The sequence below is a fragment of the Mammaliicoccus lentus genome, from assembly GCF_002902755.1.
GTDB lineage: Bacteria > Bacillota > Bacilli > Staphylococcales > Staphylococcaceae > Mammaliicoccus > Mammaliicoccus lentus.
In genome coordinates, this window is record NZ_PPRS01000073.1 from 57,672 (window position 1) to 100,588 (window position 42,917).

General features: G+C 32.1%; 39 protein-coding genes, 1 other RNA gene and 2 pseudogenes (1 of these 42 only partly in view). 34 read left to right on the plus strand and 8 right to left on the minus strand.

Features of this window, described 5'->3' with window-relative positions:
• Together rnpB and CD135_RS12685 are read left to right on the plus strand one after the other, a co-directional pair.
• An RNA gene (rnpB, locus tag CD135_RS12680) (RNase P RNA component class B) lies at window positions 1-342 on the plus strand; it begins 29 nt to the left of the window's first position.
• Between the two features lie 84 nt (window positions 343-426).
• Window positions 427-1,548 carry a THUMP domain-containing class I SAM-dependent RNA methyltransferase gene (locus CD135_RS12685; protein WP_017000955.1) on the plus strand — a complete coding sequence of 374 codons (1,122 nt, stop codon included), beginning with the start codon at window positions 427-429 and terminating at the stop codon, window positions 1,546-1,548.
• A gap of 225 nt (window positions 1,549-1,773) precedes the next feature.
• Here CD135_RS12685 and CD135_RS12690 read toward each other — a convergent pair.
• The 5 genes and pseudogenes from CD135_RS12690 to CD135_RS13095 all read right to left on the minus strand — a co-directional run.
• Window positions 1,774-2,547, minus strand: a pseudogene (locus tag CD135_RS12690) (nuclease-related domain-containing protein); the annotation flags it as partial.
• A gap of 14 nt (window positions 2,548-2,561) precedes the next feature.
• Entirely contained in the window at window positions 2,562-2,693 is a 132-nt protein-coding gene (locus CD135_RS13275) for a hypothetical protein (RefSeq protein WP_258027600.1), read from the minus strand.
• A gap of 155 nt (window positions 2,694-2,848) precedes the next feature.
• Entirely contained in the window at window positions 2,849-4,516 is a 1,668-nt protein-coding gene (locus CD135_RS12695) for a b(o/a)3-type cytochrome-c oxidase subunit 1 (RefSeq protein ID WP_103269587.1), read from the minus strand.
• Window positions 4,513-4,992 (minus strand): cytochrome c oxidase subunit II, encoded by a 480-nt coding sequence (locus tag CD135_RS12700; RefSeq protein WP_174700876.1) that lies wholly within the window; start codon window positions 4,990-4,992, stop codon window positions 4,513-4,515. The genes CD135_RS12695 and CD135_RS12700 overlap by 4 nt, the downstream gene beginning before the upstream one ends.
• 11 nt (window positions 4,993-5,003) lie before the next feature.
• Window positions 5,004-5,159 (minus strand): hypothetical protein, encoded by a 156-nt coding sequence (locus tag CD135_RS13095; protein ID WP_167543690.1) that lies wholly within the window; start codon window positions 5,157-5,159, stop codon window positions 5,004-5,006.
• Between the two features lie 117 nt (window positions 5,160-5,276).
• Here CD135_RS13095 and CD135_RS12705 point away from each other — a divergent pair, with 117 nt between their 5' ends.
• Together CD135_RS12705 and CD135_RS12710 are read left to right on the plus strand one after the other, a co-directional pair.
• Window positions 5,277-8,705 carry a dynamin family protein gene (locus CD135_RS12705; protein ID WP_103269588.1) on the plus strand — a complete coding sequence of 1,143 codons (3,429 nt, stop codon included), beginning with the start codon at window positions 5,277-5,279 and terminating at the stop codon, window positions 8,703-8,705.
• An 11-nt stretch (window positions 8,706-8,716) separates the two neighbouring features.
• Complete coding sequence (locus tag CD135_RS12710) at window positions 8,717-9,601, plus strand: 5'-3' exonuclease (RefSeq protein WP_103269589.1); 885 nt, start codon at window positions 8,717-8,719, stop codon at window positions 9,599-9,601.
• Window positions 9,602-9,919: 318 nt separating this feature from the next.
• On the opposite strand, the gene CD135_RS12715 is transcribed toward CD135_RS12710, so the two are convergent.
• Window positions 9,920-10,321 (minus strand): ribonuclease HI family protein, encoded by a 402-nt coding sequence (locus CD135_RS12715; protein ID WP_064205410.1) that lies wholly within the window; start codon window positions 10,319-10,321, stop codon window positions 9,920-9,922.
• A gap of 448 nt (window positions 10,322-10,769) precedes the next feature.
• On the opposite strand from CD135_RS12715, the gene CD135_RS12720 reads away from it, so the two are divergent.
• The 3 genes from CD135_RS12720 (at window position 10,770) to CD135_RS12730 (ending at window position 15,445) form a co-directional block, all read left to right on the plus strand.
• A complete protein-coding gene (locus tag CD135_RS12720) occupies window positions 10,770-10,973 on the plus strand; it encodes a YSIRK-type signal peptide-containing protein (protein WP_103269590.1) in 204 nt (67 codons plus the stop codon).
• On the plus strand, window positions 10,970-13,087 hold the full coding sequence (locus CD135_RS12725) for a Rib/alpha-like domain-containing protein (RefSeq protein ID WP_103269591.1): 2,118 nt from the start codon (window positions 10,970-10,972) through the stop codon (window positions 13,085-13,087). The genes CD135_RS12720 and CD135_RS12725 overlap by 4 nt, the downstream gene beginning before the upstream one ends.
• 243 nt (window positions 13,088-13,330) lie before the next feature.
• Complete coding sequence (locus CD135_RS12730; protein ID WP_103269592.1) at window positions 13,331-15,445, plus strand: Ig-like domain-containing protein; 2,115 nt, start codon at window positions 13,331-13,333, stop codon at window positions 15,443-15,445.
• A gap of 284 nt (window positions 15,446-15,729) precedes the next feature.
• Here CD135_RS12730 and CD135_RS12735 read toward each other — a convergent pair whose 3' ends face one another.
• On the minus strand, window positions 15,730-16,419 hold the full coding sequence (locus CD135_RS12735; protein ID WP_103269593.1) for a queuosine precursor transporter: 690 nt from the start codon (window positions 16,417-16,419) through the stop codon (window positions 15,730-15,732).
• 151 nt (window positions 16,420-16,570) lie between these two features.
• Between CD135_RS12735 and CD135_RS12740 the strand changes: the two genes are divergently transcribed.
• The 27 genes from CD135_RS12740 to CD135_RS12870 all read left to right on the plus strand — a co-directional run bounded on the left by CD135_RS12740 (window position 16,571) and on the right by CD135_RS12870 (window position 42,559).
• Window positions 16,571-16,765 (plus strand): zinc-finger domain-containing protein, encoded by a 195-nt coding sequence (locus CD135_RS12740; protein WP_081501341.1) that lies wholly within the window; start codon window positions 16,571-16,573, stop codon window positions 16,763-16,765.
• Window positions 16,766-16,775: 10 nt separating this feature from the next.
• The gene (locus tag CD135_RS12745; RefSeq protein ID WP_017000166.1) at window positions 16,776-17,903 is read left to right on the plus strand and encodes a conserved virulence factor C family protein; all 1,128 of its coding nucleotides are present in this window, start codon (window positions 16,776-16,778) and stop codon (window positions 17,901-17,903) included.
• Window position 17,904: 1 nt separating this feature from the next.
• Window positions 17,905-18,342, plus strand: coding sequence for a BrxA/BrxB family bacilliredoxin (locus tag CD135_RS12750; protein ID WP_017000167.1), 438 nt, complete (start codon window positions 17,905-17,907; stop codon window positions 18,340-18,342).
• Complete coding sequence (locus CD135_RS12755; protein ID WP_103269594.1) at window positions 18,326-19,126, plus strand: class I SAM-dependent methyltransferase; 801 nt, start codon at window positions 18,326-18,328, stop codon at window positions 19,124-19,126. The genes CD135_RS12750 and CD135_RS12755 overlap by 17 nt, the downstream gene beginning before the upstream one ends.
• A gap of 319 nt (window positions 19,127-19,445) precedes the next feature.
• Window positions 19,446-20,399, plus strand: a complete 954-nt coding sequence (locus CD135_RS12760) for a thymidylate synthase (protein ID WP_064205161.1) — start codon at window positions 19,446-19,448, stop codon at window positions 20,397-20,399.
• A 12-nt stretch (window positions 20,400-20,411) separates the two neighbouring features.
• Entirely contained in the window at window positions 20,412-20,888 is a 477-nt protein-coding gene (locus tag CD135_RS12765) for a dihydrofolate reductase (protein WP_017000170.1), read from the plus strand.
• Between the two features lies 1 nt (window position 20,889).
• On the plus strand, window positions 20,890-21,633 hold the full coding sequence (locus CD135_RS12770; protein ID WP_103269595.1) for a lysophospholipid acyltransferase family protein: 744 nt from the start codon (window positions 20,890-20,892) through the stop codon (window positions 21,631-21,633).
• Window positions 21,626-22,468, plus strand: coding sequence for a DegV family protein (locus CD135_RS12775; protein WP_064205159.1), 843 nt, complete (start codon window positions 21,626-21,628; stop codon window positions 22,466-22,468). Before CD135_RS12770 ends, CD135_RS12775 begins: the two co-directional genes overlap by 8 nt.
• Window positions 22,458-23,024, plus strand: coding sequence for a DUF2140 family protein (locus CD135_RS12780; protein ID WP_064205158.1), 567 nt, complete (start codon window positions 22,458-22,460; stop codon window positions 23,022-23,024). Before CD135_RS12775 ends, CD135_RS12780 begins: the two co-directional genes overlap by 11 nt.
• A gap of 21 nt (window positions 23,025-23,045) precedes the next feature.
• Entirely contained in the window at window positions 23,046-23,564 is a 519-nt protein-coding gene (gene msrA, locus CD135_RS12785; RefSeq protein WP_103269596.1) for a peptide-methionine (S)-S-oxide reductase MsrA, read from the plus strand.
• 1 nt (window position 23,565) lies between these two features.
• A complete protein-coding gene (gene msrB / locus CD135_RS12790; RefSeq protein ID WP_017000175.1) occupies window positions 23,566-23,991 on the plus strand; it encodes a peptide-methionine (R)-S-oxide reductase MsrB in 426 nt (141 codons plus the stop codon).
• Window positions 23,992-24,008: 17 nt separating this feature from the next.
• Window positions 24,009-24,512, plus strand: coding sequence for a PTS sugar transporter subunit IIA (locus tag CD135_RS12795; RefSeq protein WP_017000176.1), 504 nt, complete (start codon window positions 24,009-24,011; stop codon window positions 24,510-24,512).
• Window positions 24,513-24,734 carry a YozE family protein gene (locus CD135_RS12800; RefSeq protein WP_017000177.1) on the plus strand — a complete coding sequence of 74 codons (222 nt, stop codon included), beginning with the start codon at window positions 24,513-24,515 and terminating at the stop codon, window positions 24,732-24,734.
• A gap of 95 nt (window positions 24,735-24,829) precedes the next feature.
• Entirely contained in the window at window positions 24,830-26,257 is a 1,428-nt protein-coding gene (locus CD135_RS12805; protein WP_103269597.1) for a S41 family peptidase, read from the plus strand.
• A gap of 14 nt (window positions 26,258-26,271) precedes the next feature.
• On the plus strand, window positions 26,272-26,775 hold the full coding sequence (locus CD135_RS12810) for a GNAT family N-acetyltransferase (protein WP_103269598.1): 504 nt from the start codon (window positions 26,272-26,274) through the stop codon (window positions 26,773-26,775).
• Between the two features lie 13 nt (window positions 26,776-26,788).
• Complete coding sequence (locus CD135_RS12815) at window positions 26,789-27,856, plus strand: undecaprenyldiphospho-muramoylpentapeptide beta-N-acetylglucosaminyltransferase (protein WP_103269599.1); 1,068 nt, start codon at window positions 26,789-26,791, stop codon at window positions 27,854-27,856.
• Between the two features lie 15 nt (window positions 27,857-27,871).
• Complete coding sequence (locus CD135_RS12820) at window positions 27,872-28,498, plus strand: phosphatase PAP2 family protein (RefSeq protein WP_017000181.1); 627 nt, start codon at window positions 27,872-27,874, stop codon at window positions 28,496-28,498.
• A 350-nt stretch (window positions 28,499-28,848) separates the two neighbouring features.
• Window positions 28,849-29,523, plus strand: a complete 675-nt coding sequence (locus CD135_RS12825) for a response regulator transcription factor (protein ID WP_017000182.1) — start codon at window positions 28,849-28,851, stop codon at window positions 29,521-29,523.
• Window positions 29,520-30,896 (plus strand): HAMP domain-containing sensor histidine kinase, encoded by a 1,377-nt coding sequence (locus tag CD135_RS12830; RefSeq protein ID WP_017000183.1) that lies wholly within the window; start codon window positions 29,520-29,522, stop codon window positions 30,894-30,896. Before CD135_RS12825 ends, CD135_RS12830 begins: the two co-directional genes overlap by 4 nt.
• A 105-nt stretch (window positions 30,897-31,001) precedes the next feature.
• A complete protein-coding gene (locus tag CD135_RS12835) occupies window positions 31,002-33,788 on the plus strand; it encodes a 2-oxoglutarate dehydrogenase E1 component (RefSeq protein WP_103269600.1) in 2,787 nt (928 codons plus the stop codon).
• 13 nt (window positions 33,789-33,801) lie between these two features.
• Entirely contained in the window at window positions 33,802-35,091 is a 1,290-nt protein-coding gene (gene odhB, locus CD135_RS12840; RefSeq protein WP_064205152.1) for a 2-oxoglutarate dehydrogenase complex dihydrolipoyllysine-residue succinyltransferase, read from the plus strand.
• A gap of 308 nt (window positions 35,092-35,399) precedes the next feature.
• Window positions 35,400-36,215 (plus strand): VOC family protein, encoded by an 816-nt coding sequence (locus tag CD135_RS12845; protein WP_016999790.1) that lies wholly within the window; start codon window positions 35,400-35,402, stop codon window positions 36,213-36,215.
• A 14-nt stretch (window positions 36,216-36,229) separates the two neighbouring features.
• Window positions 36,230-36,433, plus strand: coding sequence for a DUF6501 family protein (locus CD135_RS12850; RefSeq protein ID WP_016999789.1), 204 nt, complete (start codon window positions 36,230-36,232; stop codon window positions 36,431-36,433).
• 207 nt (window positions 36,434-36,640) lie between these two features.
• Window positions 36,641-37,438 (plus strand): ATP-binding protein, encoded by a 798-nt coding sequence (locus CD135_RS12855; protein WP_016999788.1) that lies wholly within the window; start codon window positions 36,641-36,643, stop codon window positions 37,436-37,438.
• A 10-nt stretch (window positions 37,439-37,448) separates the two neighbouring features.
• Window positions 37,449-39,335 carry a vWA domain-containing protein gene (locus tag CD135_RS12860; RefSeq protein ID WP_103269601.1) on the plus strand — a complete coding sequence of 629 codons (1,887 nt, stop codon included), beginning with the start codon at window positions 37,449-37,451 and terminating at the stop codon, window positions 39,333-39,335.
• A 114-nt stretch (window positions 39,336-39,449) separates the two neighbouring features.
• On the plus strand, window positions 39,450-40,787 hold the full coding sequence (gene brnQ, locus CD135_RS12865; protein ID WP_016999786.1) for a branched-chain amino acid transport system II carrier protein: 1,338 nt from the start codon (window positions 39,450-39,452) through the stop codon (window positions 40,785-40,787).
• 569 nt (window positions 40,788-41,356) lie between these two features.
• Window positions 41,357-42,559, plus strand: coding sequence for a DUF819 family protein (locus CD135_RS12870; protein WP_103269602.1), 1,203 nt, complete (start codon window positions 41,357-41,359; stop codon window positions 42,557-42,559).
• Between the two features lie 88 nt (window positions 42,560-42,647).
• Here the strand turns inward: CD135_RS12870 and CD135_RS13280 are convergent.
• Window positions 42,648-42,917, minus strand: a pseudogene (locus CD135_RS13280) (transposase); the annotation flags it as partial.

Genomic DNA, 42,917 nt, shown 5'->3' on the forward strand with positions numbered 1-42,917 from the left:
GGAAAGTCCATGCTCACACATTCTGAGATGAATGTAGTGTTCGTGCTTGGTGAAACAATAAGCCAGGGCAATAATTGACGGCAACGAAATAACCTAAGTTTATTTTAAATATGGTTAGTGTAGTTTGAAAGTGCCACAGTGACGTAGCTTCTACAGAAATGTAGAAGGTGGAACGCGGTAAACCCCTCGAGTGAGCAATCCAAAATTGGTAGGAGCACTTCTTTGACGGAAATGAACGGAATAAGAAGGTATGTTAAACATACAGACAGATGATTATCACTGGCGTACGAGTGTAACTAGTACACGTTTGAAGTACTAAAGGACAGAACATGGCTTACAGATTTATCACTTACTAGTGTCGCTCTCCCACGCAGGAGAGCTTTTTATTTGGAAATAATATTAAATTTAATATAAAGGAGTATATACATGTATCAATTACTCGCTACTAGTCCAATGGGATTAGAATCAATTGTTGCTAAAGAAGTTCAAGAACTTGGCTATGAAACAACAGTAGAAAACGGTCGCGTATTATTTGAAGGTGACGAAACTGCAATAGTGAAAGCAAACTTATGGTTACGAACAGCTGACAGAGTCAAAATCGTAGTCGGACGCTTTCATGCTACCACTTTTGATGAACTTTTTGAAAAGACAAAATCATTACCATGGGAAAGTGTTATCGGAGCTAAAGGTATGTTCCCTGTTCAAGGTAAAAGTGTAAAATCTAAACTCTTCAGTGTTTCTGACTGCCAAGCAATTGTTAAAAAAGCAATTGTTGAAAGACTTAAACATGTATATAACATAAAAGGTTGGATTGATGAAACAGGTAGTAAGTATCAAGTAGAAGTTTCAATGTTGAAAGATGAAGCATTCCTTACTATTGATACTTCTGGTTCAGGATTGCATAAAAGAGGCTATAGATTAGCACAAGGTGAAGCACCAATGAAAGAAACATTAGCAGCAGCACTTGTTCGCTTAACGAATTGGAAAGGTGAAACACCATTTATCGATCCGTTCTGTGGTTCTGGAACAATTGCTATAGAAGCTTGTTTAATCGCTCAAAATATAGCACCAGGATTTAATCGAAGCTTTGCAAGTGAAGAATGGGATATTATACCAGAAGGTTTATTTGAACAATTAAGACAAGAAGCTGATGAAGCTGCTGACTATGATAAAGAAATTAATCTTGTGGCAAGTGATATAGATCCTAAAATGGTAGAAATAGCTAAAGCAAACGCTGATGAAGTAGGTTTAGGAGACGTTATCAAATTTAAAGTACAAGACGTTCACGATGTTTCAGTACCAGAAGGTCCAGTATCTATAATTGGTAACCCTCCATATGGAGAGCGTATAGGTGAGCGAAACGAAGTAGAAGCTATGTATAAACATTTAGGCGAAATTATAAATAAAAACAATCAAGTTTCACTTTATATGTTAACAAGCTATAAAGAATTCGAACATTTAATAGGTCGTAAAGCAACAAAACGAAGAAAACTCTTTAACGGTTATATTGAATGTACTTATTATCAATATTGGGGTAAAAGAAAATAAACCTTATTGTCATAGACAAATCAAACGCGAAGATGCGTGCTGATTTGTCTATTTTTTGTAGTAGGTGGGGTAGTTATTGACACTTCTCATCAAACGTGTCAATAACAGTACCCTTATTGTCTTTTCTCATCAAACGTGTCAACAACATATTGTAAAATCACTGGCTAACGTGCAAGTCCCATTAAACAAGCTCGTTAGCCAATATGATACTACCCAAAATTTATACTAGTTGTTATCTTTATGAAATTCATGGTTCATATTATAGCTAAATTTTATATTTCTTTTTTGTTCTGGAAAAAAATACTTAGTACAAATTCTTCTAACTGTTCTCTCTTTGAATGGACTGCACCAATCTATAGCTTCTTTAATTGTAAATGGACCTCTTTTTAGACAATATAATTCTCTTAAATTATTTATCAAAATTTCTTTATTTAATACATCCGTCTCACAATAAGTACAATAATTATATTTTTGTAAATCTTTAACAATGATAGTGTTTAATTTTTTACAGACTGGACACCTTATTCCTTTTTCAATGGTATTAAATTCGATAAAGTTTTCTCGTTGATAATATTTCGAATGTGTTTTTTCGTATTGTTTAATTTTATTTAAAATCAAAAAATCATTATTAGGACTTTTTATGGGAATAATTTTAGATAGGCTATTTAACTGATGGGGTAGTATAAAATTGTGATAAGGTAATTGTAAATGGTTCGTTAAAATAAAGCAGGAGTTTGTAAATACGACATATGATTCAATATTTACATTAATATCAAGCTTATTACATAAATATCTTAATTCGTGCTCAATTTTTTTCATTTGTATAAAAGGGGATTGAATTTGTGCACCTAATTTACTTTTCATAAAATTTTCTTCAAAATACCATTCCCCGCTAAAGTTTTTTATTTCAAATATGATTAATTTATTTTGATAAATTACTAGAAAATCTATTTGTGTATGATTATTATTTCCTATTTCTAAATTTCTAAAATAACATACATTGCCAGTTGCATCTAATAATGCTTTGAAATATTTTCACCATCATTTCCTGATTGCATAAATAATAAATCTTTACGATGGTCGTTATTGAGTATAACTCTTCCTTCTAAAGACTGAATATATAATTTATAATCTCGTTCGTTCATTTTTCTCCCCTTACAAAAATAGTATGGAACATGCACCTTAACTTAAAATAACATCTCATTTCACTGATTTACTCAGTTATAAATGAGATGTTATGTTTTATTTTGTTGCCAGGAAAGAACATCATAACTGTCCCACTCCTGTTCTAATTATAAAATTACCAAAGCTTGCCTTCTCCCATTCCTTTAGCTCCTGGTGGTGGGTCGGTAAACATTTGTCCGATAGGGAAGGTATAAGCGATTAAGATTAATAATACTGTAACAATGATTAAGAATCTCCAATTCTCTGCGAATTTAATAACTGGTGCGTCTTGATCTAAAGCTTCAGCTACTGGGTATTCTTCGTCTCCTTTAGGTGAAAGGAAAACTAAATGTATAAATACCATTACTACTAAGATAATTGATATAAATAGTATCGTTCCGCCAACTGCTTGCAGTATTTGATATGGAACCCATTCAGCTGCTTGTTTAGATCCACCGTATGTTGAAAATGCAGATCTTCTAGGTGCCCCTTTAACTAAACCGATATAATGCATTGCGCCACTCATAACCGTCATCCCAATTGCCCATGTATAACCTTGAATAATCGCTAATTTATTTGTAAACTTAGTTAATTTTCTACCTGTACAATGTGGTATTAACCAATACATCATACCAAAGAACGTTAGTATTACTGCTGAAGCAACTGTTAAATGGAAGTGTCCAGTAACCCAAATTGTATTATGAATTAATCCATTCATTTGTGCCGAAGCGTTTACTAAACCACCAGCACCACCTGGTATAAACGCTAGCATTCCTAAAAACGGTAATACAAATCTTGCATCATTCCATGGTAGAGATTTAAACCAACCGAATAAACCTTTATATCCTAATGAACGCCCATAATTTTCAAAAGTTGCAAAAAGGCTAAACGCTGTCATAAATGATGGTACGACAACCATGAATGTTAAAATAACTTGGAAGTATTTCCATATATCATCAATACCTGGTTCAACTAATTGATGATGAATCCCAACTGGAATACTGAAGAATAAGAATAGCATGAATGACATTCTAGCTAAATTGTCCGAGAAAGCTTTTGCACCAATAATTTTTGCACCAATAATTTTTGGAACAATAGCATACCAACACATATAAGCAGGCAAAAGCCAAAAGTAAACAAGTGCATGTCCAAAATACCAAAAGAGTGTTCTACTTAATGAGACGTCGACTCTTTCAACTAAACCTAAAGACCAAGGTATAAGTTGGAAAAGAACTGTTGATGCTACCCCTAAAGAGCAGACAATCCACATTACATCGTTAATCGTAACCATATAACTTAATAATGGTGATTTCTTACCAGGATTCTTTTTCTTAAATTCTGCATATTTTAAAATTTGTCCACTTACAGAAATCCAACTACCAACTACGACTAAAGCCATTCCAACATAGAATATAACGTGTGCTTTCAAAGGTACATAAAATGTATATAAAACAGTTGCCTTATTTAAAAGGACCATAGTTGCAGCCATTGCTGTACCTACAACCATTACCCAAAATCCAATCCAACCTAACTTTCTTTGTAGTGGTGACAGATTTCCTGCCGTCTTCGCTACTGCTGAATATTGGAATCCAATAATAAAGAAAGTCGTTAATACTAACGCTAATACAATACCGTGTACAGTAAGTATTTGATAGTATGAAATTGATTTAGGTAGTTGTAATAAACCTGATCTAACAAAAGTTTGTAGTAAACCTGCGAGTCCCCCTAGGATTAAACAACAAATTGCTACGTACATATGTGCCATAACAAGTTTACTATCTTTTTTGCTTAAACGTTCTATCATTTCTTATCCACAACCTTTATCATCGACTTCATATCGGCATGTCCAATACCACAATATTCATTACATAAAATGAGGTATTCACGTTTTTCGTCAAACTTTTTTTCATACTGACTTATGTGTCCAGGTTCTAACATCATATTTACGTTCGTACCTGGTAAACTAAAGCCATGTAACGTATCTTTGCTTGTAGCAATGATTTTTACTTTAGATCCTTTCGGTATTTCAACCTTTGCTGGTTGATAGCTAAATGCTGAAGCTACGAATACAAGTTCATAGTCATAGTCTTTCCCGCTAACTTTGTGCAAACCTGGTTTATTAAATGGTTCAATTTCATCAACTCTATCAGGGTTAATGTATTCTCTACCTGATGCTGCTGGCGTGTGTCCGTTATGTAACGCCGTAATGATTAATATCGCTAAAAATAGAACTAAGGAACTGATTCCAGTTGTCAGCCAGATTTTTTCATACTTATGCACGTAAATCCCCCTTAAATTCTTACAAGATATAAAATGAAACAAATTACCCATAATACTGCAAAAATACCTCCTATTGTAAAAACTGAATACAATGTTCCACTTAAGTCTAAATCGTCATGTGAATGGTGTTCAGCTTCTTTAATCGTTTTATTATTTTGCCTTGTCATATGATTCATCCTTTCTTATATTCTCTTCATTACTTATAATAGAGTAGAGATTGAGAAAAATATGTGATTTAAATCACATTATCAAAATTATTTGCGCTTATTTAAAGGGGATTAATAATGAAAAGCAATCAAGAATCATTAGACTTATTATATAAATTGAAAAAAGAAATCGAAAAATCTTCGAACATTTCATTGATTAAGCAAATTAATGAAATGATAAAAAAAGTTTATAACAAACAATATACTGTAAGTTTTGTCGGCCACTTTTCTGCAGGTAAATCAACATTAATAAACAATGTCATTGGACAGAATATTTTACCGAGTTCACCAGTACCGACGACAAGTAACACTGCACAATTAATATCATCTAATCAAAATAGCATTTCGGTAAATTTAAATGATAATCAATATACAGTCGTACAAGAACAAGAAGACGTAAAGAAGTTAAATACTGAGGATAGGGAAGTAGAGTCGATAGAAATTGAATTTACGTCTGATAAATTTAATAGAGGATTTACTTTCCAAGATACACCGGGCGTAGACTCAATGAGTGATAATCATAGAGAAAGTGCTTTTCAATATTTATTAACATCAAATTACGTATTTTATACTGTCGATTATAATCATGTTCAATCAGACATGAATTTTAACTTTATAAAGTCATTAAACAAACTTGATATACCAGTCATTCTAGTCGTAAATCAAATTGACAAACATGATGATGAAGAAATTTCATTTGAAATTTATAAAAATCGTGTGAATAAAGCACTAAAAGATTGGAATTTAAACGTAGAAGAAGTATTTTATGTTTCTAAATTTGAAACTAAATATAACGAGAAAGAAAAGTTTAATCATTTTATTCACGAATTAGATAAAAATAGAACAGAACATCAACATTTTATTGAACGCGTGACAAATTATATTAAAAACGATCAACTAGAATATATTAAGAATAATATGGAAGACATTCTATCTGAAATCGATTCTACTGAAGAAACTTTTGATGAAGATTACAAAGCTTACAAAGAAAAGTACAACGTACAAAATGAGCATTCACTTATACAAAATAAAGATGAATTCAGACAAAACTTAAAAGACACGAGAAAAGAAATATTAGATAATGCTTATTTAATGCCTTATGAAATGAGAGAAACAATTAGAAAATATTTAGAAACAACAGCGAAGGAATATAAGGTTAAATGCTTATTTAATAAAGAAAAGAAAAAAGAAGCCATACAAAATGAAAAATTAGATTTAGTTAAAGAACAATTAGATTTAAAAATTCATGATGAAATAACTAAAGTATGGATTAAGTCATTAGAAAATTTAAATAAATATATTAATGACTCAAATCTGTTTGAAAAAATAATTAATCAAAAATATACAATTTCTAAAGAAGCTTTAGCTGAACATGTACAAGAACAACCGAACATTACTAATGACTATGTCTTAATATATACAAAAGGTATTACGGATATCATCACAAGACAAATTCGAAATGAAACGAATAGTATAATAGAAGAAATCGTTCAAAATAGCGAAGTAAAAGTTAATTCAAATGAAAATACGGATCAACTAAGCTTATATGAAGAATATATAGAATATAACGAATTATTAACTTCGCTCGTAACAAATAATTTCCAGCATTATTATATACACTTAGATGAATCTATAGATAAATTGATTGATCGTACATATGTAAAAATAGAAGACTTAAACATTAACAACAACGAAGCAAAAGTTAAAAAGACATCTGAGAACATAATTGAACACAAAGAAAGTAACATGGCATTATTGAAAGAAAAAGTTCAAACTTTATCTGATTTACCGATATATCAAAGTGAAGTAACAAATATTAAAAATCAAATAGAGCGAATGGATGAAAACATAACAAAAATTGCTGTTTTCGGTACATTTAGTGCTGGTAAAAGTAGTTTAATCAATGCTATCTTAAAACGACCAATACTATTAAGTTCACCAAATCCAACTACAGCTAGTATTACAGAAATTAGCTATGGTAATACACAAGAAGTGTTGTTTAAGACATATGATCAGTTATTAGAAGAAATAAATCATATTACGGAATTCGCTAATCAATCATATGAATCGATAGAATCATTTATTAAAGACAAGAATATTAAAAGTCATCCATCCTTATCAAGTAATCACTTAGCATTTTTTGAGGCGATAGAAACAAACTTTTATGAATACGTAGAAGCCTTAAATAATAATAAACCTGTACAATTTGAACTAGAAGAACTTGAAAAATTAACAGCTAATGATACACACGCTGCATTTGTTCATAAAATTCATTTAAGATTAGAAGAGGATTGGTTAAAAGATAAAGTTATAATAGACTCTCCAGGTTTGAACTCAAACAACCAACGTCATACAAGAGAAACTGAACAAATCATTGCATCTAGTGACCTTATCATTTATGTCAGCTACTATAATCATGCATTTACAGATAAAGATGGAGAATTTCTATCATATATGCGCGACATGAATAATTTGCAGCAATCTCAAGGTTTAAAATTCGTAATAAACGCGATTGACTTAGCTGAATCCGAAGAAGATAAAGAAGCTGTTATTTCATATGTAGAATCATCTTTAGATGCATTAAATATTAAACCTGAGTGTTACCCAGTCTCAAGTAAAAATGCTATTAAAGGATATGACGAATACTTCACAAAATTTATGAACGCGCTTGATCATTTTGTAAAAGTTGAAAGTAAACAAGTTCTACAGTCACAAGTAGAATCTAGAATTAATCAATTAGAAAATGAACTAGAACAAATGGTTACTACGTATAGACAAGATAAAGATCAATTCGAAAAAAGAAAAGATACTTTACTTAAATATAAAAATCAAACAAACTTTAACAATCAAATTGTCGTGAAGTCACATCATCAATTAGATAAAGAAATAGATGACCAACTATATTATCTAAAAGACAGACTCATGATTCAGTTAAATGATATCGTGAAAAAACATTTTAATACTTCAACCGTTACAAATGATTTCAAAACTTCATTACAAACGAGCACGAAACAATATATAGATGATATTAACAAAAAGTTAAGTTTGGAAAGTTCATTAATTACTGAAAGACTGAAGAATTTTTATAATAAAACTTTTGATGAATTATTAACACCTACAATAGTAGAATTAAATGAAGCATCAATTTTAATTTCTAAATTCAAGCACGAATTTGAAAATAAAGTTTCAGTTCATGCAATCAGTATCCATTTAAATGATTTAGCTGATAAAACTGTTCGAACAATATCTAAAAAAGATCTATTAAAAACATCTAAAGCTAAAGAGATTCAAAAAGGGATTCTAAATGATACAATGGAATTAATTGATTCTCCAATAGTAACTTTTGATGATGAAATTAAACAAAATTTAAACGGTTATGATGAACAAGCAGAACAATACATTGAAGAATACAATATAGAAACAAATAAACTTATCGATTCTTACTTATCTATTAATATTAATAATGATTTAATAGAAAGAATTGAAAAAATCTTAAAAGAAATATAGAGGCGAAATAAATGGCAAATAGAATTTTATTAATAGATGGAATGGCTTTATTATTTAGACACTTTTATGCGACGAGTGTACACAAACAATTTATGAGAGATTCAGCTGGTACACCAACAAATGCAATTCAAGGATTTGTAAGACACGCATTTACAGCTGTTAACGACATAAAACCTACCCATGTGGCAATATGTTGGGATATGGGTTCAAAAACATTTAGAAATGATATGTTTGAAGCATACAAATCAAATCGTGTTGCACCACCAGAAGAAATGGTACCTCAATTTGATAAAGCTAAAGATATAGCTTCAAAATTAGGTTTCTGTAACTTAGGCATTACTAATTACGAAGCAGATGATGTAATTGGTACTATTAGTAAAAAAGCACAAGCAAAGGGACATGAAACATATATCGTGAGCGGTGACAGAGATTTATTACAATGTATAGATACTGATGTACATGTATGGTTAACTAAAAAAGGATTTAACCTATATAATAAATATGATTTAACCAGATTTAGAGAAGAATACGGTTTAGAGCCATGGCAATTAGTAGATGTAAAAGCATTTATGGGTGATACAGCAGATGGTTATCCAGGTGTTAAAGGAATAGGCGAGAAAACTGCTATTAAATTAATACAAGAACATCAATCCGTAGAAAATGTTATGGCTAATCTAGAAACATTAACACCAGGCCAACAAAATAAAATTACAACTTATCAAGCTGACTTAGAAATGTCTAAACGTTTAGCAGCAATTCATACAAATGTACCACTTGAAACAGAAGAATTATTGGCAAAAATGGAATACAATCATCATATAGAAAATTCAATTACTATTTGTAATGAACATGAATTATTCGTTTCAAGTAAATACTTGATGAGTAATTTTTCATAATGACAGACGAGACTGGGACATAAATACATGTCTCAGCCTCTTTAATTATAATGGCAGTAGCTGACTGGATTGAAAAAGCGCTTATATCAAGCTTTTTCCAATCCTAGTCATCCTTGCCGGGGTGGGATTAATAAAGAATCAAGTGTTGATATTGGATTAATGAGGTAGAAAATCCAACTAAACCACGCTTTGTTGGATTAACTAAGCCGTAAATCCAAAGTAAATTATGATTTAGAAATTACCTTAATAACAACTAATACGATCAATGTAAAAAACGAGTCTGAGACATTTACTCATGTCCCAGACTCGTTTTTTAATTTATTTAGATTTTTTCAAATGCTTTCTTAAAGCAGTTTGAGCAAGTTGGTTCGCTTCCTTATTCTTAGCACGTGGAATCCATTTTACGAATACTAAATCAAATTTTGTTTCTAATTTTTTAAAAGCTTCAAAATACGGTTTAAACAAAGCGTTTTTAGTAAATCTCTTATTTAAACTATCTTCGATCAACTTAGAATCTGTATACACTAATGCTGTCTTTACATCTAATTCATGAGCTTTCTCTAAAGACTTTATAAAAGCTACCCATTCAGCACTATGGTTATCTAATGATCCGATGTACTCCGTAAAGTGATATCTTTCATTATCAATAATGATGACAGAAGCACAAGTACTTTCTCCAGGATTACCTTTAGTAGCAGCATCAAAATATATTTGTGGCATGATATTCAACTCTTTCAATTTAAATGTTCAATATTTTAAACTTACACGAACACCGGTCATACTTCAAACAAAACAAAGATTTATAATTAGTCTCCAACAAAAATAAAATTACATTTTCAAAACAAAAGTTTTTTACATTTTTGTGAATTTAAATAAATAAAACATAGATTTTTATAAAAATAGTATTTACATACAAAAATAAGGTGGTATACTAATTTGGTGCAAATTACAATTAGTTCCATTTCTTATTGGACGGAACTTGAAATAATTTTTTATTCTATGATTAAATAATTGAATTTGCATAAAATGATTGTGCACTTGACTCATATTAATGATTCAATTAAATAAAATGTACATCTTGTGATTAATATCAAAACTGAATAGTAAAAATGAATCGCCTTATGAGTTAAGTTGCTCTCCAAAAATAAAAATATAAAGGAGTTTACTGATGGATAAGCAACGGCGATTACAGAAGTTTAGTATTAGAAAGTATACTGTTGGAGCGTGCTCGATATTGGTCGGGACTCTCATATTCCTAAGCTCTCCAACAAACCATGCTTTTGCATCTGAAAATAATGTAGATGCTACTAAACTTGAAGTAACAGAAAAAGAGAAAGAAAATGAAGTAACAAAAGCTGAAAAGGTAATGTGACAATTACACCTACGAGTGCGATACCTGCAGGTGAAATCACGGCTACAGCGACAGATACAGCTGTTCGTCCAAATACTTCTTTACCTTCTACTCCGAAGGTAGCGACAAGACTTACAGACGCAGAAAGATTTAACCCAACTGGTAAAAATCAATCAGTTGAGTTAAAGGGTACACCAAACGCTGAACAGTCTATCAATACAACTGGCTTGCCTACTGGTACCCGCTACGAGTATACAGCAGCAGTAGATACAAGAACGACTGGTGATAAAAATGCGACAGTTCGTGTAACTTACCCAGATGGTAGTCATGATGACGTACCAGTTGTTGTAGAAGTTGAGGATAATACACCTCCAGTCGGTCCAAATCTTAACTATCAAAGAAGCGAGAAAGGTGTAGCAATCGGACCAATTACACTTCCAAAAGCGGCAGATAATAGTGGTGATATTGATCCAACAAGCGTAACTGGCTTACCGGCAGGTTTAACGTACAATAGTCAAACTAGACAAATTACAGGTACGCCAACTGCTGAAGGTAACAATAAAGTTATAGTTACTTATAGAGACCCAAGTGGTAATAGTATTACTAAAGCTTTTCAATACGAGGTAGTAGATACAACAGCACCACCTAAACCTGTTATTCAAACGGATTTAACAGAAAAAGCTGGTACAACGACACCGATTAGTGTAACTGCAGAGCCTAACTCTAGAGTTCAAATTTTTGATAAAGATGGTAATAAGCTTGGTGAAGGCACGGCAAACGCTCAAGGTAATGTCACAATTACACCTACTAGAGCGATACCAGCAGGTAGTGTAACAGCGAAAGCGACGGATGCATCTAACAATACGTCATTAGCATCTGATATAGTGAATGCTACTGTACGACGTACAGACGCAGATAGACTTAATCCAACTGGTAAAAAACAAACAGTTGAGTTAAAAGCGACACCTAACGCTGAACAATCGATTAATACAACTGGCTTACCGAGTGGCACGCGTTACGCGTACACAACACCTGTTGATACAACAACGACTGGTGATAAAAATGCGACTGTTCGTGTAACTTATCCAGATGGTAGTCATGATGATGTCGCTGTAGTGGTGGCAGTAAATGACACAATGCGTCCAACAGCACCAGATATTCAAGAAAAGAGAAGTGAAAAAGGTTCACCAATTCAAGCATTCACACTTCCAAAAGCGACAGACAATAGTGGCGAGATTAATCCAACAAGTGTAACAGGCTTACCGGCAGGTTTAACGTTTGATAACCAAACAAAACAAATTACAGGTACGCCAACGACTGGTGATAAAAATGCGACTGTTCGTGTAACTTATCCAGATGGTAGCCATGATGATGTCGCTGTAGTGGTGGCAGTAAATGACACAATGCGTCCAACAGCACCAGATATTCAAGAAAAGAGAAGTGAAAAAGGTGCACCAATTCAAGCATTCACACTTCCAAACGCGACAGATAATAGTGGCGAAATTAATCCAACAAGCGTAACGGGCTTACCGGCAGGTTTAACGTTTGATAACCAAACAAAACAAATTACAGGTACGCCAACTGCTGAAGGTAGAAGCACTGTGACGGTTACTTATAGAGATCCAAGTGGTAATAGTGTAACTAAAGAATTCATTTATAAAGTAATCGACTCTACACCGCCTGCGAAACCTGTTATCGAAACAGATTTAACAGGTAAAGCTACTAAGAAAGAACCAATTACTGTTAATGCCGAGCCTAATTCTAAAGTTGAATTATTTGATAACAAAGGTAATAAGATTGGGGAAGGTACGGCTGATGATCAAGGTAATGTCGTGATTACACCGACGAAACCAATACCAGAAGGTAATGTGACAGCGAAAGCGACAGATACAGCTGAAACACCTAATACTTCTGAAGCTTCTAATCCAAAGAAAGCAACTGATAATACAGCGCCTGCGAAACCTGTGATTCAAACTGACTTAAGAGGTAAAGCTGGTACAAAAGAACCAGTTACGGTTCAAGCTGAACCGAAATCTAAAGTGGAACTATTCGATAAAGATGGTAATAAGATTGGAGAAGGTACGGCGAATGACCAAGGTAATGTCGTGATTACACCGACAAAACCAATACCGTAAGGTAATGTAACAGCGAAGGCAACAGATACAGCTGAAACACCAAATACTTCGTTACCTTCTGATCCGATAAAAGCAACAGATACTACAGCGCCTGCGAAACCTGTCATTCAAACAGACTTAAGAGGTAAAGCTGGTACAAAAGAACCAGTTACGGTTCAAGCTGAACCAAAATCTAAAGTTGAATTATTCGATAAAGATGGTAATAAGATTGGAGAAGGTACGGCGAATGACCAAGGTAATGTCGTGATTACACCGACAAAACCAATACCAGAAGGTAATGTAACTGCGAAAGCGACAGATAAAGCTGAAACGCCAAATACTTCTGAAGCTTCTGATCCGATAAAAGCAACAGATACTACACCTCCTGGTAAACCTGTGATCGAAACTGATTTAACTGGTAAAGGTGGTACAAAAGAACCAATAACAGTCAAAGCTGAACCGGGCACTAAAGTCGAATTATTCGATAAAGATGGTAACAAAATTGGTGAAGGCACAGCTGATAATCAAGGTAATGTCGTGATTACGCCGACAAAACCAATACCAGAAGGTAATGTAAGTGCGAAAGCGACAGATAAAGCTGAAACGCCGAATACTTCTGAAGCTTCTAATCCGAAGAAAGCAACAGATACTACAGCGCCTGCGAAACCTGTCATCCAAACGGACTTAACGGGCAAAGCTGGTACAACTGAACCAGTTACAGTTCAAGCTGAACCAAAATCTAAAGTTGAACTATTCGATAAAAATGGTAATAAGATTGGTGAAGGTACGGCTGATGATCAAGGTAATGTCGTGATTACGCCGACAAAACCAATACCAGAAGGTAATGTAAGTGCGAAAGCGACAGATACAGCTGAAACGCCAAATACTTCTGAAGCTTCTGATCCGATAAAAGCAACAGATACTACACCGCCTGGTAAACCTGTGATCGAAACTGATTTAACTGGTAAAGGTGGTACAAAAGAACCAATAACAGTCAAAGCTGAACCGGGCACTAAAGTTGAATTATTCGATAAAGACGGTAACAAAATTGGTGAAGGTACGGCTGATGATCAAGGTAATGTTGTGATTACACCGACAAAACCTTTACCTGAAGGTGAAATAACAGCAAAAGCAACAGATAAAGCTGAAACACCGAATACTTCGTTACCTTCTGATCCAGTTGTAGTAACAAATCCTAAGGATACTGACAATGATGGTATTCCAGATGACCAAGACCCAGACATCGATGGTGATGGTGTGAACAACAAAGACGAAGGAGCTGCAGGTACTGATCCTACAAACCCTGATTCTGATGGTAACGGAACACCTGATGGCGACGAAGACGCTGATAAAGATGGTATTCCGAATAAAGATGAGTCTGATTCGAATGGTACAACTGTTACGGATAAAGACAAAGATGGTAAACCTGATATCACAACGCCAAAAGACACAGATGGTGATGGTACACCTGATAACCAAGATCCAGACATCGACGGTGATGGTGTGAATAATAAAGATGAGGAAGCTGCAGGCACTGATCCAACAAATCCTGATTCTGATGGAAATGGTACACCTGATGGCGACGAAGACGCTGATAAAGATGGTATTCCGAATAAAGATGAGTCTGATCCAAACGGCACAACTGTTACAGATAAAGACAACGATGGTAAACCTGATATCACAACGCCAGCTAAAGATTCTAACAACAACGGTACTGATAAACCAAATACTGATGGAAACGACAAACCAGGTAAAGATGATGGTACTGATAAGCCAAATACTGGTGGAAACGACAAACCAGGTAAAGATGATGGTTCTGACAAACCAAATACTGGTGGAGACGATAAACCAGGTAAAGATGATGGTACTGATAAACCAAACACTGGTGGAGACGATAAACCAGGTAAAGACAATGGCTCTAACAAGCCAAGTACTGGTGGAGACGACAAACCAGGTAAAGACGATGGTTCTAACAAGCCAAGCACTGGTGCAGATGACAAACCTGGTAAAGACAATACTACTAAACCAGCTGGAAAAGATGGCAATAAAGCAGATGATAACGGTATGACTAACAGTAATAACAACAGTAACAGCAAAGTAAATACTGACGATAAAGCTGATAGTTCAATGCACGAAAAACACAATTCTTCAATGAAACAACAAGGTACTACAAGTTCTAATGGTCAAAATGCAACTAGCAATATGAATAGTAAAGATCAACCATCTAAATCTGATTCAAATAAAGACCATAAAGGTGCAAAAGTATTACCAAACACTGGTGAAGAAGAAAGCAAACAAGCTGGTTTATTAGGTATCACTTCATTATTTGGTGGCCTAGCATTATTATTCAGACGTAAAAAATCTGAAGATAAAGAATAATATTCTCGATGATTTAAGTAAGTTTATTGCTTGAATTTATAAGAGAAGGGAGTGTAACAGAAATCTCATTTTGTTAAAAAGATTTCGTGGGCCCGCTCCTCCGGCAAGGGTGGCTAGGATTGAAAAAAGCTTACTATAAGCATATTTTCAATCCAGTCAGCCACTGCCTATATAAAGAAACAGCCTGAGACATTTATATATGTCCCAGGCTGTTTCCTTATTTCAATAAAAAATCGCTAACCCTTATAAGTATTAGCGATTTTAATTTACTTCTATTTATAATGTTACTCTACAATTTCCCCTTTACGATACATAGATTTAGCTATATAACCAAAAGGCACATTTGTGATTGTTGTTAGTAGTTTTAGGAAGTAAGTAGTTATAAATATTTCAAATAATACAGTTCCAGGCATATTGCCATAGAATGCGATTAGCACGAATATCGCTGTGTCAACAATAGAACTAATAGCTGTACTACCATATGCTCTTATGTAGAATGTACTGTCAGAAGAAAATTTCTTTTTAATGATATTAAATAATAGTACATCTAAATGTTGACCAATAATATATGCGAAAATTGAACCTAGTGCTATTCTTGGCACGATACCAAAAATAGTTTTTAATGCATCTTGTGATACATCTTCTTGTGCTGGTATAAATGTTAATGAACATTGTAATAATATAACCATTACAATGACGGAAGAAAAACCTAACCAAACTGCTTTCTTAGCTTGTTTTCTACCATATATATCATTTAAAATATCCGTTGCAAGATAAATTGAAGCGAACATTACATTTCCGAGTGTTGCACTCACTGAAAATAACTCTACTGTTTTAATAACTTGTATATTTGCTATAATAGTACCTACGGCAACCCAAACAAATAGACCTGTTTTTCCAAATATACGGTATAGAATCAACATTAATATAAATGTGATTAAAAAGGTAATAATACCAAATAATTCATTATACATAACTTTGTTCCTCCTAAATTTTGATATAGCGGGTGTTTAGAAACCGCGATATTCGAACTTAACAATTATAAAGGTCAAAGTTATAAAATGCAATAAGCTTTATAATCCACAATTTATAATACTAATGATATAATTACGGTCTAAGTAAGGAGTGACGCTTATTTTAGTTGAAGATGAAAAAATAGCTATTAAAAAAATAGATCAATTAATGGAGACATATTGCAAAGGATGTTTATTAAAAACGCATTATAGAGAGACGCAAGGCAAACATCAAGCTCATCAATATTGTATATCTGAATGTTCTATAGGTATACGCATAAAACAATTGGGAAACAAACTTCAATAAGGAGGATATTATGGAAATCGTAAGAGTAGAACCAACACCAAGTCCAAACACGATGAAAATCGTATTATCATTCAAGAAAGAGGATAGAACTTCTCAAACATATACTGAAGTCAACGATCACAACCCTGAATTTATCAATCGTATTTTACAGTTAGACGGTATAAGATCAGTCTTTCATGTTATGGATTTCATTGCAGTCGACAAAAAAGGTAAAGAAAACTGGGATACTTTATTAAAAGACGTGACAGCTGCTATTTCTGGTACAGAAGATGATAACGAAGAACAAGAAGCTAAAGTCAATGAACATTACGGGGAAGTTAAAGCTGAAGTATTAAGATTTAAAGGTATTCCTTATCAAATAAAATTAACAACAGAGAATGAAGAAAAAAGAAAACAGCTACCTGAGATTTATATTGATAGTATGTTAAAAGCAACTAAAGATGAGGACAACGTTGTATTTTTAAGAAAATGGGATGATTTAGGTATCCGTTATGGCGAATTAGATGATGTAATGGAAACTGTACAAGAAGAAATTCTTGCATTATATCCAGAATCAATTCTTGAAAATTTAGTTGAAGAAGCTTTAACTAAAGATATTACAATTCCAGAAAAACAATTCATCCATGTTAGTAAGGAAGAATTCGAACAAGAACAAGATTGGAAAACACGTCTAAGAATGTTAAATGATTTTCCAACGCCAACTGAAGATGACTACCCATTACTGGAAGTCGCACTTAATGACGAAAAGCCACAAATTAGACGTATGGCTGTTGTATTGTTAGGTATGATTGAGACGAAAGAAACATTACCTTATTTATATGAAGCTATGAAAGATAAAAATGTAGCAGTAAGAAGAACAGCTGGAGATTGCTTTAGTGATTTAGGCTTTAAAGAAGCTTTACCTGTTATGATTGAAGCTTTAGAAGACCCACAAAAAATCGTAAGATGGCGTGCAGCGATGTTTATTTTTGATGAAGGTGACGAAACTGCTTTACCAGCGCTTAAGAATAGACAAGATGATCCAGCGTTTGATGTTAAATTACAAGTTCAAATGGCTATTGAAAGAATTGAAAATGGCGAAGCTGCTTTAGGTTCTGTTTGGAAACAAATGGCTAACAGAAAAAGAGAGGAGAATTAATATGAATGCATATGAACAATATATGAAAGAATTAGCTCAACCAATGCGAAGCGAATTGACTGAGCAAGGGTTTGAAAGCTTAGAAACACCTGACCAAGTTAAAGGTTATATGGAAGACGCAGAGCAAAATGAAACAACATTTGTAGTTGTTAACTCTGTATGTGGTTGTGCTGCTGGATTAGCAAGACCTGCAGCTGTAACAGTCGCTTTACAAAATGATAAAAAACCATCTCGAACTGCCACTGTATTTGCTGGTCAAGATAAAGAAGCAACAGAAACAATGAGAGAATACATTGCGCAAGTTCCTTCAAGCCCTTCAATGGCTTTATTTAAAGGAAATGAACTAAAATACTTTATGCCACGTGAACATATTGAAGGAAGAGATATCCAAGAAATTTGTATGGATATAAAAGACGCATTCGATGAATATTGTGACTAATTTACGCATAACAACTTCAGTAAAAACAAATGCATCTCTCTACAAACAGGTAGAAGATGCATTTCATTTGCTGAATAAAAATAAATACATACAAAACATTTCTATTATAAAACGTAAAAAATTAACGATAAAACAGATTTTTAAATCTAATGACTCACCAGTTATCGTATTTGAAAATACTGGTCCAAAACTATATTTCACTTCAGAAATACCAATTTATTTTCATTTAGATACCGCGAAAGTAAAATTAAATATGGTAAAAAATCAACAGCAACCCATATTAAGTGAAATGATAAATCATATAACGAGTAAAGAAAGTTCATTTAATTTTGTTGATGGAACAATGGGTTTTGGTAGAGATAGCTATTTAGTATTAAAGCAATTTCCAAACGTTAACGTATTTTCTATTGAACAACACCCTTTAATTCATTTCGTAATTTCTGAAGGTATGAAACTACAACTCAACAATAACGAATTAAAAAGAATTCATTTTATAAATGAAGATTATAATAATTGGGTTAAGTTGAATGAAGAAAAAGTTGATATATTATATTTAGATCACATGTTCGAAAAAACTTTAATAGAAAGTGATAGAATGGGTGAACTTTCTAATAATATTCTTAAAATACAAGAATATAAACCGATAAAACACTATAAATACTTAATTTTAAAGGCGCGCTTTGACAGTTTATTATTTAAAGAGTTAAATGTTATACAATGCTTACGAAAAAGTTCGAAAACGCATTACGGCTTACGCGTAAACAATAGTAAACAAGCCTTATAACAAAAAAACAGAGAAAACCCTAAAATGAATAAAGGATTTTCTCTGTTTTTTAACTTTAAATGAAATGACACATTAAATATGCGTGCGTATCATTACTTATTCAGTGATACACATACTAATCATATAACATAATAATAAAAATAATCCCAAAGTAGCAAATATTTCATTCATTGAGATGGCCCCCTTTAAAGTAATGGTTATTATATTTATCTCTATTATACATAAATATCAAAGGAGTTTCTATATTATATCAGTAGTAAATTATAAGTATTTTCGTTAATATAGAAAAGAAGAATAAAGATTAAAAAGAGGTGCTCGTATGAATAACTTTGATGAAGCATATCACGATTTATGCCGCAAAGTATTAAATGAAGGCGAAAATAAAGACGATAGAACTGGTACAGGTACAATTTCAATATTTGGTCATCAAATGAGATTTGACTTGTCAGAAGGGTTTCCACTACTTACAACTAAAAAAGTTTCATTCAAATTAATTGCCACTGAATTATTATGGTTTATTAAAGGCGATACTAATATTAGATATTTATTGCAATATAAGAATAATATCTGGAACGAGTGGGCATTTAAGAAATGGATAGAGAGTGATGAATATACTGGCCCAGATATGACAGACTTCGGTAGAAGATCATTAGTTAATGATGAATTTAATGAACAATATAAAGAACAACTCGCAATCTTTAAGGATAAAATTTTAAATGATGATGAATTTATGCGTAAATATGGTGATTTAGGTAATGTTTACGGTAAACAATGGAGAGATTGGAAAGATCAAAACGGACAAAGCTTCGATCAACTTCAAACTTTAATTGATAATATTAAAAATAATCCGAATTCTAGAAGGCATATAATCTCAGCATGGAACCCAACTGAGATAGATACAATGGCTTTACCACCTTGTCATACATTATTCCAATTTTACGTAAAAGATGGTAAATTAAGTTGCCAACTTTATCAAAGAAGTGCTGATATATTTTTAGGTGTACCTTTTAATATAGCAAGTTATAGTCTTTTAACACATTTAATAGCTAAAGAGTGTAATCTTGAAGTAGGAGAATTTGTACACACATTCGGTGATGCTCATATTTATAAAAATCATATAGATGCTGTTGAAGAACAATTATCAAGGTCTTCATACAATCCACCTAAACTAAATATCAATACAGAAAAATCACTATTCGATATAGATTATGAAGATTTAGAAATTCAAGATTATCAATCACATCCAAGTATAAAAGCACCTATAGCGGTTTAAAGGAGAATTTAAATGAAATCAATTATTGTATGTCATGATCAAAATAGAGTAATAGGATTAGACAATAAAATGCCTTGGCATTTACCAAACGATTTAAAAAGAGTGAAAAATTTAACATCGGGTAATACAATTGTGATGGGTAGAAAAACATTCGAATCAATTGGTAAACCATTACCGAATAGAAGAAATGTTGTTTTAACTTCTAATGAATCTTTTTATCACGAAGGCGTAGACGTGATTCATTCAATCGATGAAATAGACCAATTAGAAGGCCATATATTTATATTTGGTGGGCAAGGTTTATATGAACAAATGATGTCACGTGTGGACGATATGTATGTAACTGTAATAGAAGATAAATTTCAAGGAGATGCATTCTTTCCACCTTATACCTTTAATGAATGGAATGTAATTTCATCTGAAGCAGGAGAATTAGATGAAAAAAACATACTTCCACATACTTTTATGCACTTGGAAAGGATAAAATAATATGTTAAGAATGGCTAGAACAGTTGGTTGTATTATCGGTTATGCTGCACTTGTATCAACTCAATTACCTAAACTTAAAGAAAAGAAAAACCAAATAGACGATATTAGAAGCCAAGATGAAATGACATTTCTATACGCACAGAGATGGTCTCAAAAAATATTAAAATCTGCAGGCGTAAAGGTACATTTATCTGGTCGTACAGAACCTCTAGATGACCCAGTGCTTTATGTATCGAATCATGAAGGTAATTTTGATATCCCAGTTTTGATTAATCAATTACCACAACCTTTTGGTTTTATTTCAAAAAAAGAAGTTGAAAAAATCCCTTTTTTAAAACCATGGATGGAAGAATTAAATTGTATTTACTTAGATCGTTCTAATCGACGAGCAAGTTTACAAATGATTAAAGATGGTATTAAAAAATTAAAAGAAAAACATTCTTTATTGATTTTTCCTCAAGGTAGTAGAAGTAAAGGCCAAGAGATGCAAGAGTTCAAGGCTGGTTCATTGAAATTAGCTAAATCTGCTCAAGTTAAAATTGTGCCAGTAGCAATATACGGTACATCTCAAATAATGGAGAAATATCAATCAAGAAAAATGGTGCCTGGTGATGTCTATGTACATATACTAGACCCTATTGACCCATCAATATTTGAAGATAAAACGATGCAGGAAGTTAGTCACTTTGTTCAAGATCAAATTAGCCTTTCTGTTCAATCGTTAAAGGAGAAAAGCAATGAATAAAATTAAATTAGTTATTGATTCAACTACGGATTTGCCAAAAGATTATTTAGAAGAACACGATATTAGTGTTGTACCTTTAAATATAGTAATTGACGGTGTTACTTACGAAGACCAAACAGAAATCAGTTCTGAAGAGTTCTTATTGAAAATGAGAGAAGCTGAAAACTTACCTAAAACGAGCCAACCAGCAATAGGTAAGTTAGTTGAAACTTACGATAAATTAGGAGAAGACGGTTCAGAAGTCATCAGCATTCATATGACATCTGAATTATCTGGTACTTTTAGTGCAGCTCAACAAGCTAGCCAAATGACAGAAACAAAAGTTACTGTTATCGATAGTAAATTCATTTCTTTAGCATATGGATTTCAAGTAGAAGAGATTGTTAAATTAATTAGCGAAGGCTATTCATCAGAAGAAATTGTTAAAGAACATGAAAATATGAAATCTAACATGCGTTTATTTGTTGTTATCGGTAATATAGATAATTTAGTTAAAGGTGGAAGAATAGGTAAAGCTAAAGCTTTATTAGGTTCATTGATGAACATTAAACCTATTGGCGAACTCATTAACGGAAAGATAGAAATGATTCATAATGCTCGCACTCAAAACGCTGTCGTTAAATTTTTACTTAAAGAGTTAGATGTATTCTTAGAAACTAAAGAAATCATCAAAGTCGGTATAGCTGATGCAAATGCAGAAGATTTGGTGAATAAATTAATGAATTCAATTAAAGAAAAAAAAGATATTCATAACTTTGATACAGCAATTACGACACCAGTTGTTTCCACACATACAGGTGAAGGTGCTATAGGCGTGTTTTATTATGGAAAATAAAAATTGGATGAATAATCGCTTTTGGTTTTATGCTTTTACTATTCTTATTGTTCTAATACTTATAGCGATTATTTATGTGTTCACTTCAATAACTGATTCATCTAAACCTGTAAATGAATCAAATGAACAGACGTCCAAAGATTTCACTGTTTCTTTTAATAATGCAGAATTACAATCTCTTATGAATGCCACTTTAAAAGATTATGACATCGAAACAGAAATAACGGAGAATGACTTAATTTTTAATACGACGACTCAAGTTTTAAATAGGGATATTAACATTAAGTTAGATACAATACCTACAAAAGTAAATAAAGATACTATTAAATTTAAAATACAATCAATAGATATTGGTAAATTAAATATTTCAAATCCTTTTGTATTATCTCAAATTAAAAAGTATAGTGATTTACCAGAATATATAAATATCGATCCAAAAGAAGAAACTATATATTTATCTTTAGATAAGATAGATATCGATAATGTTGATGCAATCCAAATTCAAACGTTAGATATTTCGGCAAAAAAATGGTATTTTGATATTAAGTTAAAGTAAATCAACAAGGGAGGCGCAACAATGGCATATGCAACTTTAGCGGGTGGATGTTTTTGGTGTTTAGTTAAACCATTCAACGAATACCCTGGCATTAAAGAAGTGACTTCTGGTTATAGCGGTGGTCATGTTGAAAATCCTACTTATGAAGAGGTATGTACAAATCAAACTGGACATGTTGAAACTGTTCAAATTGAATATGATGAGAATATAACTGATTTCGAAGCTATTCTTGATATATATTTCAAAACTTTTGATCCTACTGATAATAAAGGGCAATTCTTCGATAGAGGAGAGAGTTATGAACCTGTAATTTTCTATCATGATGAAAATCAAAAGAAAGTAGCTTTAAATAAAATAGACGAACTAAATGAGAGACAAATTTTTGATAAACCCGTAATTACACCAGTGAAACCTTATAAGAATTTCTATCCAGCCGAAGAACATCATCAAGATTATTATTTGAAGAACCCGGCTCATTATCAAGGTTATCAACAAGGTTCTGGTCGTAAAGCTTTTATAGAAAAACATTGGGGGAATTAAAGTGTTAAAAAAATCAAAAGACGAATTAAATGAAATGGAATACCTTGTAACACAACAAGATGGTACTGAACCACCTTTTCAAAATGAATATTGGAATCATTTTGATAAAGGTATATATGTAGATAAGTTATCCGGAAAACCATTGTTTACATCTGAAGAAAAATTTGAATCAGATTGCGGTTGGCCTAGCTTTTCTAAAGCGTTAAATGACGAAGAAGTTATTGAGCTAGTGGATAAAACACATGGCATGGTTAGAACTGAAGTACGCTCAGAAGATTCTAACAGTCATTTAGGTCACGTGTTCAACGATGGACCTAAAGAAGCTGGTGGATTAAGATATTGCATCAATTCTGCAGCAGTTCAATTTATCCCGTATGAAAAGTTAGAAGAATTAGGATACGGAGATTTAGTACATCATTTTAAATAACAGGGGAGACGATTAACATGTTTAAAAAATTATTTGGCGGTAACAAGACAAAAGACGTAAATGTAGAAGTATTTGCACCAATTTCAGGTGAGTATGTAGCAATAGAAGATATACCTGATCCAGTATTCGCTCAAAAAATGATGGGTGAAGGGTTTGGTATCAAACCTGCAGAAGGTATTGTAGTAGCTCCTTTTGACGGTGAAGTTGTTAATGTATTCAAACCTTCAAATCACGCTGTAGGTGTTAAAGCAGCAAATGGACTTGAAGTTTTAGTTCACGTTGGATTAGAAACAGTTCAACTAGGTGGAGAAGGATTTGAGGCACTTGTAAATACTGGTGATAAAGTTACAAAGGGACAAGAATTATTAAAATTTGATATCGATACGATCGATTCAAAAGTAAAATCTACTATCAGCCCAGTTATTATTACTAATACTGATGATGCTGAAGAAATTAATATCGAATCTTTAACTAGTCTTCAAAAAGGCGAAACTAAAGCAATAGATGTGAAAATGAAATAAATGAAACAGTATTCATTTTATCAATACGCACTAACAAAACGTAATGAAAACAGCGAAATGGGAAAATTAGCAGACTTAATTTTTCAAGATTTATCTTTTCCGAAGTTTTCAAATGATTATCATACACTCTCAGACTATTTAGAAACAGAAGTAATGTTTACTCAACCAATGAGCGTATTTGATGATTTATACGAATCGTATGAAGAATGGTTAAAGTTCTAAAAGTTTACACTTTGGTGTTTTGAGCACCAAAGTGTTTTTATTTGATTGGATAAACTGTTAAAATAAATTATATTTGACAAGAAAGTTGTGAGATCATGAAATTATCAAATGACAAAAATGATAAGCAAATAACAATGCCACTGTATAAATTACTCATACTTTTATTTATAACAGTATTTTTAACATCTGTTGTTACATTTGCTTCATATAAATTCGGCTTAAATTATGGCAACGATAAACAAAAGAACATTAATAAAATTGAAAAAGTATATGAACAAATTGAAGGTGATTATTATAAGGATGTTGATGAGGATAAATTGACTAAAGGTGCAATTGATGGAATGGTCAAATCTTTAAATGATCCGTACAGTGAATACATATCTGCTGAAGATACTGAAAGTTATAATCAAGAAATTTCTGGAGACTTTGTAGGTATAGGTGCTGAGATGGAATCTCATAATAATTATGCACGCATTACAAGCCCTATGAAAGATTCTCCTGCTGAAAAAGCTGGTATTAAGTCTTTAGATGTTATCACTAAAGTTAATAACAAATCTATTAAGAATAAATCGTTGAATGAAATTGTTAACCAAGTAAGAGGTGAAAAAGGCACAACAGTTACACTCACAATCAAAAGAGAAGGTAAAGAACCTTTTGATGTAGAAATTAAACGAGATAAAATACATGTTACGAGTGTAGATTATAAGAAAAAAGATGATACTGGTATCATTTCTATTTCTAAATTCCAGGAAAAGACAACAGAAGAACTTAAATCAGCTATTAAAAAAGCTAAAAAAGACAATGTTAAACATGTCGTATTAGATTTAAGAAACAATCCTGGTGGTCTTTTAGATGAAGTAATCACGAGTGTTAACCTTTTCGTTGATAAAGGCAAACCAGTCATTTATCTAGAGACAAAAGGAGACAAACCTGAAGCAGTAAAAACTGAAAAAGATAAAATGTCAGGTATCGATGATATGAATTATTCAGTATTAGTAAATAAAGGTTCAGCTAGTGCTTCTGAAATATTCGCCGGGGCATTACAAGATTATAAAATTGCTGATGTAGTTGGAACGACAACGTTCGGTAAAGGCATTGGACAAAGTCATCAATCATTTGATGATTCATCTATATTAAAATATACAAATATGAGATGGTTGACGCCAAATAAATCTTATATTCATAAAAAAGGAATTAAACCTAATAAGGAGATCAAGGCACCTAAATATGAAGAAATTGAAATTATAAGTCCTAAAAAATCATTCCAAAACGGTGATAAAGCAAAAGAAGTGAAATCAATTAAGATTGGGCTAGATGCGTTAGGGTATAATGTAAGCAATGAAAATGAAAACTATGATAGTGAATTAGAAAGCGCAGTTAAAAATTTCCAACAAGATCATAATCTTAACGATGATGGTATATTTACAGATAAAACAACAGAAAAATTTATTGACTTAATGCGCAATAAAATTCAAAAAGAAGACATTCAACTAGATGATACGATTAAATACATTCATCAATAAGTGAGGGATCAACAATGAGAAAAGCAACACATTCAGATATGGAAATCATTAATGAACTAACAAATATGGCAAAATCCATCATGAAGTCAGATGATAATCCACAATGGGATGAAGCATATCCTTTAGAAAAAGATTTCTATACCGATATAGAAAATGGTCATTTATATTTGTATGAGTTAAATAATGAAGTGGTAGGTTATGTTTGTATCAACCAATCACAAGCAGATTGGTATAAGCAATTTAACTGGCCTGTACCAATTGATAATGCTGTAGTCATTCACAGAATGGCTACTAACCCAGAGTTTAAAGGTATAGCCGATAAAATGATGCAATTTGCTATTGACGTAGCTAACGAAAATAATGTAAAAGTTATATTGACTGATACATTCTCAAAAAACAAACGTGCTCAAAATTTATTCAGTAGATTTGATTTTAAATTTATTGGAGAACATGAATCGAACGAATTTCCATTTGATAAAAATGCACCATTTTATGCGTATTATAAATTGATAGATTAGAAGGAGATTTAAAATGAAAAAAATAGCATTTACAGGTGGCGGAACAATTGGACACGTCGCTGTTAACTTAGCACTCATTCCAGAAGCTGAACAACGTGGCATCGAAACTGTTTATATCGGTTCAAAGAATGGTATTGAAAAAGATATGATAACTGATTCAGCAAAAAACACTAAATATATTTCGATATCTAGTGGTAAATTGCGAAGATATTTGTCATTTGAAAACTTAAAAGATGTATTCAAAGTATTAAAAGGTGTATTAGATGCTCGCAAAGCATTAAAAAAAGAAAAACCAGATCTAGTATTCTCTAAAGGTGGTTTCGTAAGCGTGCCGGTAATCATCGCTGCTAAATCATTAAAAATACCAACTATTATTCATGAATCTGACGTAACACCAGGTTTAGCTAATAAAATATCAATGAAGTTTGCTAATAAAATGTATACAACATTTGAAGAAACATTAAAATATGTTCCTAAAGAAAAATCAGATTTCATTGGAGCAATTATTAGAGAAGACTTAAGAGATGGTAAGAAAGAAAAAGGATACAAAATAACAGGATTTAATGATAAATTACCTGTTCTATTGGTTATGGGTGGTAGTTTAGGCTCTAAAATATTAAACGAAGCTGTTCGTGAAAATTTAGATTACTTAACTAAAAAATATCAAATTATACATTTAACAGGTAAAGGTCATAAAGATGAAAGCATTCAAAATGATCACTATGTTCAATACGAATTTGTCTCATCAGAACTTATGCATTTTTACGCTATTTCTGACACAGTAATCAGTCGAGCAGGAGCAAATGCTATTTATGAGTTTGCAACTTTAAAAATACCTATGTTGCTAATTCCTTTAGGATTAGACCAATCTCGTGGTGACCAAATTGATAATGCTAAAATTTTCGAAAAAAATGGTTATGCTAAAGTTATACAAGAAAAAGAAGTGAATCAAAATACATTAGTTAGAAATTTAGATCAACTTGAAAATGAACGTGAAACGTTGATTGAAAATATGTCTAAATTTAAAGAAAGTTATACAAAAGAATCATTATTCAACAAAATTGAATCTGATATTCAATAATATTGGAGGTATTATATGAGCCAAGCTAATCGAACGTTATTAATACTAATATTTAGCCTGATTTTCGGGGTTATAGCTTTCTTTCATGAATCACGTTTAGGAAAGTGGATAGACAACGAAGTTTATAACTTTATATATTCTACAGAAAGTTTTATTACAACTTCTATTATGCTTGGTTTCACTAAAGTTGGAGAAGTATGGGCAATGATTGCTTTATCACTGTTAATTATTTGTTATCTTAAATTAAAAAGGTTAAATATCGAAACATTATTTTTTGCATTAACAATGATTCTATCAGGTACTTTAAATCCACTATTGAAAAATGTTTTCGATAGAGAACGTCCAACATTACTGAGATTAATTGATATTTCAGGATTTAGTTTTCCGAGTGGACATGCAATGGGTTCAACAGCATTTTTCGGCTCGATTATGTACATTGTTTTTAGAGCTTCAAAACGTTCAATGAAACCTTATTTAACAGGAATATGTGTCATTTTTATATTAATGATATCTACTTCTAGAGTTTATTTAGGAGTCCATTATCCAACTGATATTATCGCAGGTATTATTGGAGGTATTGTTTGTATTCTTTTAGCTCAATTAATGCTTAAAAATAAATTAGATATTAAAAAAACATCCTAGTGATTTGGACAGAATCACTAGGACGTTTTACTTTTATGGGCATAAAAGGGGGTTATAGAAAATGTTCAATCCATACTTAGAGGGGGAACTCTTTTATTTGATTGAGAATCATTTTCAATTACTATTATAACTAATTGAGAATGAATGTCAATTAGTTTTTTTAATTTTTTACTATTTTAAATGATAAAATAGTTTTGCTCATATATAATGAGCATGTGAAACTTGAAAATGTTATCTTTTACTAGAGGGGGAACTCTTTCATTGATAATCATTTCCAATTACTATTATAACTAACTGAGAACGATTGTCAATTATAAAGTGAAAAAAATTAAAAAATTTGAGGTGTCATCATGAAAAAGATACTCATCATTGAAGATGAACAAAATTTAGCAAGGTTTATAGAATTAGAATTAAAACATGAAGATTATGAAGTAGAGATATGTTATGACGGTGAGAGCGGGCTAAATCAAGCTTTAACTGACGATTATGATTGTATACTATTGGACTTAATGTTGCCTAAAATGAACGGTCTAGAAGTATGTAGACGTATACGTCGAGAAAAAAATACGCCTATCATTATGATTACTGCTAAAGGTGACACTTATGATAAAGTCATCGGTTTAGATTATGGTGCTGATGACTACATAGTTAAACCTTTTGATATTGAAGAATTGTTAGCTAGAATCCGAGTTATTATACGTAGAAATGTAACATTAGAATCTGACACTAGTACTATTGAAATTAATGATATTAAAATCGATAAAAATGCTTTTTCTGTTTATATAGGTGGAGAATCAGTTGATTTAACTAAAACAGAGTATGAATTATTATTATTGCTCGCTGAAAATCAAAATTATGTATTACAGAGAGAACAAATTTTAAATCATGTTTGGGGCTACGAGTCAGAAGTGGAAACAAATGTAGTAGATGTTTACATACGTTATTTAAGAAATAAATTGAAACCGTTCAAAAAGGAAAACATCATCGAAACGGTTAGAGGAGTGGGGTACGTGATACGTTCATGAAACAACAATCTTTAAAGACAAAATGGATGATGCTTACAACCACGATTACATTTATCATTTTCGCATTGTTTAGTATGTTTATCATTTATTTTATTAGCTTATATTTAAAAGACCAAGAAACTGGAACTGCAACGAGAAGCGCGCAAGATACCGTTAATTTGCTTCAATCTAAGACATTAGGACAAATTACTTCAACTGATATAAACGCGACGATAACAGACAATCAAAAAATGATACTTTTTGATAAATTTGGTAAGCCAATGTTTGAAGAAACACATAATGACAAATTGAAATATACTCCTGAATTTAAACGTGTTAAATCAGTAGAAATATATGAAATGCATGTCGATAACAAATCTTATTTAGTCGTTTATAGTCCAATTAATACAAGCTACTTTAATGGCTATGAAGCAATCGTTCATCCTTTAGATAGCTATGACGCCATTATTAAATTCATGATTATTTTAGCCAGTATATTTGGATTAACTGCTTTATTCCTTATCGCAATAATAAGTTATATTTTCTCATCACAAATTACGAAACCAATTACGATACTTTCAGATAAGATGAAACAAATTCGTCGAGATGGGTTCCAAGAAAAATTAGAAGTACCAACTAATTATGAAGAAACAGACGATATGATCCAAACATTCAATAACATGATGGAACAGCTAGAAGTTTCATTTGATCAACAAAAACAATTTGTGGAAGATGCTTCACATGAATTAAGAACACCATTACAGATTATTCAAGGGCATTTGAACTTAATTCAAAGATGGGGAAAAAACAACCCAGAAGTATTAGAAGAATCATTGGATATTTCCATTGAAGAAATGGAAAGAATTACGAAATTAGTGGAAGAATTATTATTACTATCTAAGGATTCAAGAACAAGCGCAAGTGATGATAATGATATCGTGGATATTAATTATGAAATACAATCACGAATCAAATCATTACGTAAATTACACCCTGACTATTCTTTTGCTTTTAAATCTAATTATGACGCGATCAGAATGAATATTAATCGATTCCATTTTGAACAAATGTTACTTATTTTTATGGATAATGCCATGAAATATGACAAAAAGAATAAAAATATCGAAATACAAACAAATTTAAAAAATAGAACCATCACAATTGATATAATTGACCACGGAATGGGTATACCTAAAAAAGACCTAGAATTTATTTTTGATCGCTTCTATAGAGTCGATAAATCACGTTCAAGAAAAGAAGGTGGAAATGGCTTAGGATTATCTATTGCTAAGAAATTAGTCAACTCGTATGACGGTATTGTGAAAGTTGATAGTGTAGTCGATGAATATACTAAAATATCAGTAATTTTCAAGGATACTTTCATCAATAAGTAAAATAGGAAATAAACTGCCATAAATGGTAAATTAGCCTTTAATATAAATCGGTTAAGTGCTAAAATGGGAATGTAAACGGTTTATAATTTTCTTGGAGGGTGGAACATGAAGAATGATAATCATGTCGAAGCACCTGTAAGATTTGGAACTAACTTAGGGTTAATGTTAGAAATGTATGATAATTACGTTAATGATCCGGAGTCAGTCCCAGAAGACTTGCAAGTGTTATTCGATGAAATAACGAGTAATAATACAGGCACTGGCCAAAAAATAGGTACAGGGGTGGACAATTCAAGTGTTAAACGTGTTATGCGTTTAATAGACAATATCAGACAATATGGACATTTAACTGCTGATATCTATCCAGTATACCGTCCAGAAAGAAAAAATGTACCTAAGCCAACACATCAAGACTTTGGGCTATCTAAAGAAACATTAGAAAAATTACCAGCTGGTATAGTATCTGACCATTTTGATGGTGAATTTGATAATGCATATGAAGCAATAGAATATATGACTTCATGTTACCAAGGTCCTATAGCTTTTGAGTATACACACATTAATAATAATGAAGAACGTGTATGGCTTAAGAGATATATAGAATCAACAAACACTATTGAAATATCTAAAGATGAAAAAATTGAATTACTTAAAAGCTTAGCAGAAGTTGAAGGCTTTGAAAAATATATTCATAAAAACTTTGTAGGTGCAAAGCGTTTCTCAATTGAGGGCGTTGATACTTTAGTACCTATGTTACAACGTATCTTAAAGCGTACAAATGCTGCTAAAATTCCAAACATTCAAATTGGGATGGCACATAGAGGTAGATTAAACGTTTTAACACATGTACTAGAAAAACCTTATGAAATGATGATTTCAGAATTTATGCATAAAAATCCTTTAATCTTTTTACCTAAAGATGGATCATTAGAAATCACAGCAGGTTGGACTGGAGATGTAAAATATCATCTTGGTGGAACAAAAACGACAAGCAAATATGGAATAGAACAAACTATAACTTTAGCAAACAACCCAAGTCACTTAGAAATCGTTTCTCCTGTCGTATTAGGTAAGACGCGTTCTAACCAAGATACAACAGCTGATCCCGGTAGACCAAGCCAAGATTTAAATAAATCACTAGCTGTATTAATTCATGGGGATGCTGCGTTCCCTGGACAAGGTATTAACTTTGAAGCCATGAACTTAAGCAATTTAGATGGATATACAACAGGTGGTTCATTACACATTATTACAAACAACAGAATTGGTTTTACAACAGAAGCTGAAGATGGACGTTCAACTACTTATTCTACTGATGTTGCAAAAGGTTATGACTTACCAATTATCCATGTTAACGCTGATGACGTAGAAGCAACTGTTAAAGCTATTGAAATGGCTATGGACTTTAGAGAAAGATTTAATAAAGATTTTGTCATAGATTTAGTTGGTTATAGACGTTATGGGCATAACGAGATGGATGAACCTTCAATCACGAATCCAATGATGTACAAAGCTATTAAAGAACATCCTTCAATCGAATTAAAATATGGGCAAGAATTAGTAGATCAAGGTTTAATTACTAAAGAAGAAATGAATGAAATCTTTGATGACGTTACTAAAAGACTAAGAACAGCTCACGATAAAATTGATAAAGATGCTGAAATGGATAATCCAGAAATGACAATGCCTGATAAGATTAGCCAAGGGCAAGATTATGAAATAACAAATGCGAGCTATGATGATTTGAAAGCTATAAATGATGCTATGTTTGACTATCCTGAAGACTTTACAGTATTTAAAAAGCTTAATAAAGTCTTAGATAGAAGACGTGAACCTTTCGAAAAAGATGGTCTTGTGGATTGGGCTCATGCAGAACAATTAGCATTTGCAACGATTTTACAAAATGGTACGCCAATTCGTTTAACAGGACAAGACTCTGAACGCGGAACATTCGCTCAAAGACATGCTGTTTTACATGATGAAAAAGATGGAAAACTATTTGTTCCTTTACATCATGTCCCAAATGGTAAAGCATCATTTGATATATATAATTCTCCATTATCAGAAGCAGCTGTTGTTGGGTTCGAATATGGTTATAACGTAGATAATCCAGAATCATTTAATATTTGGGAAGCACAATACGGTGACTTTGCGAATATGGCACAAATGATTTTTGATAACTTCATGGCTAACAGTAATGCTAAATGGGGAGAGAAAAGTGGTTTAGCGTTATTCTTACCACATAGTAACGAAGGACAAGGTCCAGAACACTCTTCAGCGAGATTAGAGCGCTTCTTACAATTAGCTGGTGAAAATAATATGACAATTGCTAATTTAACTAGTTCTTCAAACTATTATCATTTGTTAAGAAGACACGCTAAATATTTAAACACTGATAAGATGAGACCGTTAGTATTAATGTCACCAAAAAGTTTACTAAGAAACAAAACTGTTTCTAGACCAATTGATGAATTTACTACAGGTCAATTCGAACCTATTTTAGTTGAACCGTACAAAAAAACTAAAATTAAAAAAGTGATTATCGCTTCAGGAAAAATGTTCATTGATTTAAAAGCTGAATTAGAAAAAAATCCTAACGATGAGCTTTGTTTAATTGCATTAGAACAACTTTATCCATTCCCTAAAGAAGAGATAAAAAATGTTCTTTCAGAATTTAGAAACTTAGAAACTGTAGGCTGGGCACAAGAAGAAGCTAAAAACCAAGGTGCTTGGAGTTTTGTGAGCTTACAATTGCAAAGTATTCTAAAAGATAGAAATGTTAACCTAGAATATCACGGACGTAAAGTTCGTTCTGCAACTGCAGAAGGTGATGCAGAAATTTATAAACTTATACAAAGTAAAGTTATCGAAGAAGCTTTAAAACATAATTAGGGGGAAATAAATAATGTCAGAGGTAAAAGTACCAGAGTTAGCAGAGTCAATTTCAGAAGGAACGATTTCAGAATGGTTGAAATCTGTTGGAGATCAAGTAGAACAAGGTGAAAATATTGTTGAACTTGAAACAGATAAAGTAAACGTTGAAGTTATTTCTGAAGTATCAGGTGTACTTTCTGAAATTAAAGCAGAAGAAGGCGACACTGTTGAAGTTGGATCAGTAATCGCGATTGTTTCTGAAGGTGAATCAGGTTCAACTTCAAGTGAACAAAAAGAAAGTGATGACAGCGAGTCTAAAGATTCTAAAGATAAAGAAAAACAAACAGAAGCACCTAAAGAAAGCGCTGCTAAATCTGAAGATACTAAACAAACTGAAGATACTAGCAAAGAAGAAGCTAGTTCAAACGACCGTGTACAAGCAACGCCATCAGCTCGTAAACTTGCACGTGAAAAAGGCATTGATTTAAACAAAGTGAAAACACAAGCTGGAGATGTTGTTAGACCAGAAGATGTAGAAAAAGCCTCTCAACCTTCTAAACCAGCTCAACAAGAAAAACAAAGTCAACCAGCAGCACAGAAAAATGAAAACCCATCTAAACCGGTTGTACGTGAAAAATTATCTCGTAGACGTCAAACAATTGCTAAGAAATTATTAGAAGTATCAAATAATACAGCAATGTTAACAACGTTTAACGAAGTAGACATGACTAACGTTATGGAATTACGTAAACGTAAAAAAGATAAATTCCAAGAAGATCATAACGGTACAAGATTAGGCTTTATGTCATTCTTCACTAAAGCATCAGTAGCAGCATTGAAAAAATATCCAGATGTGAACGCTGAAATTGACGGTACTGATTTACTATTAAAACAATACTACGATATCGGTATTGCTGTATCTACAGAAGAAGGTCTAGTTGTACCTAACGTTAGAGACTGTGATAAGAAAAACTTCGCAGAAATCGAACAAGATATTCATGACTTAGCAGTTAAAGCTAATAACAAAAAATTAGGATTAGATGACATGATGGGCGGATCATTCACAATCACTAATGGCGGTGTATTCGGTTCATTAATGTCAACACCGATTATTAACGGAACACAAGCTGCTATTTTAGGTATGCACTCAATTGTTACAAGACCAATTGCAATTGATAAAGAACGTATGGAAAACAGACCAATGATGTATATTGCTTTAAGTTATGACCACAGAATCATCGATGGTAAACAAGCAGTAGGTTTCCTAAAAACAATCAAAGACCTAATTGAAAATCCAGAAGATTTATTATTAGAATCTTAATTTACTGTAATATAGTGACCACAACGGCTATCAAAGCCGTTGTGGTTTTTTATTTGTGTTAGTTGAAGTGTGGGAAGTGGAATGTTGCACGTGGACCTTCTCTTGCAACATTCGAAGGCTTTATGTTGCACGTGCGTCTCGTCTTGCAACATTCGAGGGCTTTATGTTGCACGTGCACCTCGTCTTGCAACATTCGACCAACTCACCCTCTCATCAAAATTTAATTCTAACTGTTAAACTGATTAATTTGTCATATTTATAATTAATTTGGTATAATTTATAGGAATTCAATTATAGGAGAGATATTCATGAATGGATTAAGAAGTGTGACATTATGGACCCACAATCTTTTAGAGACTGAATCATTTTATAAAAATATATTAGGTTTAAATACTCTATTAAACAAAGAAACGAATATCTTACATATCGGTGATGCACATTTAGCTCCCGGTACTAGAATTATTTATAAACAATATAAAGGTGAGGATCAAGAGCCGGACACGCATTTTTATGGTGTTGCTTTACGTGTTCCTACAGACTTTGCGTTATATGAATATAAACAACAATTTGATGACCACAAAGTAGAATATGAATCGGTTCAACAACTAAATGGTAAACATATGTTTAGGTTTTACGATAATAATGGTCATTCATTTTATTTAATTTCAGATGAAAAGAACGCTGGAGTGCCTCTTGGTACTGCTTATGATGATGGTCCTATAAGTCCTCTTCATCAAATACAAGGAATCGGTCCAATCATGGTTAAATCGCCAGAAACTCAAATAACAGGTTCATTATTAAAAAGTATTTTTGAGTTGCAATTATATGCTGAATACAAGACAATAGATGATGAATCTGCTATCGTCTTCAAAATTGGTCCAGGTGGTAATGGAGGAGAATTACATTTAATAGATTATCCACATCCACTTAAATCTTCACATCCACCTGTCGATAGAGTTGCAATCACAATTGATAATGTCGAACATTTCGATAAAATAGTTGAACATGTTAAAGATATTGATATGCAACACCAAATCATACAACATGAAGAAGGTATGATTTCATTATTTATTCGCGATATAACAGGCATGATTTATACAATTACATTAGACACAGTGAATTAAAGGAGCGTTTATTTATGTTACATGAAACTTGGAAAGAAAATCACGTTATAAAAAAGGTAGAAGTCGTTCATACTGATGCTGAAAAATTTAAAGTATCCGATATGTTAACAGTAGGAAAAGTTTATGATGTCGTGAATGAAACAGAAGAATATTATCAAATTATAGATAATTCTGGGCATGTTGGTGGATATTTCAAAACTTATTTTAAAGAACTATAAAGATTGAATTAAAAACAAACCAGAGGTTGGGACAATTTAATTGTCTCAACCTCATTGACTATATTAGCAATAGTTGACTAGGATTGAAATCACGCTTCTATCCTAGTCCTCCATGCTGGGGTGGTACAATGAAATCCTTTCAAAAATGAGATGATTCCTGTTCCACTCCCTTTTTAAGTTTATTATTAGTATATAAAGGAGTACACAATGAGCAAATTAAACAAATACATTAACAATGATGAAACAATATATGAAGATGCTTTATCAATGATTAAATTAAATAAAAATATTTTACTAAAAGGGCCAACAGGTTCTGGTAAAACGAAATTAGCTGAAACAATCGCACAAGACATTAATAAACCGATGCATTCTGTAAACTGTTCTGTAGACTTAGATGCTGAAAGTTTACTTGGTTTTAAAACAATCGAAACAAATGAACAAGGTCACCAAGAAATTGTATTTATTGATGGACCAGTTATTAAAGCAATGAAGAATGGCGAATTATTATACATTGATGAAATCAATATGGCGAAGCCTGAGACGTTACCAATTTTAAACGGAGTATTAGACTTCAGAAGAGCATTAACTAATCCATTTACAGGAGAAGTTATCGTAGCTAAAGAAGGTTTTTCTGTTATTGCTGCAATTAACGTAGGTTATATTGGAACATTACCAATGAACGAAGCTTTAAAAAATAGATTCGTCGTATTAGATATAGACTACATTGATGGAGAAACACTTAAGACTATCATCAAAGAACAAAGTCAATTAAACGATGAAGAACTTATCGATTCAATTATCCAATTCAATAAAGATTTGAGAGTCATGTCTAGCCAAGGACAAATCTCAGAAGAATCAGCGAGTATAAGAGCGTTGTTAGACCTTGCAGACTTAGCTACCGTTATACCAGTTAGAAGAGCGATTAAACGCGCTATTATAGATAAAATTGATGACGAAAGAGAACAACAAGCAATACAAAATGCAATAGAATTAATTTTCGAGTAAGGAGAATAACATGAGTGATCGTTTTATATTATTCAATGATGAACAAATCGATGCACAACAAATCATGATGTTAACTGACTTAGCAAAATTATTACTTGAAGATCCAAATGTAAAAGTTGCATTCCAAAAATTCCAACATTATGATCCCATTCATAATATATGCAATGTGAGTTTCAACTGGTTACATCGACCAGAAGATATCACAAATGCAGGATTAAAATCTGATATTATGTTAGATACGATTGGCTTCAAACATACAGACCCCTCTATTTACCAAGAAGTATTAGATGAAACGTTTGACCATATGGATTTTTTCAAGCAATTATTTATGCTAATTGAAGAATATAGATTATCTAGTATCATCATGGACACTAGACCAGTTACTAAAAAGCTGTTTAATAAACGCTTAAACGTTAAGAAAAGACAAAACAATAGCCAAATACAAGTTTATCAAACGAAAACAACATATACTGATTTGCTATTTCTAACGATTGAACATGCTATCTTAAACGAAAACTTCATTAATAACATTAGTATTACTGAAGAATTTGATGATGCCCTCGTTCAAGTTTTCAATCGCTTAACGCAAATTTTCAATTTAAAAACTTCAGAAGACAGTTACGACTTAGCAGTAAGCATAATGGTGCTCGTTGATTATTTATTAAAAGAAGATATGCTGAACCAATACTATCATCTTCCTGAGCGCATATACGCGTCTTACGAGGAAGAATGGACACTTGAGGATATTAAGCGTCAAGATGCTGCACAAACGGACGATAGTAGCGAAACTGAGCATGACGAAGAGGACATCGTAACTGAAGATGCTGAAACTAAAACAGCCGATAGTCAATCTGATAGCGATCATTATTTAGCAATGGAGCTTCATGAAGGTGAAAATAGCGATGTGCTGACAGATAATGAGCGAGAAGGCGATGCTTCAGATGATATGACTAATATGATGGAGAAAAAAGGTAAAGGATCTAACGATACGATTGATGACGAAGAAGGTGGGTCTCAAGGCAATAATAATCCTTACCAATTAAAAGGTGTAAACAAGAATGTTTCATTAACATTTAACAAACCAGAAATTTCTCCTGAAGATGTTGAAGCATATAAAAGAGCAGTTGAAAGTGTTCAATTTGAAATTAAAGATTTAACAAGTATTATCCAAAAATCAATGAATCATCAATATAGTGACGTTAGAGAAAATTTAACTAAAGGTAGATTACAAAAGAATTTACTTAATTGGTTTATAGATGACCAATACAAATTATTCTTCAAAAAAGATGCATTTAGTAGAAAATTAGATGCTACATTTACACTTTTAGTTGATGCTTCAGCTAGTATGCATGACAAAATGGAAGAAACTAAAAAAGGTGTAGTACTATTCCATGAAACATTAAAAAATCTAGATATTAAACATGAAATACTTGGCTTTAGTGAAGATGCTTTCGAAGCAGATAAATTTAACCAACCGAACACAATTGATGAAATCATTTTATATAACGAATCTACAATGAAACAAAATGATGCAAGAATTATGACACTTGAACCTCAAGATGATAATAGAGATGGGGTAGCTTTACGGGTTGCAACACAACAATTACTACAAAGATCAGAAGAACAGAAGTTTTTAATTGTATTTTCTGACGGTGAACCTTCTGCATTTGATTATGCAGAGGATGGTATTATTGATACTCACGAAGCTGTTATAGAAGCAGATAAGCAAGGCGTTTACGTATTTAATGTATTTTTAAATCAAGACACTATTGATGAGAGTATAAGAAATACAGTTCATAATATTTATGGTAGACAAAGCTTATTTGTAGAAGGTGTTGAGAATTTACCTGCTCAATTATCACCACTACTAAAAAAATTACTATTGCAGTCTATTTAATAAACGTTGTAATAAGTTAAAATATATTTATAATTTTCAGAAATTTCATATGGACGAAACCTAATTCCAATGATAAAATATAAATTATTGTAAGTTGTAAAAGGAGTTTAACATATGAATAAGAATATTTTTGTAGTAGGCTTTATGTTATTTGCGATATTTTTTGGAGCAGGTAATTTAATCTTTCCTCCTGCGCTAGGTTTATCGAGCGGTCAATTTTTCTGGCCAGCTATTTTTGGATTTGTAATTACAGGGATTGGCTTACCACTTATCGGTGTTATTGCCGGTTCTATTGAAGATAAAGGATATAGAGCTTCTTTAGGTAAAATTCATCCAGTATTTGCTGTCGTATTACTTGTTGCTATTTCGTTAACTATTGGGCCGTTGTTCGCTATACCGCGTACAGCAGCAACATCTTTTGAAATGGGTATCACGCCAATTTTCGACACAAATAGTTCAATGGCATTATTTATTTTCTCATTAGTTTACTTTGCTATCGTATTTTACTTAAGTTTCAACTCAAGTAAAATGGTAGATAAAGTAGGTGCTGTTTTAACACCAGTACTACTTATTTCAATTGTTTTACTAATCATTAAAGCTTTCTTCAGCATAGGTGGAGAACCTGTCGTTCCTGGAGAAATGGAAGTTTACAGTAGTGGTGCTACTAGTTTTGGTAAAGGGTTCGTTGAAGGCTACTTAACGATGGACGCGATCGCTGCTATTGCATTCTCTATGATTGTTATTACAGCAATTAAGAGTAAAGGTGTTACAAGAGAAACGGGATTATTTAAACAAACTATTTTGGCAGGTGTAATTGCTGCAATTGCGCTAGGATTTATCTATATTTCTTTAGGTTGGATCGGAAATCATATGAACATTTCAGATGCAACATTGAAAGAATTAAATGATAATGGTCAAAATATTGGTACGTATCTATTAACAACTGCCGCTCAAGTATCATTTGGTGAATTCGGTAAGTATTTAATTGGTATTATTGTAGCATTAGCTTGTTTAACAACAGCTACAGGATTGATTGTATCTGTTAGTGAATTCTTCCATGAAATTTTACCAAAAATTTCATACAAATGGTTTGTTACTATTTTCACTTTAGTCAGTTTCATTATTTCAAACCAAGGTTTAACTACAGTTATCCAAGGTTCATTACCAGTATTGTTAGTATTATATCCAATAGCTATTACATCTGTATTATTAATACTATTAGGTAAATACGTTAAGACACCACCAATTGCACAACAATTGGCTGTTGCTTTAGTAACAATTATTTCATTCATTTCTGTATTTAATAGTAATGGGGTTATCAATATCGCATTTATGCAAGAATTGCCTCTAGCTCAATATCAGATGGAATGGATTCCTTTTGCAATAGTAGGTTATATCATTGGATTCATTATAGGTAAAGTTAAAAATCAAGCTCCAATTGAATATAGTTAAAGAAAAAAATCCGAGACATAAACTTGTCTCGGATTTTTTATATTAGATGAGCTTATGTAATACTTTAATTTATATGTGAGGCTTAACAGCTAACGTGCTAGACTTCATAGACAAGCTCGTTACATTTTCTAGCGGGCAAGACTTCAAAAACAAGCACGTTAGCGCTATAAAAAGTTTTGATTTATATTAGTTCCACTTAAATTTTATACGAAATCAACGGCTAACGTGCTAGAAATTTTAAACAAGTTCGTTGCATTTTCTAACGGGCAAGACTTCATAGACAAGCACGTTAGCGCTATAAAAATCTTTGATTTATATTAATTCCACTTAAATTTTGTACGAAATCAACAGCTAACGTGCTAGAAATTTTAAACATGCTCGTTACATTTTCTAACGGGCAAGACTTCACAGACAAGCACGTTAGCGCTATAATAATCCTTTTTTAAATACTAGTTACGTTTTCCAGCATAGCAGAACTGCGAAAACTTTTTAGAAAAAGAGATTTCGCAGTCTCACTCTCTTTTATTTATGTCATAATAAGTATACATATAATTAAAGGGGTGGGGAATATGATGGTCTTTGCTTTTATTAATAAAGATGAAACATGGATTTTATGGGCTATTTTAGTAAGTATAGCTGCTTTAAGTATCTTTTTAGAACAAAAATATGATTTTGCTTCTAAAATTACTGGCGCTATAATCGCGTTAATTGGTGCTATGATTTTATCTAATTTAAACATTATTCCGATTGAATCTCCAGTGTATGACCAAGTTTGGGATTACGTTATTCCACTTGCTATACCATTATTATTATTCAGATCTAATATTTTTAAAATATGGAACGAAAGTAGAAGGTTATTATTTATATTTTTAATTAGTTCTGTAGGGACAGTAGTAGGGGTTGCTGTCAGCTTTTTACTATTGCATCAATTTATACCACAGCTTAATAAAATTGCTGCTATGATGACTGGAAGCTATATAGGTGGTGGTGTAAACTTTGCTGCATTAAGCACCAAGTTCGAAACACCTGGGGAACTTGTATCGGCAACAGTTGTTGCTGATAACAGTGTTATGGCATTTTATTTTATTGTCTTGATTACAATTCCAAATTTAAAATTTGTGAAAAAGTATTTTAGAAGGTTGTATAATAGTGATGCTGAATCTAATGAAAACAATGCAGAAGCATATTGGAAAAGAAATGAAATTAGTTTAAAGGATATTGCATATTCAATTGCTATTGCTTTTTCACTAGTAGCAGTTAGCTTTAAACTATCAGAGTGTATACAGTCGGCCGTTCCGAAATCAAATCCTTTTTTAGAAATTGTAGTTGGCATTATAGGGGATCAATTCTTATTATTGACGACTTTATCTTTAATAGTAGTTGCAGTATTTAGCAATTTCTTTGAAAAGTTAAATGCATCTGATGAACTTGGGACATTTTTAATTTATATTTTCTTTGTTGTAATAGGTGTACCAGCATCAATACCGATTATTATTAAAACTGCGCCTTTACTATTTATTTTTGTAGCTATTATATTAATATTTAATTTAGCTGTTACTTTATCATTCGGTAAGTTATTCAAATTTAATATTGAAGAAATGTTGTTAGCAAGTAATGCTAATGCTGGTGGTCCGACAACTGCCGCTGCACTAGCTATATCAAAAGGGTGGCAAAGCCTCGTAGGTCCTATACTAATTATAGGTACATTAGGTTATGTAATTGGTAATTATGTTGGCACTTTAATGTTCTATGTACTTAGCCAATTTATGTAGAAAAAAGCACTATCTCCTTTTATTATGAAGTTAACCCTGTCAAGTAGACAACTAAATAATAAAAATGTCTTTTTGGTCAAATTCATAGCTAAGCTATGGATTTGGCCATTTTTAATGTAATTCGATTAGTATTATAAAAATGGATATATTTAGCTAATTCTATTACTGCCTGTTCATAATTTATAAAAGAAAAGTTCTTATTTCCTTTATAAATTTCACTTTTCATCATTCCCTATACTGATTCCATAGGTCCATTATCAATACAACAGCCTACACGTGACATACTTTGAATCATTTTATGCTCTTTTAATTTTGCTTTGAAACTTCTAGAAGTATATTGAAACCCTCTATCGCTATG

Coding starts and splice junctions, on each gene's coding strand:
- CD135_RS12800 (WP_017000177.1), top strand. CDS start 24,513: ATGAAACAGTATTCATTTTATCAATACGCACTAACAAAACGTAATGAA.
- CD135_RS12850 (WP_016999789.1), top strand. CDS start 36,230: ATGTTACATGAAACTTGGAAAGAAAATCACGTTATAAAAAAGGTAGAA.
- CD135_RS12685 (WP_017000955.1), top strand. CDS start 427: ATGTATCAATTACTCGCTACTAGTCCAATGGGATTAGAATCAATTGTT.
- CD135_RS13275 (WP_258027600.1), bottom strand. CDS start 2,693: ATGAACGAACGAGATTATAAATTATATATTCAGTCTTTAGAAGGAAGA.
- CD135_RS12835 (WP_103269600.1), top strand. CDS start 31,002: ATGAAGAATGATAATCATGTCGAAGCACCTGTAAGATTTGGAACTAAC.
- CD135_RS12810 (WP_103269598.1), top strand. CDS start 26,272: ATGAGAAAAGCAACACATTCAGATATGGAAATCATTAATGAACTAACA.
- odhB (WP_064205152.1), top strand. CDS start 33,802: ATGTCAGAGGTAAAAGTACCAGAGTTAGCAGAGTCAATTTCAGAAGGA.
- msrA (WP_103269596.1), top strand. CDS start 23,046: ATGGCATATGCAACTTTAGCGGGTGGATGTTTTTGGTGTTTAGTTAAA.
- CD135_RS12860 (WP_103269601.1), top strand. CDS start 37,449: ATGAGTGATCGTTTTATATTATTCAATGATGAACAAATCGATGCACAA.
- CD135_RS12715 (WP_064205410.1), bottom strand. CDS start 10,321: ATGCCACAAATATATTTTGATGCTGCTACTAAAGGTAATCCTGGAGAA.
- CD135_RS12765 (WP_017000170.1), top strand. CDS start 20,412: ATGAAATCAATTATTGTATGTCATGATCAAAATAGAGTAATAGGATTA.
- CD135_RS12705 (WP_103269588.1), top strand. CDS start 5,277: ATGAAAAGCAATCAAGAATCATTAGACTTATTATATAAATTGAAAAAA.
- brnQ (WP_016999786.1), top strand. CDS start 39,450: ATGAATAAGAATATTTTTGTAGTAGGCTTTATGTTATTTGCGATATTT.
- CD135_RS12720 (WP_103269590.1), top strand. CDS start 10,770: ATGGATAAGCAACGGCGATTACAGAAGTTTAGTATTAGAAAGTATACT.
- CD135_RS12695 (WP_103269587.1), bottom strand. CDS start 4,516: ATGATAGAACGTTTAAGCAAAAAAGATAGTAAACTTGTTATGGCACAT.
- CD135_RS12770 (WP_103269595.1), top strand. CDS start 20,890: ATGTTAAGAATGGCTAGAACAGTTGGTTGTATTATCGGTTATGCTGCA.
- CD135_RS12780 (WP_064205158.1), top strand. CDS start 22,458: ATGGAAAATAAAAATTGGATGAATAATCGCTTTTGGTTTTATGCTTTT.
- CD135_RS12755 (WP_103269594.1), top strand. CDS start 18,326: ATGAATATTGTGACTAATTTACGCATAACAACTTCAGTAAAAACAAAT.
- CD135_RS12805 (WP_103269597.1), top strand. CDS start 24,830: ATGAAATTATCAAATGACAAAAATGATAAGCAAATAACAATGCCACTG.
- CD135_RS12735 (WP_103269593.1), bottom strand. CDS start 16,419: ATGTATAATGAATTATTTGGTATTATTACCTTTTTAATCACATTTATA.
- CD135_RS12815 (WP_103269599.1), top strand. CDS start 26,789: ATGAAAAAAATAGCATTTACAGGTGGCGGAACAATTGGACACGTCGCT.
- CD135_RS12760 (WP_064205161.1), top strand. CDS start 19,446: ATGAATAACTTTGATGAAGCATATCACGATTTATGCCGCAAAGTATTA.
- CD135_RS12820 (WP_017000181.1), top strand. CDS start 27,872: ATGAGCCAAGCTAATCGAACGTTATTAATACTAATATTTAGCCTGATT.
- CD135_RS12870 (WP_103269602.1), top strand. CDS start 41,357: ATGATGGTCTTTGCTTTTATTAATAAAGATGAAACATGGATTTTATGG.
- CD135_RS13095 (WP_167543690.1), bottom strand. CDS start 5,159: ATGACAAGGCAAAATAATAAAACGATTAAAGAAGCTGAACACCATTCA.
- CD135_RS12855 (WP_016999788.1), top strand. CDS start 36,641: ATGAGCAAATTAAACAAATACATTAACAATGATGAAACAATATATGAA.
- CD135_RS12775 (WP_064205159.1), top strand. CDS start 21,626: ATGAATAAAATTAAATTAGTTATTGATTCAACTACGGATTTGCCAAAA.
- CD135_RS12750 (WP_017000167.1), top strand. CDS start 17,905: ATGAATGCATATGAACAATATATGAAAGAATTAGCTCAACCAATGCGA.
- CD135_RS12745 (WP_017000166.1), top strand. CDS start 16,776: ATGGAAATCGTAAGAGTAGAACCAACACCAAGTCCAAACACGATGAAA.
- CD135_RS12830 (WP_017000183.1), top strand. CDS start 29,520: ATGAAACAACAATCTTTAAAGACAAAATGGATGATGCTTACAACCACG.
- CD135_RS12795 (WP_017000176.1), top strand. CDS start 24,009: ATGTTTAAAAAATTATTTGGCGGTAACAAGACAAAAGACGTAAATGTA.
- CD135_RS12825 (WP_017000182.1), top strand. CDS start 28,849: ATGAAAAAGATACTCATCATTGAAGATGAACAAAATTTAGCAAGGTTT.
- CD135_RS12710 (WP_103269589.1), top strand. CDS start 8,717: ATGGCAAATAGAATTTTATTAATAGATGGAATGGCTTTATTATTTAGA.
- CD135_RS12845 (WP_016999790.1), top strand. CDS start 35,400: ATGAATGGATTAAGAAGTGTGACATTATGGACCCACAATCTTTTAGAG.